Annotated in this window: 51 protein-coding genes and 1 tRNA gene (2 of these 52 only partly in view); 30 read left to right on the forward strand and 22 right to left on the reverse strand. The window is 67.6% G+C overall.

The window, feature by feature from the left end; translation table 11 throughout:
- The 6 genes in view from AC4LGL_RS22455 to AC4LGL_RS22480 are tightly spaced (at most 17 nt apart) and all read left to right on the forward strand, a layout consistent with a single transcriptional unit that may run on beyond the window.
- Positions 1-201: the 3' portion of a PPOX class F420-dependent oxidoreductase gene (locus tag AC4LGL_RS22455; RefSeq protein ID WP_491840688.1), read on the forward strand. The gene continues 183 nt to the left of window position 1, outside the view; 201 of the gene's 384 nt are visible here — the last part of the coding sequence; its start codon lies off the left edge, out of view; it ends in the stop codon at positions 199-201.
- Between the two features lie 5 nt (positions 202-206).
- On the forward strand, positions 207-635 hold the full coding sequence (locus AC4LGL_RS22460) for a PPOX class F420-dependent oxidoreductase (RefSeq protein ID WP_491840689.1): 429 nt from the start codon (positions 207-209) through the stop codon (positions 633-635).
- A gap of 6 nt (positions 636-641) precedes the next feature.
- Positions 642-1136 carry an FxsA family protein gene (locus tag AC4LGL_RS22465; RefSeq protein WP_491840690.1) on the forward strand — a complete coding sequence of 165 codons (495 nt, stop codon included), beginning with the start codon at positions 642-644 and terminating at the stop codon, positions 1134-1136.
- Positions 1137-1153: 17 nt separating this feature from the next.
- Positions 1154-2749 carry an amidohydrolase gene (locus tag AC4LGL_RS22470; protein WP_491840691.1) on the forward strand — a complete coding sequence of 532 codons (1596 nt, stop codon included), beginning with the start codon at positions 1154-1156 and terminating at the stop codon, positions 2747-2749.
- Positions 2739-4640 (forward strand): apolipoprotein N-acyltransferase, encoded by a 1902-nt coding sequence (lnt, locus tag AC4LGL_RS22475; protein ID WP_491840692.1) that lies wholly within the window; start codon positions 2739-2741, stop codon positions 4638-4640. The genes AC4LGL_RS22470 and lnt overlap by 11 nt, the downstream gene beginning before the upstream one ends.
- A 9-nt stretch (positions 4641-4649) precedes the next feature.
- Positions 4650-5459 (forward strand): polyprenol monophosphomannose synthase, encoded by an 810-nt coding sequence (locus AC4LGL_RS22480; protein ID WP_491840693.1) that lies wholly within the window; start codon positions 4650-4652, stop codon positions 5457-5459.
- 60 nt (positions 5460-5519) lie between these two features.
- Here the strand turns inward: AC4LGL_RS22480 and AC4LGL_RS22485 are convergent, their stop codons facing one another.
- Positions 5520-5858: an RNA polymerase-binding protein RbpA gene (locus AC4LGL_RS22485; protein WP_064881086.1), complete on the reverse strand. Its 339-nt coding sequence runs from the start codon at positions 5856-5858 to the stop codon at positions 5520-5522.
- Between the two features lie 122 nt (positions 5859-5980).
- On the opposite strand from AC4LGL_RS22485, the gene AC4LGL_RS22490 reads away from it, so the two are divergent.
- A complete protein-coding gene (locus AC4LGL_RS22490) occupies positions 5981-6319 on the forward strand; it encodes a hypothetical protein (RefSeq protein WP_491840694.1) in 339 nt (112 codons plus the stop codon).
- On the opposite strand, the gene AC4LGL_RS22495 is transcribed toward AC4LGL_RS22490, so the two are convergent.
- Complete coding sequence (locus AC4LGL_RS22495; RefSeq protein WP_491840695.1) at positions 6316-7032, reverse strand: hypothetical protein; 717 nt, start codon at positions 7030-7032, stop codon at positions 6316-6318. The genes AC4LGL_RS22490 and AC4LGL_RS22495 overlap by 4 nt on opposite strands.
- Before the next feature lie 76 nt (positions 7033-7108).
- On the opposite strand from AC4LGL_RS22495, the gene AC4LGL_RS22500 reads away from it, so the two are divergent.
- The 3 genes from AC4LGL_RS22500 (at position 7109) to AC4LGL_RS22510 (ending at position 12663) form a co-directional block, all read left to right on the forward strand.
- A complete protein-coding gene (locus AC4LGL_RS22500) occupies positions 7109-8620 on the forward strand; it encodes a carboxylesterase/lipase family protein (protein WP_491840696.1) in 1512 nt (503 codons plus the stop codon).
- A gap of 65 nt (positions 8621-8685) precedes the next feature.
- The gene (locus AC4LGL_RS22505; protein ID WP_491840697.1) at positions 8686-10623 is read left to right on the forward strand and encodes a primary-amine oxidase; all 1938 of its coding nucleotides are present in this window, start codon (positions 8686-8688) and stop codon (positions 10621-10623) included.
- A gap of 45 nt (positions 10624-10668) precedes the next feature.
- The gene (locus tag AC4LGL_RS22510; RefSeq protein ID WP_491840698.1) at positions 10669-12663 is read left to right on the forward strand and encodes a DUF7064 domain-containing protein; all 1995 of its coding nucleotides are present in this window, start codon (positions 10669-10671) and stop codon (positions 12661-12663) included.
- 8 nt (positions 12664-12671) lie between these two features.
- Here AC4LGL_RS22510 and AC4LGL_RS22515 read toward each other — a convergent pair whose 3' ends face one another.
- From AC4LGL_RS22515 to AC4LGL_RS22525, 3 genes are all read right to left on the reverse strand, one after another.
- Complete coding sequence (locus AC4LGL_RS22515) at positions 12672-12899, reverse strand: DUF167 domain-containing protein (RefSeq protein ID WP_491840699.1); 228 nt, start codon at positions 12897-12899, stop codon at positions 12672-12674.
- Positions 12900-12986: 87 nt separating this feature from the next.
- Positions 12987-14189 (reverse strand): lipid-transfer protein, encoded by a 1203-nt coding sequence (locus AC4LGL_RS22520; RefSeq protein ID WP_064880966.1) that lies wholly within the window; start codon positions 14187-14189, stop codon positions 12987-12989.
- On the reverse strand, positions 14189-14626 hold the full coding sequence (locus AC4LGL_RS22525; RefSeq protein ID WP_055114812.1) for a Zn-ribbon domain-containing OB-fold protein: 438 nt from the start codon (positions 14624-14626) through the stop codon (positions 14189-14191). The genes AC4LGL_RS22520 and AC4LGL_RS22525 overlap by 1 nt, the downstream gene beginning before the upstream one ends.
- 121 nt (positions 14627-14747) lie before the next feature.
- Here AC4LGL_RS22525 and AC4LGL_RS22530 point away from each other — a divergent pair, with 121 nt between their 5' ends.
- Together AC4LGL_RS22530 and AC4LGL_RS22535 are read left to right on the forward strand one after the other, a co-directional pair.
- Positions 14748-15305 (forward strand): TetR/AcrR family transcriptional regulator, encoded by a 558-nt coding sequence (locus AC4LGL_RS22530; RefSeq protein ID WP_491840700.1) that lies wholly within the window; start codon positions 14748-14750, stop codon positions 15303-15305.
- The gene (locus AC4LGL_RS22535) at positions 15302-16795 is read left to right on the forward strand and encodes an FAD-dependent monooxygenase (protein WP_491840701.1); all 1494 of its coding nucleotides are present in this window, start codon (positions 15302-15304) and stop codon (positions 16793-16795) included. Before AC4LGL_RS22530 ends, AC4LGL_RS22535 begins: the two co-directional genes overlap by 4 nt.
- Here AC4LGL_RS22535 and AC4LGL_RS22540 read toward each other — a convergent pair.
- Genes AC4LGL_RS22540 through AC4LGL_RS22550 form a run of 3 tightly spaced genes read right to left on the reverse strand, consistent with a single transcriptional unit; the run spans position 16728 to position 19657 of the window.
- Positions 16728-17834, reverse strand: coding sequence for an ABC transporter substrate-binding protein (locus tag AC4LGL_RS22540; protein WP_491840702.1), 1107 nt, complete (start codon positions 17832-17834; stop codon positions 16728-16730). The two genes, AC4LGL_RS22535 and AC4LGL_RS22540, sit on opposite strands and share 68 nt — an antisense overlap.
- Positions 17835-17870: 36 nt before the next feature.
- A complete protein-coding gene (locus tag AC4LGL_RS22545) occupies positions 17871-18539 on the reverse strand; it encodes an alpha/beta fold hydrolase (protein ID WP_491840703.1) in 669 nt (222 codons plus the stop codon).
- Complete coding sequence (locus AC4LGL_RS22550) at positions 18536-19657, reverse strand: FAD-dependent monooxygenase (RefSeq protein ID WP_491840704.1); 1122 nt, start codon at positions 19655-19657, stop codon at positions 18536-18538. Before AC4LGL_RS22550 ends, AC4LGL_RS22545 begins: the two co-directional genes overlap by 4 nt.
- 71 nt (positions 19658-19728) lie before the next feature.
- Here AC4LGL_RS22550 and AC4LGL_RS22555 point away from each other — a divergent pair, with 71 nt between their 5' ends.
- Both AC4LGL_RS22555 and polA read left to right on the forward strand, forming a co-directional pair.
- The gene (locus AC4LGL_RS22555; RefSeq protein ID WP_491840705.1) at positions 19729-20613 is read left to right on the forward strand and encodes a LysR family transcriptional regulator; all 885 of its coding nucleotides are present in this window, start codon (positions 19729-19731) and stop codon (positions 20611-20613) included.
- Between the two features lie 34 nt (positions 20614-20647).
- Positions 20648-23308: a DNA polymerase I gene (gene polA, locus AC4LGL_RS22560; RefSeq protein ID WP_491840770.1), complete on the forward strand. Its 2661-nt coding sequence runs from the start codon at positions 20648-20650 to the stop codon at positions 23306-23308.
- A gap of 25 nt (positions 23309-23333) precedes the next feature.
- Here the strand turns inward: polA and AC4LGL_RS22565 are convergent, their stop codons facing one another.
- A complete protein-coding gene (locus tag AC4LGL_RS22565) occupies positions 23334-23969 on the reverse strand; it encodes a LysE family translocator (protein ID WP_491840706.1) in 636 nt (211 codons plus the stop codon).
- 53 nt (positions 23970-24022) lie between these two features.
- Complete coding sequence (locus AC4LGL_RS22570; RefSeq protein ID WP_491840707.1) at positions 24023-24967, reverse strand: MBL fold metallo-hydrolase; 945 nt, start codon at positions 24965-24967, stop codon at positions 24023-24025.
- A 51-nt stretch (positions 24968-25018) separates the two neighbouring features.
- Here AC4LGL_RS22570 and AC4LGL_RS22575 point away from each other — a divergent pair, with 51 nt between their 5' ends.
- A complete protein-coding gene (locus AC4LGL_RS22575; RefSeq protein WP_491840708.1) occupies positions 25019-25402 on the forward strand; it encodes a MerR family transcriptional regulator in 384 nt (127 codons plus the stop codon).
- Here AC4LGL_RS22575 and AC4LGL_RS22580 read toward each other — a convergent pair.
- Positions 25399-26610 (reverse strand): PrsW family intramembrane metalloprotease, encoded by a 1212-nt coding sequence (locus AC4LGL_RS22580; RefSeq protein WP_491840709.1) that lies wholly within the window; start codon positions 26608-26610, stop codon positions 25399-25401. The genes AC4LGL_RS22575 and AC4LGL_RS22580 overlap by 4 nt on opposite strands.
- Before the next feature lie 233 nt (positions 26611-26843).
- Between AC4LGL_RS22580 and rpsA the strand changes: the two genes are divergently transcribed.
- The 3 genes from rpsA to AC4LGL_RS22595 all read left to right on the forward strand — a co-directional run bounded on the left by rpsA (position 26844) and on the right by AC4LGL_RS22595 (position 30368).
- Positions 26844-28289, forward strand: coding sequence for a 30S ribosomal protein S1 (rpsA, locus tag AC4LGL_RS22585; protein ID WP_055114791.1), 1446 nt, complete (start codon positions 26844-26846; stop codon positions 28287-28289).
- A 76-nt stretch (positions 28290-28365) separates the two neighbouring features.
- Positions 28366-29529, forward strand: coding sequence for a dephospho-CoA kinase (gene coaE / locus AC4LGL_RS22590; protein WP_491840710.1), 1164 nt, complete (start codon positions 28366-28368; stop codon positions 29527-29529).
- Between the two features lie 104 nt (positions 29530-29633).
- A complete protein-coding gene (locus tag AC4LGL_RS22595; RefSeq protein WP_491840711.1) occupies positions 29634-30368 on the forward strand; it encodes a FadR/GntR family transcriptional regulator in 735 nt (244 codons plus the stop codon).
- 2 nt (positions 30369-30370) lie between these two features.
- Here AC4LGL_RS22595 and AC4LGL_RS22600 read toward each other — a convergent pair whose 3' ends face one another.
- Together AC4LGL_RS22600 and AC4LGL_RS22605 are read right to left on the reverse strand one after the other, a co-directional pair.
- On the reverse strand, positions 30371-30943 hold the full coding sequence (locus AC4LGL_RS22600; protein ID WP_491840712.1) for a hypothetical protein: 573 nt from the start codon (positions 30941-30943) through the stop codon (positions 30371-30373).
- Between the two features lie 11 nt (positions 30944-30954).
- Positions 30955-31461 (reverse strand): ribonuclease FAU-1 family protein, encoded by a 507-nt coding sequence (locus tag AC4LGL_RS22605; protein ID WP_491840771.1) that lies wholly within the window; start codon positions 31459-31461, stop codon positions 30955-30957.
- Positions 31462-31528: 67 nt separating this feature from the next.
- Between AC4LGL_RS22605 and uvrB the strand changes: the two genes are divergently transcribed.
- From uvrB to AC4LGL_RS22630, 5 genes are all read left to right on the forward strand, one after another.
- The gene (uvrB, locus tag AC4LGL_RS22610; RefSeq protein ID WP_491840713.1) at positions 31529-33700 is read left to right on the forward strand and encodes an excinuclease ABC subunit UvrB; all 2172 of its coding nucleotides are present in this window, start codon (positions 31529-31531) and stop codon (positions 33698-33700) included.
- 44 nt (positions 33701-33744) lie between these two features.
- Entirely contained in the window at positions 33745-35148 is a 1404-nt protein-coding gene (locus AC4LGL_RS22615; protein WP_491840714.1) for an MFS transporter, read from the forward strand.
- A gap of 100 nt (positions 35149-35248) precedes the next feature.
- Positions 35249-36013, forward strand: coding sequence for a DUF899 domain-containing protein (locus AC4LGL_RS22620; RefSeq protein WP_491840715.1), 765 nt, complete (start codon positions 35249-35251; stop codon positions 36011-36013).
- 65 nt (positions 36014-36078) lie between these two features.
- Positions 36079-36149, forward strand: a tRNA-Cys gene (locus AC4LGL_RS22625).
- Positions 36150-36209: 60 nt separating this feature from the next.
- Positions 36210-37055, forward strand: coding sequence for an acyl-CoA thioesterase (locus AC4LGL_RS22630; RefSeq protein WP_491840772.1), 846 nt, complete (start codon positions 36210-36212; stop codon positions 37053-37055).
- 1 nt (position 37056) lies between these two features.
- On the opposite strand, the gene AC4LGL_RS22635 is transcribed toward AC4LGL_RS22630, so the two are convergent.
- Positions 37057-38595, reverse strand: a complete 1539-nt coding sequence (locus AC4LGL_RS22635) for a glycosyltransferase family 39 protein (RefSeq protein WP_491840716.1) — start codon at positions 38593-38595, stop codon at positions 37057-37059.
- A gap of 347 nt (positions 38596-38942) precedes the next feature.
- Between AC4LGL_RS22635 and AC4LGL_RS22640 the strand changes: the two genes are divergently transcribed.
- The gene (locus AC4LGL_RS22640; protein WP_055114775.1) at positions 38943-39386 is read left to right on the forward strand and encodes a universal stress protein; all 444 of its coding nucleotides are present in this window, start codon (positions 38943-38945) and stop codon (positions 39384-39386) included.
- 13 nt (positions 39387-39399) lie between these two features.
- On the opposite strand, the gene AC4LGL_RS22645 is transcribed toward AC4LGL_RS22640, so the two are convergent.
- The gene (locus AC4LGL_RS22645; protein WP_491840717.1) at positions 39400-40083 is read right to left on the reverse strand and encodes an MBL fold metallo-hydrolase; all 684 of its coding nucleotides are present in this window, start codon (positions 40081-40083) and stop codon (positions 39400-39402) included.
- Positions 40084-40156: 73 nt separating this feature from the next.
- Here AC4LGL_RS22645 and uvrA point away from each other — a divergent pair, with 73 nt between their 5' ends.
- Positions 40157-43051 (forward strand): excinuclease ABC subunit UvrA, encoded by a 2895-nt coding sequence (uvrA, locus tag AC4LGL_RS22650; RefSeq protein ID WP_491840718.1) that lies wholly within the window; start codon positions 40157-40159, stop codon positions 43049-43051.
- A gap of 3 nt (positions 43052-43054) precedes the next feature.
- Here uvrA and AC4LGL_RS22655 read toward each other — a convergent pair whose 3' ends face one another.
- From AC4LGL_RS22655 to AC4LGL_RS22665, 3 genes are read right to left on the reverse strand one after another with little or no spacing between them, the layout of a single operon-like run.
- Positions 43055-43624 carry a hypothetical protein gene (locus AC4LGL_RS22655; RefSeq protein WP_491840719.1) on the reverse strand — a complete coding sequence of 190 codons (570 nt, stop codon included), beginning with the start codon at positions 43622-43624 and terminating at the stop codon, positions 43055-43057.
- A complete protein-coding gene (locus AC4LGL_RS22660) occupies positions 43621-44784 on the reverse strand; it encodes a winged helix DNA-binding domain-containing protein (protein ID WP_491840720.1) in 1164 nt (387 codons plus the stop codon). Before AC4LGL_RS22660 ends, AC4LGL_RS22655 begins: the two co-directional genes overlap by 4 nt.
- Before the next feature lie 3 nt (positions 44785-44787).
- Entirely contained in the window at positions 44788-45159 is a 372-nt protein-coding gene (locus AC4LGL_RS22665) for a hypothetical protein (RefSeq protein ID WP_491840721.1), read from the reverse strand.
- A 93-nt stretch (positions 45160-45252) separates the two neighbouring features.
- Here AC4LGL_RS22665 and AC4LGL_RS22670 point away from each other — a divergent pair, with 93 nt between their 5' ends.
- From AC4LGL_RS22670 to AC4LGL_RS22680, 3 genes are all read left to right on the forward strand, one after another.
- Positions 45253-45759, forward strand: a complete 507-nt coding sequence (locus AC4LGL_RS22670) for a lipoprotein LpqH (RefSeq protein ID WP_491840722.1) — start codon at positions 45253-45255, stop codon at positions 45757-45759.
- A 71-nt stretch (positions 45760-45830) separates the two neighbouring features.
- On the forward strand, positions 45831-47576 hold the full coding sequence (locus AC4LGL_RS22675) for a hypothetical protein (RefSeq protein WP_491840723.1): 1746 nt from the start codon (positions 45831-45833) through the stop codon (positions 47574-47576).
- Positions 47573-48769: a CHAT domain-containing protein gene (locus AC4LGL_RS22680; RefSeq protein ID WP_491840724.1), complete on the forward strand. Its 1197-nt coding sequence runs from the start codon at positions 47573-47575 to the stop codon at positions 48767-48769. Before AC4LGL_RS22675 ends, AC4LGL_RS22680 begins: the two co-directional genes overlap by 4 nt.
- A 1-nt stretch (position 48770) precedes the next feature.
- Here AC4LGL_RS22680 and AC4LGL_RS22685 read toward each other — a convergent pair whose 3' ends face one another.
- Positions 48771-49214 carry a hypothetical protein gene (locus AC4LGL_RS22685; protein WP_491840725.1) on the reverse strand — a complete coding sequence of 148 codons (444 nt, stop codon included), beginning with the start codon at positions 49212-49214 and terminating at the stop codon, positions 48771-48773.
- Between the two features lie 63 nt (positions 49215-49277).
- Between AC4LGL_RS22685 and AC4LGL_RS22690 the strand changes: the two genes are divergently transcribed.
- Together AC4LGL_RS22690 and AC4LGL_RS22695 are read left to right on the forward strand one after the other, a co-directional pair.
- Complete coding sequence (locus AC4LGL_RS22690) at positions 49278-50618, forward strand: hypothetical protein (RefSeq protein WP_491840726.1); 1341 nt, start codon at positions 49278-49280, stop codon at positions 50616-50618.
- Entirely contained in the window at positions 50615-51706 is a 1092-nt protein-coding gene (locus tag AC4LGL_RS22695) for a hypothetical protein (RefSeq protein ID WP_491840727.1), read from the forward strand. Before AC4LGL_RS22690 ends, AC4LGL_RS22695 begins: the two co-directional genes overlap by 4 nt.
- Positions 51707-51709: 3 nt before the next feature.
- Here AC4LGL_RS22695 and AC4LGL_RS22700 read toward each other — a convergent pair whose 3' ends face one another.
- The 3 genes from AC4LGL_RS22700 to AC4LGL_RS22710 all read right to left on the reverse strand — a co-directional run.
- Entirely contained in the window at positions 51710-53071 is a 1362-nt protein-coding gene (locus tag AC4LGL_RS22700) for an alpha/beta hydrolase (protein ID WP_491840728.1), read from the reverse strand.
- A gap of 47 nt (positions 53072-53118) precedes the next feature.
- The gene (lysX, locus tag AC4LGL_RS22705) at positions 53119-56448 is read right to left on the reverse strand and encodes a bifunctional lysylphosphatidylglycerol synthetase/lysine--tRNA ligase LysX (protein ID WP_491840729.1); all 3330 of its coding nucleotides are present in this window, start codon (positions 56446-56448) and stop codon (positions 53119-53121) included.
- 67 nt (positions 56449-56515) lie between these two features.
- Positions 56516-56763 carry the 3' portion of a DUF1844 domain-containing protein gene (locus AC4LGL_RS22710; protein WP_491840730.1) on the reverse strand. Its footprint extends 112 nt past the window's final position, so the window shows 248 of its 360 coding nt (coding positions 113-360); the start codon falls outside the window, past its right edge — the gene reads right to left on this strand; its stop codon occupies positions 56516-56518.

Raw genomic sequence — 56763 nt, forward strand, 5'->3', positions numbered from 1 at the left:
GCGGCCTGTGACGTGCGTGGCAATCCCAAGAGTGAGGCGGTGGAGGCCGTCGCGGAGATCCTGCCCAAATCGGCCAACGGCGCCACCTACGATGCGATCGGCAAGCGGTACGGCCTGCTGGGCAAGACGTTCAACGTCTTCTCCAAGCTGCGCGGCGGCATGCAGAACAACGTTTCGCTTCTGCTCAAACCGGTGAACTGAGTCTCATGGCACCTACCTTCGAGGACGTTTACCGCGAGAAGTACCTGCTGCTGACCACCTTTACCAAGACCGGCAAGCCCAAGCCGACCGCGGTGTGGGGCGTCCCGGACGGTGACAAGCTGCTGATCATCACCGACGACGGATCGTGGAAGACCAAGCGCATCAACAACACCCCGCGGGTCACGATCCAGAAATGCGGTGTGCTCGGCGCTCCGAAGGGCGATCCGGTGGAGGCGGTGGCGCACAACCTGCCGAAGTCCGAGACCCGGCGGGTGTTCGAGGCGATCATCAAGCGGTACTGGAACCACGTCTGGTACTTCGTGCCGCGGGCCCTGTTGCGCGGCGGCATCGACAAGGTGCACAGCGCGATCGAGGTGCGTGCCGCCGACGCACCGGCACCCGCTCCGGAACCGAACCGCCCGCCCGATCGTTGACCTGGCATGGCAAAGCGGCTGTTTCTGATCTATCTCCTCGTAGAGATGGCGGTGATGGTCGCCCTGGTGGCGACCATCGGGTTCGGCTACACCGTGCTCTTGCTGCTGGCCTCGTTCGTGATCGGGCTGGTGTTGGCGGGTTCGCAGCTCAACCGGCACATCCGCCGGTTGCGCGCGGGCCTGTCAGGTGGCCTGTCCGATCCCCAGGGCGCGGTGTCCGACAGCCTGCTGGTGGCGCTGGGCACCGTGTTGGTGGTGATTCCCGGACTGGCCAGCTCGGTCGTCGGCGCACTGTTGCTGTTGCCGCCCACGCGGGCGGCCGCACGGCCGGTGCTCACGGGCCTGGTCGCCCGGCGGGTGCCGCTCATCGTTGCCGCCCCCGCCGGTTTCGGTGCAGCGACCGGTGCCGCCGATTTTCGACGGGGGACAGGCGACTACATTGACGGCGAAGTAATCGACGTCAACGACGTCGATCCGTACCGTCTGCCTCCCCAGGCCTGACCGCCAGCCGAAACAGCTTGACCACTCTCCTGATCAACGGGCGTATCCACAGCCCCAGCTATCCCGACGCGACGGCATTCGCCGTGCGCGGCGGAGTAGTGGCGTGGCTGGGTACCGACGACGTCGGCCGGTCACAGTTTCCCGATGCCGAGGTAATCGACCTAGACGGCGGGTTCGTCGCCCCGGCGTTCGTCGACAGCCACGTGCACCTGACCGCCACCGGGCTGAATCTGCGCGGCCTGGACCTGCGTGGGGCCACCTCGTTGGCGCACTGCCTGCGACTGGTGGACGAATACGCCCGCTGGAATCCGGACGGGCCCGTGTGGGGGCACGGCTGGGACGAGTCGGGCTGGCCGGAACGCACCGGCCCCAGCACCGAGGACCTCGACGGCGTCCTGGGAGACCGTCCCGCCTATCTCGCCCGCGTCGATGTGCATTCCGCCGCCGCCACCACCGCGCTGCGCCGGTTGGTGCCCGCACTGCCCGAGGCCGCCGGGTTCGATCCGCAGCGCCCGCTGAGCGCCGAGGCGCATCACCTGGTGCGCGCCGCCGCGCGTGAACAGCTGACCGCGCAGCAACGGCACGACGCCCGCGTCGAGGCGCTCGACCACGCCGCCGGGATGGGAATCGCCGCGGTCCACGAATGCGCAGGCCCGCAGATCGGCGGCCTGCTGGACTGGCAGGAGCTGCGTGCGCTGGAGCACGGAGTAGAGGTCGTCGGATATTGGGGCGAGCCGGCCCGCGACGCCGAACATGCCCGCCACCTGATTGCCGAGACGGGCGCGCGGGGGCTGGCCGGAGACCTGTTCGTCGACGGCGCTCTCGGCTCACGCACCGCGTGGCTGCACGAGCCCTACCACGACGCACCCCACACCTGCGGCAATTCCTATCTCGACGTCGGTGCCATCACCACACATCTGCAGGCATGCACGGAGGCCGGAATCCCGGCCGGGTTCCACGTGATCGGCGATGCCGCCGTCGCCGCGGTCGTCGAGGGATTCGAGGCTGTGGCGCAGCGGCTGGGTGGCCCGGCCGTGGCCCGCTGCGGTCACCGCCTGGAGCATCTGGAGATGGTCAACGCCGAGCAGGCCGCCCAGTTGGGCGCCTGGGGTGTGATGGCCAGCATGCAACCCATCTTCGATGCCCTGTGGGGCGGCGAAGACGGCATGTACGCCCAGCGTCTCGGGCTTGACCGAGTTCACCGGCTCAACCCGTTTGCGCTGTTAGCATCCGAAGGCGTGCCCCTTGCCTTCGGCTCAGACACCCCGGTCACCAGCATGAATCCCTGGCAGACCGTGCGTGCGGCGGTGTCACACCGCAGCGCAGGCAGCGCCATTTCGGCTCGGGCAGCGTTCGCTGCGGCCACTCGTGGGGGCTGGCGGGCCGGTGGGGTCCGCGACGGTGTCACCGGAACGCTGACGCCAGGGGCCGCTGCCAGTTATGCGGTGTGGGATGCCGACGATCTGGAGGTCAGCGCACCGGCAAACGCCGTCCAACGTTGGTCCACCGACCCGCGGTCACGCGTTCCCGCACTGCCGCGGCTGGCCGCCGACGCGGACCTGCCGCGCTGCCGTCAGACCGTCCACCGGGGTGTCGTCATTCATGGGCAGTGACCGTCCCCGAGACCGATCCGAGCGCTCCCGGGCGCCGCGGCCGGATGGTTTGGGCCGCCCGCGACCCAACGAGACCACCGACGTGATCCCGGCCATCGAGGAAGACGAACTGGCAGAACTCGACGAGCTCGACGACGAGTCCTTCGGCGAACTGGATGAGGACGTCACCGGGGATCCGGTGGCCGACATCGATCCCGACGACGAACCCGAGGACCGCGGGTATCGCCTGACCGTGGCGGGCACTCCCGACCGCTGGTCCGTGGTGACCGTCCGGGCGTCGCGGTTCGGCCGCGCCGCCGCGGCGCGGTGGGCGCAGTTGAGCGCGTCGGTCGGCGGCGGACTCGGGCTGTGCCTGAGCTACCCACCCACCGGCTGGTGGTGGGCGGCCTTTGTCGGGCTGGCGTTGATCGGCTGGGTGCTGACGCTGCGGTCCACGACCCTCGCCGGCGGCTTCGGCTACGGATTCCTGTTCGGACTGGCCTTCTACATCCCGCTACTGCCGTGGATCAGCGGTCTGGTCGGCGCGGTGCCCTGGCTGGCCCTGGCCGCCATGGAGGCCGTGTTCTGCGGGATCTTCGGCCTGTCGGCGGTCGTGGTCAGGCGATTGCCCGGATGGCCGTTGTGGTTCGCGGCGCTGTGGAGTACCCAGGAGTGGCTCAAGTCGACCGTGCCGTTCGGCGGATTTCCCTGGGGCGTGGTCGGATTCGGCCAGACCAACGGACCACTGCTCGCCATCGCGCGCTGGGGCGGCGCCCCGCTCCTGTCGTTCGCGGTGGCGCTCGTCGGCTTCAGTGCGACGCTGCTGGCACTGGAGATCGCGCACTGGTGGCGTCACGGGCACAAGCCGGGCTTCCCCGCGCCTGCGGTCATGCTGCCCGGCCTGAGCATCACAGTGGTTCTGCTGTCCACCGCACTGTTGTGGCCGCAGGTCCGTCATTCCGGGACCGGCGCGGGCGATGAGCAGACCGTCACCGTGGCCGCCGTGCAGGGCAATGTGCCCAGGCTCGGACTGGAGTTCAACGCCCAGCGCCGTGCGGTGCTCGACAACCACGTGAAAGAGACGCAGCAGCTGGCCGACGACGTCCGCGCGGGCAGGGCCCCGCAGCCGATGTTCGTGGTGTGGCCCGAGAACGCCTCCGACATCGACCCGTTGGCCAACGCCGACGCCGCGGCTCAGATCACCGCCGCCGCCGACGCCATCGGCGCGCCGATCCTCGTGGGAACCGTCACCAAGGCCGACGGTTACACCGCGGACAACCCGGTCGCCACCAACACCGTGATCGTCTGGGATCCGGAACACGGGCCGGGGGAGCGCCACGACAAGAAGATCGTGCAGCCGTTCGGCGAGTACCTGCCGTGGCGCAGCTTCTTCAAACACCTGTCGTCATATGCGGACCGGGCCGGCTACTTCGTGCCGGGTGAGGGTAACGGCGTCGTCCACGCCGCGGGAGTGCCGATCGGGGTGACCACCTGCTGGGAGGTGATCTTCGACCGGGCCGCGCGGGAGTCGGTGCTCAGCGGCGCGCAGGTGCTGACGGTGCCCACCAACAATGCGACGTTCGACGAGAGCATGAGTGCGCAGCAGTTGGCGTTCGGCAAACTGCGGGCCGTCGAGCACGATCGGTACGTCGTGGTGGCCGGGACCACCGGGATCAGTGCCGTGATCGCGCCGGACGGACGTGAGCTGGCTCGCACCGAGTTCTTCCAGCCCGCCTATCTGGACAGCCAGGTCAGGCTGAAAACCGAGCTGACACCCGCCACCGAGTGGGGACCGGCCTTGCAGGTGGCGCTGGTCACGATTGGATTTGGGGCGTTGCTCGCCGCAATACTGCACAATGGAGGGTTCGTGCAAAGAATGAGGCGTCGCACCGGCGAAGGCCCGCGACGATGAAGGAGCCACATGACAGTCCCTGGTGACGGAGCGCAGCGGCCGGGGGAATCCAGCCCTCGCCGGGACGGTGAACGCCCGAGTCAGCGCGCCCTGGTGATCATTCCCACCTACAACGAGCGGGAGAACCTGCCGCTGATCGTCGGGCGTGTGCACCACGCCAGCCCCGAGGTGAACATCCTGGTGGTCGACGACGGCAGCCCCGACGGCACCGGCAAGCTGGCCGACGAGCTGGCCCTGGCCGACCCGGATCGCATCCACGTGATGCACCGGACCAGCAAAGCCGGCCTGGGTGCGGCGTATCTGGCCGGTTTTGCCTGGGGTCTGGGCCGCGGGTACTCGGTCCTGGTCGAGATGGATGCCGACGGCAGTCACGCGCCGGAGGAATTGAGCCGACTGCTGGATGCGGTCGACGCCGGTGCGGACCTGGCCATCGGTTCGCGCTATGTCTCCGGCGGGACGGTGCGCAACTGGCCCGTTCGGCGGCTGGTGCTGTCCAAGACCGCCAATACCTACTCCCGGTTGCTGCTGGGTGTCGGTATCCACGACATCACCGCCGGCTACCGCGCGTACCGGCGGGAGGTGCTGGAGAAGATCGACCTGTCCGCGGTGGACTCCAAGGGCTACTGCTTCCAGATCGACCTGACCTGGCGTGCGATCAACAACGGCTTCAAGGTGGTCGAGGTGCCCATCACGTTCACCGAACGTGAGCTCGGGGTCTCCAAGATGAGCGGCTCCAACATCCGTGAGGCGATGTTCAAGGTCGCGGAGTGGGGTATCCGCGGACGCCTGGACCGCGCCAGGGGTGTGGTGCGAAGCTAGTCGGCGACGCAAAAAACCGCGGCCATGCCCACTGGGCATGGCCGCGGTTTTTTATCGGGTTCAGCTACCGCGACGCTTGGTCTTGATGAGGTCGAGGCGCTCCTTGAGCAGCTCTTCGAGCTCCTCCACGGAGCGGCGCTCCAGCAGCATGTCCCAGTGGGTACGCGGCGGCTTGACCTTCTTGGGCTCCGGCACGTCGCCGTCGATCAGGGTGCCCTCCATGCCGTTCTTGCATGGCCAGGTGCCGGGAATCTCGGCGTCGTCGGCGAACGGGACGTCGAATATCTCACCGTTGTCGGTGCGGTAGCGCGCGACCTGACGCGGCGCCAGGTCATGGTTGCGGTCGGTCTCGTAGCTCACGGCTCCGAGGCGACTGCCTCTCAGGACGCGATCAGCCATCGTCAACACTCCTTGTTCGGCGTTTGTCCGGATGTATCAACGCAGCAACGCGTTGCGAAGTTCCCGACTCGACCATCGATGATACGCGGGTCGCGGCGTCGGGCAGTCTACAGTCGGGACCCATGGCGCACCACCACCGAAAGAATCGTCCGCAACCCTGTCGGTGGTGTGGTCGTGAGGTCGCCGATGCGCAGATGGGCCGGCGTCGCCAGTATTGCAGGCAATCCTGCCGGCAGCGAGCCTACGAACAACGCGCGATGGTGAAAGGCACCTCACTGGCCCCGGATTCGGTGGTGCTCTCCGCGGACGAAGCCGCCCAGCTGTCCGACCGGGTGTATCAGGTCCGGTGTGCGGCCGAGGATGTCGCGATCGCGGTCGACGAGGGTGCCGGAACCGACGAACTGCGACAGTTGTGCGACGCGTTGCTGCAGGCCGCGAAGGTCGCCGACGGCTGGCGCTAGTCGGGCGGGCAGCTGAGCTGACGCCCGACGCCCACCGGCGGCGGGACCGGCTTGAGGCAGCCCAGTGGTTCGACGCCCGACGAACTCAGCAGCACCGCGGACTGGTGCGCGTAGTTGACGCACACCAGCGTGGTGTCGTCGGCGCGGCACCGGTAGTCGCCGAAGGCCAGTGACTTGCCCGCGGCCAGTTCCGCACCGTCGCCGTAGTTGAACCGGCCCGGATCTCCGTGGAGCGAGCCGATATCCACCGTCTCCCCGCCGAAATCCACCCAGCCGGGAATCCACTGGCCCTCGACGTCCGACGGTTTCGAGGGGAGGTCGCTGGCCTGGATGAGGCACGCCAGTTGGCCTTCGACCATCTTGTCGGTGGCGCAACGGGCCTTGCCCGACGGGGCGACGAACGCGACATCGTCACCCAGATTGGTGGATTGGCCTTCGCGTGTTGCCGTATGGAAGCCCGACGGATCGGCAGGGGTACCCGCCTCGACCCACTTGATCACACGGTTCATCGGGGTACCCGGGTCCGGAGCCGTGGTGGGCAGCGGCGAGGTGGTGGTCGTGGTGGTTGTGGTGATCTTGGTGTGCGGGGCGCCTGCCGGCATCGACATCCGGGGCTGCGAGTTCGGCTGCGTCTCGTGCCCCCCTCCGGGTGAGCAGGCCGCCACGAGCGCCGCCAAAAGCGCAGCAGCCCCAACAGTCACAGCGATTCGCATACCCGCAAGGCTAGCGGTCGCATGCCACGCCCACCGCCTGTCCGCCCCCAATGGTGTTGTTCGATACGGTCGGTCTATGCACGAGCGGACTGTCCGGGCAAAGATCAGTACCGGCATCGTCGAGGGCTTCACGCGTGACGGCGTACATCGTTGGCGTTCCATCCCTTACGCCAAACCGCCGGTCGGGCCGCTGCGTCTGCGGGCGCCCGAGCCCGCCGAGCCTTGGCCGGGTGTGCGCTATTGCCACGGGTTCGGTTACTGCGCGCCCCAGCAACGCCGCTACACGCTCGTCGGTGTGGGTAAGCACCAGCCGATGAGTGAGGACTGCCTGACCCTCAACGTGGTGGCGCCGGAGAAACCGAACTCCGACGGTCCGCTGCCGGTGATGTTCTTCGTTCACGGCGGTGGCTACATCATGGGCAGTTCGGCCACGCCCGTCTATGACGGTGGCGCGCTGGCTCGGCGCGGTTGTGTGTTCGTCTCGGTCAACTACCGGCTCGGGATGCTCGGGTGCGTCGAACTGTCGTCGCTGGCGACACCCGACCATCCGATCGAGGACAACCTGTTCCTGCGTGACCTGGTGCTGGCCCTGCGTTGGGTCCGCGACAACGTGGCGGTGTTCGGCGGAGACCCCGACAACGTCACGATCTTCGGTGAGAGTGCGGGTGCCCATGCAGTCGCGACACTGCTCGCGGTGCCGGAGGCCGAAGGGCTGTTCGCTCAGGTCATCTCGGAGAGCCCGGCCAGCGGGATGGTCAGCTCCATGGATGCCGCGGCCCGGCTCGCGGATCAGCTCGCCGAATTGGTCAGTCCCGATGGGGGATCGGCGGCCGCCGCGCTCATGTCCGCCCGCCCCGCGGACCTGGGCCGGGCCCTGGAATCACTGATCATGAGCGGACAGACGGACATGCCGGGCGCGTTTCCGGTCGGCCCGACGTTCGGCACGGAGTACCTGCCGGTCGATCCGGTGACGGCGATGGCCGAGGGCAGTGCCCACCGGGTGCCGTTGATCGTCGGTAACAACGCCGACGAGGGCCGGCTGTTCACCCGGTTCCTCCCGTTGCTGCCGACCAATGAGCCGATGATCGAAAAGTTGTTCGCCCGTACCGATCCCGAGGACCGCCGTCGAATCGTCGCGGCCTACCCGGACTATCCGAGCAGCGCGGCCTGTGTGCGACTCGGTGGTGATTTCGCGTTCGCCTCGGCCACGTGGCAGATCGCCGAGGCACACAGCAAGCATGCACCCACCTACGTGTACCGCTACGACTACGCGCCCCGCACCCTGCACTGGGCGGGGCTCGGTGCGACGCATGCGATGGAACTGCTCGCCGTGTTCGACACGTACCACACGACTTACGGCGCGCTGCTGACCGCCGTGGGGGACCGCACGTCGGCCCGGCGGGTCAGCCGAGACGTGCAGCGTCGGTGGCGCGAGTTCAGCCGGTCCGGGGAGCCGGGCCCGGGGTGGCCGGCCTATGACAGCGATGACCGCGCGGTGTTCGTATTCGACCGTAAGCCCCGCGTCGAATACGACCCGCGGTCGGTGCGACGCCAGGCTTGGGAAGGGTTCACCCTCGCCGAGCGCTGAGTTCGTTTGATCCAACTCTGAGCGATTCGCTGCACGGAATCCTCCGGTGTGGTTGCGTATTTGACGTGGATTACCCCTTGGATCCGCTGTCTGCCGACGAGTTTCGTGCGGTGGCGGCGATATTGCGGCGTGAGCGCGGAGTGGGTGCGGGCTGGCGGGTTGCCTCGGTGGAACTCGTGGAGCCGTCCAAGGCCGAATTGGCCGCGTTCGACGGTGGTGGCGTTGCACCGGCCCGGCGGGCGGCCGTGATCTGCCTGGAGCGGGCGGCCAACGCCACGTACAAGGGCGTGGTGTCGCTGACCGATGACCGGGTCGAGAACTTCGACCATGTTCCGGGCGTCCAGGCCAATTTCACCGTCGACGAGTTCGTCGAATGCGACGAGGTACTGCGCCGGCACCCCGACGTGATCGCCGCGCTGGCCAGACGCGGCATCACCGACCTGGACAACGTCTTCATGGACACCTGGACCTACGGCGATGCCGTGGCGCCACCCGAATATCGTGACCGGCGGATCGGCTGGTCGGACACCTGGTACAAGCAGGCCGCCGGCGCCAATCCATACGCGCACCCGGTCAGCGGTCTGCATTGCGTGATCGACATCAACAGCATGGAAGTGCTGCGGGTCGAAGATGACGGCAGTTCCGAAAAGCCGGACGTGATGGGTGAATACGTGCCGCATCACATCCCGGAACGGATCCGGGCGGCATCGCGCCGGGATCCACTCAAGCCGCTCGACATCACGCAGCCGGAGGGCCCCTCGTTCACCTTGGACGGAAATCTGTTGCGGTGGCAGAACTGGTCGCTGCGGATCGGGTTCAACCATCGCGAGGGCATGACCCTGCACACCGTGCGGTACCGCGATGGAGACGTGGATCGTTCGGTGGCACACCGGATGTCGTTCGCCGAGATGGTGGTGCCGTATCGGGACTCCTCGGTCGATCACTACCGGCGCACGGCGTTCGACATCGGCGAGTGGGGTCTGGGATTCATGACCACCTCGCTGGAGCTCGGCTGCGACTGCCTCGGTGAGATCCGCTATCTGGATGCGGTTCTGCACAACAGCAGCGGTGAGCCGTACACCATCACCAACGCGATCTGCATCCACGAGGAAGACAACGCCGTGCTGTGGAAGCACGTCGACCACGATGCGGGTGCCGAGGTACGCCGGATGCGCAGGCTCACACTGTCTTTCCACGTCACCGTCGCCAACTACGAATACCTGGTGTACTGGCGGCTGTACCAGGACGGCAACATCGAGTGCGAGGTCCGCGCCACCGGGATCATGGTCACCACACCGTTCCCGGCCGGGCCGACGCCGAAGAACGGCACGCTGGTCGACGAGCGCACCTACGCGCCGTTCCATCAGCACTTCCTGATCGCCCGGTTGGATCTGGATGTCGACGGCACCGACAACACGGTCTACATGACCGAGTCGTATGCAGAACCGATCAGCCCGGACAATCCGTATGGCCTGTCGCTGGTGGTCCGCAATCAGGCGCTGCGCACCGAGCAGGAGGGCAAACAGGACGTCAACTTCGCCACCCAGCGGGCCTGGAAGGTGGTCAATACCAACGTCGTCAACGGCCTCGGGACCCATCCGTCGTACAAGCTGGTTCCCACCGGCGCGATCCCGGCGATGTTCGACCCCGCCTCACCGGTGATTCAGCGTGCGAATGTCATCGCCCACACGCTGTGGGTCACCCCGAACCAACCGGACGAGCGCTGGCCGGCGGGGGAGTTCGTCAACCAGTCGGTGACCGATACCGGGTTGGGCGAGTGGACGAAGGCCGACCGGTCGATCGACAACACCGACGTGGTGCTGTGGTACGTGTTCGGCATCCACCACATCACCCGTCCGGAGGACTGGCCGGTGATGCCGGTGGACGTGGTGTCGTTCTGGCTCAAGCCGTTCGGCTTCTTCGACCGCAACCCGGCACTGGACGTGGTGGCCACCCCGCCGAACGCCTGTGCCCACGGTCATGCCAAGGCGGCACACCATTAGTTGACACCTGTCATGTGTGACGCGGAACACTGCTAGGTTGCCTGTGTGCAACCGACTCAGACAGCCGTACTCGACCGCCCCGAAGACCTGACCTGTGACTGGCTGACCGCCGCCCTCGGCGCCGGCGAGGTCAGCGCTTTCACTTTCGAGCGGATCGGCACCGGCCAGATGAGCGAGTGCTACCGCGTCGCGCTGAGCTATGCCGGGGACTCGGCCGGGCCGGCCTCGGTGGTGCTCAAGGTGGCCGCCACCGATCCCAACAGTCGTCAGACCGGGCTGGCCCTCGGGCTCTACGAGCGGGAGGTGCGGTTCTACACCGACATCGCGCCCGCCTTGGTGCCCGGGCCCGTGGCGCCGTGTTATCACGCCGCGATCGACACCGAGACCGGTGCCTTCGATCTGCTGCTGGGCGATGCGGTGCCCGCCGTGGTGGGTGACGAGATCCGTGGCGCCACAGCCGAACAGGCCGCCGTGGCGCTCACCGAGCTCGGTCACATGCACGGGTCGGAACCCGGCGCCGAGGCGCTGAACCGGGCCGAATGGCTCAACCGTGAGGCACCGGTCAACCAGGCGCTGATTTCCGGTCTGTATGCGGCCTTCGTCGACCGGTACGCGGGTCTGATCACGCCGGGGCAGCGCCACGTCTGCGAGCGACTCGTCGAGAGTTTTGACGCCTACCTGGCTGACGAAGGCGCGTCCGACCGGCCTCTGGGTCTGGTGCACGGCGACTATCGACTCGACAACATGCTGTTCGGCGATGCGGGTGCGGACCGGGCCCTCACGGTGGTCGACTGGCAGACCGTCACCAAAGGGCCGGCGTTCACCGATGTCGCCTACTTCATCGGCTGCGCCCTACCCGTCGAACAGCGCCGCACGCACTACGACGAGCTGCTGGCGGCGTATCACCAGGCACTGGGTTCGGACTCGGCACTGACGCTCGATCAGGTGCGCGACGGCGTGCGGCGGCAGAGCTTCTTCGGCGTGATGATGGCGATCATCTCCTCGATGCTGGTGGAACGTACCGAACGCGGCGACCACATGTTCATGACGATGCTCGACCGGCACTGCAGCCATGTTCTGGACACCGGGGCACTGGATATCCTTGCGCCAGCGTCGGTTCCGGAGCCGTTGGTGCCTGCCGCCGAGGACGACCATCCGCACCTGCCCACCGACGAAGAGCTGTGGAACGAGAGCTGGTACTTCGACTTCACCGATCCCGCCGCGGGTTTCGGCGGTTGGGTCCGCCTGGGCCTGATCCCCAACCAGGACACCGCGTGGGTCAATGTGCTGTTCTGTGGTCCGGGCATGCCGACGGTGGCGCTCAACGACTTTCATGCCGTACCGGCCGCACCGGAGCTGATCAAGGGTGACGGGGTCGAGTTGAGCCTGCAACCGGTCGAACCGCTCAAGACCTACCGCGTCACGGCGTCGGGTACCGGGCAGTCTCACGATGATCCGGCGGCGCTGCTGCGCGGTGAGACCGGTCGGCCGGTTGACGTGACCATGGACCTGACCTGGACCACAGTCGGAACCCCGTACCAGTACCGGATCACGCCCCGCTATGAGATTCCCTGCACGGTCACGGGCACCGTGACGATCGGGGAGCAGACGTTCGGCATCAACGCCGTGCCGGGTCAGCGCGACCATTCGTGGGGTGTGCGGGACTGGTGGTCGATGAACTGGGTGTGGAGCGCGATCCATCTCGACGACGGCACCCACCTGCACGGCGTGGACATCCGGATCGCCGGAATGCCACCAATCGGTATCGGCTATTCGCAGCGCGACGGTGAGCCACTCGTCGAATTACAGTCGGTGACAGCGCAATACATGGTCGGAGCCGACGATCTACCGGTGTCGACGACGCTGACCCTGCAGCCCGGCGACATCGAGGCGACTGTCGACATCCAGGGGCACGCCCCGGTGCTGCTGGTGGCCGCCGACGGTCGCATCAGCCAGTTCCCGCGTGCCTGGGCGAAGGTTCGCACCGCCGACGGGCGTACCGGCATCGGCTGGCTGGAGTGGAACCGCAACCTGGGGTAGTGGCCTGCTCAGGTGATGCGAAAACGCTTGAGCCGCGCAGTCACTCCGGAGATCAACTCCACGCGGCTGCGCGGCACACCCAGATGCTGGGCAAGCAGTTTGGTGACGGCGTCATTGGCTTTGCCGTCGACCGCTCGTTCCTGAACGTAGATGGTGAGCGCGCCGTCGTCGGCGACCTCGACCAGCGGGCCTTTGCGGCTGCCGGGTTTGACGCGGACGACGACGGCTTCGCTCACACCTTCATGGTTGCGCGAACGTGCGGAAAATGCCGGTGCGCGGCGGCGTGTCGCGGAGCAGACACGCACGCTCGCGGGGCCACGTGACTACCGGGCGACGATCACCGAGGAGCCGTGGCCGAACAGGCCCTGGTTGGCGGTCACGCCCACCTTCGCGCCCTCGACCTGCCGGCCGGTGGCCTGACCCTTGAGCTGCCAGGTCAACTCGCACACCTGCGCGATGGCCTGGGCCGGGATGGCCTCGCCGAAGCAGGCCAGACCGCCCGACGGGTTGACCGGCACACGCCCGCCGATGGTGGTGGCGCCCGAACGCAGCAGCTGCTCGCCTTCACCCTTGGCGCACAGGCCCAGGTGCTCGTACCAGTCCAGCTCGAGCGCGGTGGACAGGTCGTAGACCTCGGCGAGGCTGACGTCCTCGGGGCCGATGCCCGCCTCGGCGTAGGCCGCGTCGAGAATCTGGTCCTTGAACACCCGCTCCGGCGCCGCCACGACTGCGGTGGAATCGGTTGCGATGTCCGGCAATTCGGGCAGGTGCTGCGGGTAGCGCGGCGTCACCGTCGAGATCGCGCGTACCGACGGCACACCCTCGAGCGACCCCAGGTGCTTCTCGGCAAACGACTTCGAAGCCACGATCAGCGCGGCCGCGCCGTCGGAGGTGGCGCAGATGTCGAGCTGGCGCAGCGGGTCGGAGACCACCGGGCTGGCCAGCACGTCCTCGATCGCGGATTCCTTGCGGTAGCGCGCATTCGGGTTCTGCAGGCCGTGGCGGGAGTTCTTCACCTTCACCTGGGCGAAGTCCTCGGCGGTGGCGCCGTAGAGATCCATCCGGCGCCGCGCCAGCAGGGCGAAGTACACCGGGTTCATCGCGCCGAGCAGGTGGAAGCGCTGCCAGTCGGGATCGTTCTTGCGCTCGCCGCCGACGGGCGCGAACGCACCCTTGGGCGTGGTGTCGGCGCCGATCACCAGCGCGACATCGCAGAACCCGGCCAGGATCTGAGCCCGGGCGCTCTGCAGCGCCTGCGAACCCGACGCGCACGCCGCGTACGAAGACGACACCGGCACGCCGTTCCAGCCGAGCTTCTGGGCGAACGTCGACCCGGCGATGAAGCCCGGGTAGCCGTTGCGGATGGTGTCCGCGCCGGCGATGAACTGGATCTGCTGCGCGTCCAGCCCCGCCTCGGCCAGGGCCGCGCGGGCGGCGACGACGCCGTACTCGGTGAAGTCGCGTCCCCACTTGCCCCACGGGTGCATTCCCGCGCCGAGGATGTACAGCGGTTCGGGTGCGCTCATCAGGCGATCCTCCAGGCGTGGGTGGTGCGCTCGACGCCCTCGTCGTCGGTGTAGAGCGTCATGGTGGTCAGCTCCATCTCCATGCCGACCTTGAGGTCGGCGGCGAGGGTGCCCTCGACGACCTTGCCGAGAACGATCAGGCCTTCGTCGGCCAGTTCCACCGCGGCGATCGCAAACGGCTCGAACGGGTCGGTCTTGGGGTACGGCGACGGCGGGAGGTACCGGTTCTCGGTGTAGCTCCACACCTTTCCGCGGCGGGACAGTGGCACCAGGTCAAGGGTGTCGCTGGCGCAGGCCGGGTTGGGGCAGTTGTTCTCGCGCGGCGGGAACACGAAGGTGGCGCACTGAGTGCACTTGCCGCCGATCAGGTGAGTGGCACCGGCGTCGTCGGTGGCGAACCATCCGTCGATCGCGGGTTGCGAAGATGCTGCTGGCACGAGGCCAGCCTAAACGATCAAGACCGCAAAACTGAAACGTGTTGCAGTTTTGTCCCGCGGACCAGGATATTGGTTTGAAGAGTACGAAACGGTTTCGTACGCTTCGGGCATGGTGCGAGGCATGGAACGTGAACAGGCAGTGTTGGCTGCGACGGCCGAACTGCTGGCAGAGCGGGGATATCAGGCACTGACGATGGACGCCGTGGCCGCGCGGGCAGGTGCCAGCAAGGCCACCATCTACCGCCGGTGGCCGAACAAGGCCCAGCTGGTGCGCGCCACTCTGGACGCTGCGGATGCCGCCCGCAACGCCGCCATGCCCGACACCGGGGCGCTGCGCAGCGACCTGTTCGCCGTCATGGATGCGGTCGCCGCGGAGGTGGCCGACCCGTTGACGCGGGTGACCGCAGAGCTCGCGACCCTGATGCGCCACGACCCACAGTTGGCCGAGGCCGTCCGCGAACACGTCGCCCAAGAGGAGCTCTCACCGTTCCACGATGCGCTGCAACGGGCCATCGCCCGTGGTGACATCGCCGCGGATACCGACGTCGAACTGATCCACGATGTGGCAGAGGCGATGATCCTGCGCCAGGTCCACCTCGACCTGCCGGTCGACGCGGCGTTCAGTGCGCGGCTGATCGACGAGGTCCTGCTGGTTCTGTTGGGAGGTGTCTGTCGATGACGGTCGTGATCGCGGGCGCCGGGCCGACGGGACTCACCCTGGCCATCGAACTGGCGCGTCGAGGCGTGCCGACCCGGGTGCTGGACAGGGCGGCGACGCTGTTCCCCGGGTCACGCGGCAAGGGATTGCAGCCGCGCACCTTGGAGGTCTTCGACGACCTCGGTGTGATCGGTGCCGTACTGGCCGCCGGTGAGCCCTTCCCGCCCATGCGGCTCTACCGCGGCGCAGACGTGGTCTGGGAGAAACCGATCTACGACCTCCTCGGGCTACCCGAGCTGGAGCCCGCAGCGGCGGTGCCGTATCCGTACACCTGGCTGATCCCGCAATGGCGCACCGACCAGATCCTGGCGACGCGGTTCGCCGAACTCGGTGGCACGATCGAATTCGACACCGAGGTAACAGGTTTCACGCAGGACGACGAGGGCGTCACGGTGCACACCAACCGCGGGCGGATCCAGGCCGACTACCTGGTCGGCGCCGACGGCGGCCGCAGCACGGTGCGCAAGGTGTCCGGTGTCGAGTTCCTCGGAGGTGCGCTGACCGAGGAACGCATCATTGTCGGCGACGTGCGGGCCGCCGGACTCGACGGCCGTTGCTGTCACATGCTGACCCGTGACGGCGACCAGTCCCGGCGGTTCTCGCTGTGGAACCTCCCCGGCACCGAGCATTACCAACTGGTGGTCACCATGGCGCCGGGCGAGGACCCGCCCCCGCTGAGCCTCGAGGGAATGCAGGCGGTGCTCGAACAACGGTCGGGCCGTCGCGACGTCACACTGTCGGACCTGCGGTGGATCTCGCTGTACCGGGTGAATCTCCTGCTGGCGCAACAATTCCGGATCGGTCGCGTGTTCCTCGCCGGGGATGCCGCTCACGTGCACTCACCGGCCGGAGGACAGGGTGTCAACATCGGGGTGCAGGACGCCTACAACCTCGGTTGGAAACTGGCCGCGGTGATCGCCGGTGCGCCCACCGACCTGCTGGACAGCTATGAGGCCGAACGCCTGCCAGTTGCCGCCGAGGTACTGCAACTCAGCGGTGCGCTACACCGCCAGGGTTTCGGCGGGACGGGGCCGGCGCCGGCCGCGATCCACCAGTTGGACATCAGCTACCGGGGCGGTCCACTGGCGGCCGGCGACCCGCGCATGGGCACGCTGCAACCCGGCGACCGGGCACCGGACGGTCTGTTGCCCGATGGCCGTCGGTGGTTCGACGTATTCCGCGGACCGCACTGGACTGTGCTGGAATTCGACTGCAAACCAGTCGATTTCGGCGTTCCCCAGGTGAGCCTCGGACCCAGTCCGGACTACGACGTACCTGTTGGCACCTACGTGTTGGTGCGTCCCGACGGTTATATCGGCGCAATCAGCACCCAGGCGAACGTCATCCGCGAGCGGCTCAGTCTGGCGGGGGAGCCACTGACCGCTATGTCAGGTGTCGGAGCAACTCCGCTCGGGACCACGGTGTCAGCCGAAACCGACTATCTCGAATGACTGCGACGGCCACGTCCCCCACGTCGAGGCCCGAATGATCGGCGGGCGTGAAGTGGTATTTGCCCTCAGGGGTGAGGCATGTCAGGGATTCCATGGCCTGCCGGACCGCGTCCGGAGTGTCCTCGCCCGCCGCGTCGATGGCTCCGGCGATGAGCTTTACGGCGGTGTACCCGTCCACCGCGAACTGTGACGGTGGCGCACCGTGACGGCGCTGAAACGGTTGGGTCAGGCCGGCGATGACGGCGCGGGTCGCCGACGGTGGCAGGTCGGACTCGACGCCCACCAAGGAAGTCGCCACGACGATTCCGTCGGCGCCCGGACCGACCTCGTCCACGAATGCCGGACTGGCGGCACCGATTCCGGCGACCATCGGAATGCTCAGGCCCGCTGAGCGAAATGCCAACGCCAATCCGGTCGCCGGGGGACCGGTGACCCACGCCATCAGAGCCTGTGCGGCACTTGCAGCAATCGCCGCGATAACGGGCCCGAAGTCCCGGGTGTCGACCTTGACGGATTCGACTGCGACAACCTCGATTCCGAACTCGCTCAGCATGGTCTCCTGTGCCGCCCACGCCTCGCGGTTGAAGACACTGTCGGAATCGAACACCACCGCGATTCGGGTCAGACCCTGATCGCGGAAGTACCTCAGCAGCTGTGCGGCGACCAGCCGCCCGGTCGGCGGCGTCATGAACACATACGGACGGACCGGATCGACCTGGGTATGCGCCGCTCCCGTCGATACGTACACGACCTTGCGATCGTCGGTGTGCGGCAGGACCGCCAGGCTCGCGTTGGAGAACGAAGTGCCGACGACGGCACTGACGCCCTGATCGGCCAACCGGTGGTAGCCGGCCACTGCGCCTGCAGGGAGACTCGCGTCGTCCTCGACGGTCAGCGCTACGCGGCGGCCGAGGACACCGCCGGCGTCGTTCAACTGCCGTACCGCGAGTTCTGCGCCGTCCCGGTTCTCCAGACCCATGTAATTCGAACCGGTCAGCGACGTCACCTGACCGATCGGAATCGAGCGGGGTGACGGCACGAGGGAAGGTTACGCGACCGACGCGTCGTCGGCGGACTACCCGCCGGCGGCGTCCCGCAGGATGCGCACCAGATCAGTGTGGTTGTCCCGCATGAGGTTGTGCGCCCCGTCGAGGGCATACGTCGTCCATGCGGGGTCGCTGCGGAGCCGCTCGTAGGTCGGCGCGAACGGCGACTCCGTCGGCCACCGGCGGGCGCAGACGTAGATCCGGCGAATCCCGGGCGGCTCATCGCCGAGGCGAACCGGCTGCAACAGTGACGCCAGCGGGTGGGCCGTCGCGCGTTCGTCGAAGAACGGCAGCGGGGGCACGCCGTATCCGGTCGCGTCGACTCCGATGTACCACTGGCGCTGCTCGTCGTTGGTCAGCGACCAGCACGACTCGCCGTCGCGCGGGACGAACGCATCCAGATAGACCAGCGTGCGCACACGATCCGGGATGCGGTCCGCGACCGCGGTGATCACCATGCCGCCGTAGCTGTGCCCGACCAGTACCGCGTCGGTGACGCGGTGGGCGTGGAAATCGGCCAGCACATCGGCGATGTGGGTGCCCAGGTTGACCCCGGCGTGAGCCAGGTGCGCGCGTTCGGCGACCCCGGTCAGGGTCGGCGTCAGCACCCGGTGGCCGTCGGCCCGCAGCGCAGCGGCCAGGTCGTCGAAGCACCAGCCGCCGTGGCATGCGCCGGGTATGAGTACATATGTGGTCATCGGGAACTCCGGTCCGCCAGTGTGTTTCGGCGGTAGGTGGCGGTGACGCGGTCCAGGTCGCGCGGGTCACCGGTGTGCATCTCACGGTTGGCATACACCACTGCCGTCGTCTCCGGGACGCGGCGGGCTTCGTACCCGGCGATACCGCGGCCGGCGGCCAGTTCGTCGGCCAGCGCGGTGGCGTCGAGGATGGCCTGGGATCCGCCGTTGGCTCCGACCGGGTACATCGGGTGTGCGGCATCGCCGAGCAGTGTGATGCGCTGAGTTCCCCAGTGCGGCAATGGCTCCCGATCGACCATCGGGTACTCGAACACCGTGTCGGATCGGGCCACCAGCTCGGCGGTGTCCAGCCAGTCCAGGTGCCACCCGGACATATGGGCGGTCACGTCTGCGGGATCGGTCGGGGTGTTCCAGTTCGCGTCGCCGGGAAGGGTGCCGGGGCCGGCTTCGGGGACCTGCAGTACCCAGTTCACCAGATCACCGCCGATCGGATACGTGACCAGCTCGACACCGCGGGGACCCTTGACGATGGCCATCGTGCGGCCGTCGAGGAACGGGGGAATCCGGCTGGCGCCACGGAACATCCGTACGCCGGACCACAGCAGGGGATCGGGGCCCGGGTGCAGCCTGCGCCGCACCATCGAGCCCACCCCGTCGGCGCCGACGAACACGTCGGCGGTGAAATCGCCGGCACGGGTTTGCACGCGCACTGCGTCTGCCGTTTCGGCGAAATCCACGACGCCGGCACCGGTCCGGACCGCGTCGGATCCGAGTCGGGCCCGGACCGCGTCGAGCAGCACCATCTGCAACCGGCCGCGGTGCACCGAGCACTGCGGGTAACCGTAGCCACCTTCGATTCCGCGCGGCTCGCGGAACAACAGTGTCCCGTCCGAGGAATAGAAATCGATGACGGCCGGGGTGGCTGCGATGGCGCGGACCGCGTCGCCCAGGCCGAGTTCGGTCAGCTCACGGACCGCACGCGGAAGCAGGTTGATACCGACACCGAGTGCGGTGAGCTCGCGCGCCGATTCCACGACGGTGACGCCCATGCCCCGGGCATGCAGGGCGAGTGCGGTGGTGAGGCCGCCGATACCGGCCCCTGCGATCACGATGTCCATGACCCAAGCCTGCGCGGAGCAGTATCTATAAGTCCAATACCATCTCAGTACACAAACTATAATCAAGTGTTATGGAATTGCGGCAGCTCGAGTACTTCGTCGCCGTCACCGAGGAGGCCAACTTCACCCGCGCCGCGCAGCGTGTGCACGTGGCGCAGCCCGCAGTCAGCGCCCAGATCGCCCGGCTGGAGCGGGAATTGGGTCAGCCGCTGCTGGACCGGTCCCGGCGCGAGGTCCGGCTGACCGCTGCCGGGGCGGCGGTGTTGCCCTACGCGCGGGCCGCCCTCGACGCGGTGCGGCACGCCAGGACCGCGGTCGACGAACTCACCCAGCTGGTCCGCGGCTCGGTGACGGTGGGCACCGTGACAGCCCACAACGTCGACCTGCCGCAACTGCTTGCCGATTACCACCGGGCCCACCCTGCGGTGGAGATCACCTTGTCCACCGATACCTCGGATGCGCTGATCGACGGTGTCCGCAGCGGCAGGTTCGATGTCGCGATCACGTCGGTCGGTTCTTCCGAGGTGCCCGACGGCCTGGCGGTCGCGACCACGACCGAGGAGCCGATCGAGGCTGTGGTGAGCCGTTCTGACGCCTGGGCGACGCGTCGCACGGTCACCCTTGCGGCGCTCGCGCAGCGCCCGCTCATCTCGCTGCCTGCCGGTGGCGGCATCCGTCGGCAGTTCGACCGGGCCTGCGCCGCGGCCGGCGTCACGCCGCACGTGGTGTTCGAGGCCGCCACGCCCGACGCGCTCGCCGATCTCGCTGCGCGGGGGCTGGGCGTGGCGATCGTCCCGGGTTCGGTGGCACGTCAACGCACCGATGTCCACGCCATTTCGATCCGGCCTGAACTGCGTGGTCGGCTCGTGCTGGCCTGGCGCGCGAGCGGGCCGATCAGCCCGGCCGCGCGGGCGCTGATCGAGATGGCCGCCGAACTCGTCGGCGGCGGTGCATAGAGTTAGGGCCGTGACGGACGCGAAGCCCACACTGATGCTGCTCGACGGTAATTCCCTGGCTTTCCGCGCGTTTTACGCGCTGCCTGCGGAGAACTTCAAGACGCAGGGTGGGCTGACAACCAACGCCGTGTACGGCTTCACCGCAATGCTCATCAATCTGCTGCGCGATGAGCAGCCCAGTCACGTCGCCGCAGCCTTCGATGTGTCGCGGCAGACGTTCCGCAAGGAGAAATACCCCGAGTACAAGGAAGGCCGGTCGGCGACGCCCGACGAGTTCCGCGGCCAGATCGACATCACCAAGGAGGTGCTCGGCGCGCTGGGCATCACGGTGTTGGCCGAGCCCGGCTTCGAGGCCGACGACATCATCGCCACCCTGGCCACCCAGGCCGAGGATGCCGGTTACCGCGTGCTGGTGGTCACCGGCGACCGTGACTCGCTGCAGCTGGTCAGCGACGACGTGACCGTGCTCTACCCGCGTAAGGGAGTCAGTGAGCTCACCCGGTTCACGCCGGATGCGGTGGTGGAGAAGTACGGCCTGACACCGACGCAGTACCCGGACTTCGCCGCGCTGCGCGGCGACCCGAGCGACAACCTGCCCGGCATCCCGGGTGTGGGGGAGAAGACCGCCACCAAGTGGATAGTCGAATACGGCTCGCTGCAGTCCCTGGTCGACAACGTCGACAAAGTGAAAGGCAAGGTCGGCGAGTCGCTGCGGTCCAATTTGTCCGGCGTCGTGCTCAACCGCGAGCTGACCGAACTGGTCAAGGATGTGCCGCTGGCCCAGACCCCGGACACGTTGCGCCTGCTGCCGTGGGACCGCGACCAGATCCACCGGCTCTTCGACGATCTCGAGTTCCGGGTTTTGCGGGATCGGCTGTTCGACACGCTGGTGGCCGCCGAGCCGGAGGTCGAGCACGGGTTCGACGTGCGGGGGCGTGCACTGGAGCCGGGCGAGCTGGCCGCGTGGCTTTCCGAACACAGCCTGGGTAACCGGTTCGGGATGGCGGTGGTGGGCACGCATCTGGCCTACGACGCCGACGCCACGGCCCTGGCCATCGTGTCCGCGGACGGCGACGGCCGCTACATCGACACCGCCAAGCTGACGGCTGAGGACGAGCAAGCGCTGTCGTCCTGGCTGGCCGACCCGGGCCCACCCAAGGCCCTGCACGAGGCCAAGCTGGCCATGCACGACCTGGCCGGCCGCGGGTGGACGCTGCGCGGGGTCACCTCCGACACTGCGCTGGCGGCCTACCTGGTTCGGCCGGGGCAGCGCAGCTTCGCCCTCGACGATCTGTCGGTGCGGTACCTCAAGCGGGAACTGCGCGCCGAAAGCCCGGAACAGCAACAGCTTTCACTACTCGACGATTCGGACGGGGTCGACGAGCAGGCGGTGCAGACCGTGATCCTGCGGGCGTGCGCGGTGCTGGACCTCGCCGATGCGCTCGACGAGGAGCTGGCCAAGATCGACTCGTCATCTCTGCTGGGGCGCATGGAGCTGCCGGTGCAGCGGGTGCTCGCCCAGGTGGAGCACACCGGCATCGCCGTGGACAGCGAGTACCTCACGGAGCTGCAGAGCGAGTTCGCCGATCAGATCCGCGACGCCGCTGAGGCCGCGTATGCGGTCATCGGCAAGCAGATCAATCTCGGCTCGCCCAAGCAGCTGCAGGTCGTGTTGTTCGACGAGCTGGAGATGCCCAAGACCAAGCGCACCAAGACGGGTTACACCACCGACGCGGATGCGCTGCAATCGCTGTTCGACAAGACCGGGCACCCGTTCCTGCAGCATTTGCTCGCCCACCGGGACGCCACCCGGCTGAAGGTGACCGTCGATGGGCTGCTGGCGGCGGTCGCCGCCGACGGCCGGATTCACACCACGTTCAACCAGACGATCGCCGCCACCGGTCGGCTCTCGTCCACCGAGCCCAACCTGCAGAACATCCCGATCCGAACCGAGGCGGGCCGGCGCATCCGGGACGCCTTCGTGGTCGGCGATGGGTATTCCGAGCTGATGACGGCGGACTACAGCCAGATCGAGATGCGGATCATGGCGCATCTGTCTCGCGACGAAGGCCTGATCGAGGCGTTCAACACCGGCGAGGACCTGCACTCGTTCGTCGCGTCACGGGCATTCGACGTGCCGATCGACGAGGTCACCCCGGAGCTGCGTCGCCGGGTCAAGGCGATGTCCTACGGCCTGGCCTACGGCTTGAGCGCATACGGGCTGGCCAGTCAGCTCAAGATCTCTACCGAAGAAGCGAAGATCCAGATGGAGCAGTACTTCGCGCGCTTCGGCGGCATCCGCGACTACCTGCGCGACGTCGTCGACCAGGCCCGCAAGGACGGCTACACCTCGACGGTGTTCGGGCGCAGGCGCTACCTGCCCGAGCTCGACAGCAGCAACCGCAACGTTCGCGAGGCCGCCGAGCGGGCCGCGCTCAACGCGCCCATCCAGGGCAGCGCCGCCGACATCATCAAGGTCGCGATGATCAACGTCGACGAGGCCATCAAGGACGCCGGGCTCAAGTCACGCATGCTGCTGCAGGTGCACGACGAACTGCTCTTCGAGGTGGTCGAGGGGGAGCGGGACGCGCTGGAGGCGTTGGTGCGTGAGCACATGGGCAACGCGTATCCGTTGGATGTGCCGCTGGAGGTGTCGGTGGGCTACGGCCGCAGCTGGGACGCCGCGGCGCACTAGCCGCGCATAGGCTGGAGCCGGCGCATTAGCGTGCGTCGGCGCCCAGCCCGATGCCCAGCGCCACCAGCGCGGCCCCCATCACGCGTTCGATCCGGCGCCGGATATGGGTGCGGTTCAGAACGTTGCGTGCGCGGTGGGCGGCCATCACGACGCCGACGCACCACGTGGTGTCCACCACGAGCTGGATGAGCGCGAGTACGAGCAACGTCGGCAGGACAGGTCCGCTGGTGGGCAGAAACTGAGGCAGCACCACGATGCCGAAGGCCGCCGCCTTCGGGTTGGCGGCGATGGACAGCAGTGCCGCGCGAAACGCGGCGGCCGGGGTCCGGCCGCGCGGCGGGAGTGCCAGGTCCATGTCGGCGGGGTGCTTGGCGCTGCGCCACGCGCTGACACCGAGCCAGACGAGGACGGCGGCTCCGACGATGTGCAGCGCCAGTGACAGCATGTGGTTGGCGGTCAGCAGCATCGACAGTCCGCCACCGCCGGCCAGTGTCCAACCGCAGATGCCGATCTCGTTGCCCACGACCGCCGCCAGGCCCGCGGCACGGCCGTCCCGCACCGAGCGGTGCAGGAACAGCACCGTGGCCGGACCGGGCAACGCGGCGAGGATCACCGACGCGACCAGGAACGCCGGCAGGACGTCGAGAATGTGGGCGAGCATCCACGAAGTATGGCTGACCTGTGCAAATCAAGCCGTGCTGCCGGTGCGTCCGACTAGCTCTGCGGCAGCGATGTCGAGGCGGTGTGGTCGTGTGTCGGGACGATCCGGACCTGGTCTCTGACCGCGTGCAGCCGGTGCAGAGTGCGGAAGCTCGCGTCGCGATCCTCATCGGCGAATACGCCTGGGTAACTGGGCTTTTGCCGGATGTGTTCCACCCCGAGACTGTGCCATGCGGCGTCGCCGGCCAGCAGTACCCATCCGCCGGCCGTGTTGAGCAGGAGGCCGATGCTGCCGGGAGTGTGGCCGGCGAGGTCGACGAGTTGCACCGCGCCGTCGCCGAATAGATCGTGGCTTCGCTCGAACGTCAGGACGGGCGGGCCGTCGAGCGTGAATGTCGTGATCGTCCTGTGCTGCAGGGAATCCCGCACGCCGCCCGCCGGTGCGACCGGACCGCTGGTGGCCCAGTCGAGTTCTGCGTGGTGGACGTGCACGGGCATGGCGGGCAGGTCGAGAAGCCCGCAGATGTGGTCCCAATGCAGATGGGTCGGCAGCGCGAAGTCGACGTGATTCTCGCCGAGCTCCTCGGCCAGTGCCGCCGCGGTGGTGATCGCCTCGGCCGGCGGCCCGACAGCCGGACGCAGCACGGCAGGCAGCTGGCTCAGCACCCGGACGCCGACATCGGTGCACATGCCCGGATCCACCACGAAGCGGGCCTGCGGATGCTCGATGACGAACGCTGTCAGGGCGATGGGAATACGCCGTGGAGTGTGGGTTCCCTCGACGGTGCCTGCGGTGGGCACCCATTTGGGCATCTGGCGTAGTGCGCGGACTCTGACGGTCTGTGTGGCGGGCGGCAGGCCGGCGTCGGACAGCTGTTGCAGGAAGCTCCGGTCGGCGCGTCGCGGCCGGACGAGCCCGACCGGTGCCTGGGCGAATGCCGAGCAGCAGGCCCACAGGCTCGGTTGTCGAACCGGACTTTGGACGGCAGTGGTAGTCATGTGTGCGAAGCTAGAACTTCAGGTCGACCTGAAGTCAAGGGGAGAACCCACATGGGCGATATGTACGCGGTCGGGGCTGCCGCCGCGGCGGTCGGTGTCGAGTCGCACGTGCTGCGGCACTGGGAAGACGTCGGAGTCCTGGTCCCGCTGCGGAGCGCGTCAGGGCACCGGCGCTACGACGACGAGCTGCTCGCCAGGGCCCGGCTGGTGCGGCTCTGCCAACACGCCGGCCTGGCTTTGGCGGAGATCCGCGAATTGCGCGCCGCAGACCGGGATGCCCGAATCGACATGATCACCGCCACGCTGCAGCGGATCAGAACTGACATTGCTCGGCTGGAGCGCGCAGAGCAGTTCCTCTCCCACGTCGTCGCGTGCGTGCATCCGATCGTTTCGGAGTGCCCCGACTGTGCAGAATTCGCACAATCGGCGCGTTAGCGGGCGGGCGCGCGGTATCCCGCCAACCACTGCAGGATCGGTGCGGCCGAGCGGGCGGCCGCCACCGAATACACCTCTTCCTGCTGCAGCGCGTACACCTGGGCATCGCCGAAACCGCGGTCGATGCGGTCGCGGACGAAGGCCAGTTCGACGACGGCGGCCGCGAACGCAGCGACAGCCTTGCCCGCGGGGCGCCCGGCGGCCAGCGTCGCCTGCTGCACGGCGCCGTGGCGGGTCTTCAACGATCCGAGCCAGGTGGCCTCGTTGGGGGTGATGAGCCCGGCGGCGACCATGCCGGGCAGCTTGGCTGCCACCACGCGCTGTTCGCGGCGACGGCTGGTGACGGCGACCACGATCATGATGATGAAGATCGGCACCATCCACACGATGTAGACGATGAAGTAGGTTCCGGCGCCGAGCAGTGACGAGCCATTCCACAGCCCGTGCATGAGCACCGCGCCGAGGTAGCCGGCCAGGATGCACAGCGCTTTGGCGACGCCGCTGCGCCGCTGCAGTGCGAAGTACACCCCGATCGCGGTCATTGTGGTGAACAGCGAGTGGGCGAACGGCGCCATGATCAGTCGCAGCGCCGCGGTGAGCAGGGATCCCCCCAACGAATCCGCGCTGGAGATGTACATGATGTCTTCCAGCCAGGCGAACCCGAGACCGACCAGGCCGGCGTAGACCAGGCAGTCGGTCAGCGAATTGAGCTCATTGCGGCGCTTGCCGGTCATCATGACCAGCAGGAACAGGCCCTTGGCGGCCTCTTCGATGAACGGCGCCCGGATCGCCACGGAGGCGAAACTGTGGGACGAGTCGACCCCGGGAGTCGCCAGCAGCGCATCGGCGAACAGTCCGAGTATCAGGGAGAGCACGACGGCGACCGCGGCACCCCAGCCGAACGCCAACAGCAACAACCGGGGCGGCTCCGGCTCCCATCGGTCCAGCCACAGGTAGGCGAACACCGCCCCGGTCATCACGATGCTGGACAGCGTGAACCCGATGATCGCGCCGGCCGGGTTGAGTGCGGTGAACAGCAGCACCAGCGCACCGATGACGACACCACAGGCGATGATCGCGGCCAGCGGGGCCCCGACCTTGCGTACCGGTCTCGGCATTGGTGCGGTGATCGGGAACCACGGCCGATGAGGGGGGCCGGGGGTCGGGGAGTACGCCACGTGCGAAGCGTAGCGGTGGGTAGCTGCCATCCCTGGCACAAATTGGGCTGCCATCCCCGGCGCTGTTTCGCGGACGCTCCGGCGGGCCGTCGGAACGACCTTCAGGGGAGCCGGTTTGTCCTGCGTGTGCCTGGTCGAGTACCCTCGTTACGTATCTGTGCGTACAGCTGGACAACTTCTAGTCGCCGTCACGGATCCGCACGAACGCAATACATGCAACACAATTGTCCCTACTAGTAAACCTGTCCGGAGCAACCCACCACATGCCCTCTCCCTCCGTCACCTCGCCGCAAGTAGCCGTCAACGACATCGGCTCGGCTGAGGACTTTCTCGCCGCCATCGACAAAACCATCAAATACTTCAACGATGGCGACATCGTCGAGGGAACCATCGTCAAGGTTGACCGTGACGAGGTCCTGCTCGACATCGGTTACAAGACCGAAGGTGTCATTCCTTCCCGCGAACTCTCCATCAAGCACGATGTCGACCCCAACGAGGTCGTTTCCGTGGGCGATGAGGTCGAGGCCCTCGTTCTCACCAAGGAGGACAAGGAAGGCCGCCTGATCCTGTCCAAGAAGCGCGCTCAGTACGAGCGTGCCTGGGGCACCATCGAGGAGCTCAAGGAGAAGGACGAGGCCGTCAAGGGCACCGTCATCGAGGTCGTCAAGGGCGGCCTGATCCTCGACATCGGTCTGCGTGGCTTCCTGCCCGCATCGCTCGTCGAGATGCGTCGTGTCCGCGATCTGCAGCCGTACATCGGCAAGGAGATCGAGGCCAAGATCATCGAGCTGGACAAGAACCGCAACAACGTGGTGCTGAGCCGCCGCGCCTGGCTGGAGCAGACCCAGTCCGAGGTGCGCAGCGAGTTCCTCAACCAGCTGCAGAAGGGCGCCATCCGCAAGGGTGTCGTCTCCTCGATCGTCAACTTCGGCGCCTTCGTCGATCTCGGCGGCGTCGACGGCCTGGTGCACGTCTCCGAGCTGTCCTGGAAGCACATCGATCACCCGTCCGAGGTGGTTCAGGTGGGCGACGAGGTCACCGTCGAGGTGCTCGACGTCGACATGGACCGCGAGCGGGTTTCGCTGTCGCTCAAGGCGACTCAGGAAGACCCGTGGCGCCACTTCGCCCGCACCCACGCGATCGGTCAGATCGTGCCGGGCAAGGTCACCAAGCTGGTGCCGTTCGGTGCGTTCGTCCGCGTCGAAGAGGGCATCGAGGGTCTGGTGCACATCTCGGAGCTGTCCGAGCGCCACGTCGAGGTCCCGGACCAGGTGGTCCAGGTCGGCGACGACGCGATGGTCAAGGTCATCGACATCGACCTGGAGCGTCGCCGGATCTCGCTGAGCCTCAAGCAGGCCAACGAGGACTACACCGAGGAGTTCGACCCGTCGAAGTACGGCATGGCCGACAGCTACGACGAGCAGGGCAACTACATCTTCCCCGAGGGCTTCGACGCCGAGACCAACGAATGGCTCGAAGGCTTCGACAAGCAGCGTGAGGAGTGGGAGGCCCGCTACGCCGAGGCCGAGCGTCGCCACAAGATGCACACCACGCAGATGGAGAAGTTCGCCGCGGCCGAGGCCGAGGAAGCTGCCCGTCCGACCTCGTCGTCGTCCAACGGCGCTGGTCGCGAGGAGTCCACCGGTGGCACGCTGGCCAGCGACGCACAGCTGGCCGCTCTGCGCGAGAAGCTCGCAGGCAACGCCTAGACAAGTACGACAACGAACGCCCCGGCCCTTTGGGTCGGGGCGTTCGTCGTTGTGGGGGCCTGACACACTGTGGGGCGTGCTTCGTATCGGGTTAACCGGCGGTATCGGCGCCGGGAAGTCAACAGTGTCGGCCACATTCAGCGATCTCGGCGGCATCATCGTCGACGGTGACGTCATCGCCCGTGAGGTGGTCGAGCCCGGAACCGAGGGCCTGGCCAAGTTGGTCGAGGCGTTCGGCGACGGAATTCTGCTGCCCGAGGGGGCGTTGAACCGTCCTGCGCTGGCGGCGGTCGCTTTCAGCGACGACGAGAAGCGCGCCACCCTCAACGGCATCGTGCATCCGCTGGTGGCGCACCGTCGTTCAGAGCTCATCGCCGCAGCCCACGAAGACGCCGTGATCGTCGAGGACATCCCGCTGTTGGTGGAATCGCAGATGGCGCCGATGTTCCCGTTGGTGATCATCGTCAACGCCGACGCGGAACTGCGCGTCAAGCGGCTCATCGAATACCGCGGATTCACCGAGGAGGACGCCCGCGCCCGCATCGCCGCTCAGGCCACCGAGGAACAGCGCCGTGCGGTCGCCGATGTGTGGCTGGACAACTCGGGCAGCCCGGGCGCCGTCGTCGAGCAGGCTCGCGCCCTCTGGCACGAGCGGATCCTGCCCTTCGCGCACAACCTGCAGATCCGTCGGCCTGCCCGTCGCGACCCTGCCGTGGTGCCCTATGACCCGACGTGGCCGGATCAGGCTCGCCGGATCCTGGCCCGGCTCAACACGGCCTGCGGCCACCGCGCGGTGCGCATCGACCACATCGGTTCGACCGCCGTGCCGGGGATGGACGCCAAGGATGTCATCGATGTGCAGGTGACGGTCGGCTCGCTGGAGATCGCCGACGAACTCGCCGAGGCACTGTTGACCGCCGGCTATCCCGTGGTGCCGGACATCACCACCGACACACCGCACGATGGCGATCCGGCGTTGTGGCAGAAGCGTTTCCATGCCTCGGCGGATCCGGGCCGGCCGACCAACGTGCACATCCGGGTAGACGGCAGGCCCAATCAGCGGTTCGCCCTGATGTTCGTCGACTGGCTGCGGGCCAACCCCGGCGTGCAGGCCGACTATCTGGCGGTCAAGCGTGCCGCGCTCGCGACGGCCGATTACGCCGTGGCCAAAGAGCCGTGGTTCCTGGATGCCTACCGACGCGCCTGGAAATGGGCAGATACGACGGGCTGGCGGCCCTAGGCCGCTGGGCGGCACCAGGTTTCGCACGTCGCTATCCAGGTCGGCTGCGTGGGCCGCTGTTCTGCTGTGCGGTAGCGTTCGAAGCGTCCAAAGGGGGGACGAACGTGCCAACATTGAAACCGGCCTTGGTTCCGGTCCGCCAGATTGCCGCACACGAGCTGGTCGTCGACCAGATGCGGCGGGCGCTGGAACGCGGTCAGTTCCGGCCCGGGGATCGGCTGCCCACCGAGCGCGAACTCTCGGACGTGCTCGACGTCTCTCGCACCACCGTGCGCGCTGCCGTGGCCGTCCTCGAGAAGGAGGGCCTGATCACCGTGCGGCGTGGCCGTGGTGGCGGGTTCACCGTCCAGGCGCCGCACTACGACGCGGCCGTGATGCGCCGGGAGATGCGCCGTAACAAGCGTGCGATCCGCGATGCCTTCGACTACCGCGTGATCGTCGAGACCGGCGCCACCCGGATGGCCGCCGAGCGGCGCCGCGCCACGGACGTGACCGAGCTGCGCAGGCTGCTCAAAGACATGGATTCCGCGCTCCAGACGGGGATGAACGACCAGTCTGCCCAGCACACCGCGGATTTTCAGACCCTGGACTCGGCGTTTCATCTCGGTATCGCCCAGGCTTCGCAGAATGATCGGCTGGCCGAGGCGGTCGCGGACGCCCGCCGGAGGATGTGGCTACCGGTCGGTGCGATCTTCGGACGCCTGGAGCCCAACGCGAACGACTACCACGAGTCGATCCTCGAAGCTATCGCGAACCGTGATCCGGAACTGGCCGCCACCCAGATGGAAGCCCATATCAACGACACCCGGCACACGGTCGAGTCCTGGCTGAAGCGCTGAGGCTACGCCGCCGGCGGCTCAGCTTCTGCCGGCGGCGGGACTGCGGGGTCGGCCTGCGGGAGTGCGGCATCGGTGTTCGGCGGCACGGTGTCGGCGATGGTGCCCGGTACCGGCGCGCTCAACGGGGCGCCGCAGGGCAGGCTGCCGTAGCTCGGATCGTCCTTGGGCCGGGTCAGACGCGGGCCGACGAAGGTGTCGGCCTGCGCGATGAGCTGGTCGTCCACCAGGATCTCGCAGTGCAGGTTCGCCGAGTACGGCCAGTCGATGCGGACCGCCATCCCGGCCGTCTCCGGATCGGACACCACACCGGTGGCTTCGAAGATCCGGCCCGGCAGCATGGACGGGTCGGCGGTGTTGATGTTGTCGTCGTCGATCTTGTAGGCGATGGTCGCGTTGCGCGAGACGCCGTCGATCCTGGCGCGGTAAGTGACGTTGTGTAGCTGCTGGTCGGGCAGCGGTTCCACCTGGGGCGGGGCCTCCGGGTCGGCCTGTGCCGCGGCGGGGATCAACAGTGCGCCGGTGAGCAGTCCTGCCAGCGCGGGGAGGGCTCCCCAGATGTACTTAGCTGAGCTCATGAATCCTGACCTTACGCTCCCCGCCACGTCAGGGCCATTCCGTTGCCGGACAGCCACCGATCCAGGTCATAGCCGCAGCTCGCCAGGCCCTCGATCGCGGTCGCCGCGGTTTGCACCGCCTGTTCTCCCACCTCCGGACTCAGCAATCCATGGCGGACGGCGGTGAGCAGCTCGTCGACGTCGCACAGCTCGACGCCGCGCCCGGTGCGGATCACCAGGTCCAGGTAGTGGTCCTCGGAGTCCCACACCGACGGACCCGCGGTGTAGCTACCGATGTCGAGGTAGAAGTCCTGGTCACGCTCGTGGCCGGGGCTGAAATGGAACACGCTGGCCCGCAGCCCGAGCGAGGGCAGCAACCACGATTCCAGGTAGTGGAACTGGGCTCGGCCGGGCGTCGGCCGGGCCATGTAGAGGCCCCAGGGCTCGACCGTGTAGACGTCGACGGCCCGCACGATGCCCTTGGGGTCGGTGTTCGTGCGGGCCACCAGGTCGAATGTCTCGTGCTTGGGCGGGTGGATGGGCCAAGCCTACGCGGGGAGCGAACGCAGGCGGAAGTTGTCGGTGCACAGTTCTACGCTGGTGAGCATGGCCTTTGCGACCGAACATCCTGTGCTCGCGCATTCGGAGTACCGACCGGCGGCCGATGCCGTGGCTGGTCTCGTCCGCACCGGTGCCCGGTTCGAGGTGGTCAGTGAGTACGACCCGGCCGGTGACCAGCCGGCGGCGATCGACGAACTCGAGCGCCGGATCAAGGCCGGCGAACATGATGTCGTGCTGCTCGGCGCCACCGGTACCGGAAAGTCGGCCACCACGGCCTGGCTGATCGAGCGGTTGCAGCGGCCCACCCTGGTGATGGCGCCGAACAAGACGCTGGCCGCGCAGCTCGCCAATGAATTGCGGGAGATGTTGCCGCACAACGCTGTTGAGTACTTCGTCTCGTACTACGACTATTACCAACCCGAGGCGTACATCGCCCAGACCGATACGTACATCGAGAAGGACAGCTCGATCAACGACGATGTCGAGCGGTTGCGCCACTCGGCGACGTCGAGCCTACTGTCGCGGCGCGACGTGGTCGTGGTGGCTTCGGTGTCGTGCATCTACGGCCTGGGCACGCCGCAGTCCTACCTCGACCGCTCGGTCGAGCTGGAGGTCGGTCAGGAGGTGCCACGCGACGGGCTGCTGCGGTTGCTGGTCGACGTCCAGTACAACCGCAACGACGTGGCGTTCACCCGCGGCACGTTCCGGGTGCGCGGTGACACGGTGGAGATCATCCCCTCCTACGAGGAGCTCGCCGTGCGGATCGAGTTCTTCGGCGACGAGATCGAGGCGCTGTACTACCTGCATCCGCTGACCGGGGACATCGTCCGCCAGGTTGATTCGTTGCGGATCTTCCCGGCCACGCACTATGTGGCCGGGCCGGAGCGGATGGAGCATGCGATCTCCACCATCGAGGCCGAGCTCGAGGCGCGGCTGGCCGAGTTGGAGGGGCAGGGCAAGCTGCTGGAGGCCCAGCGGCTGCGGATGCGCACCAATTACGACGTCGAGATGATGAAGCAGGTCGGGTTCTGCTCGGGCATCGAGAACTATTCGCGCCACATCGACGGCCGGCCGGCCGGCTCGGCGCCCGCGACACTGCTGGACTATTTCCCCGAGGACTTCCTGCTCGTCATCGACGAGTCCCACGTCACCGTGCCCCAGATCGGTGGCATGTACGAGGGCGACATGTCGCGCAAGCGCAACCTGGTCGATTTCGGCTTCCGGCTGCCCTCGGCTGTCGACAACCGGCCCCTGACCTGGGAAGAATTCGCCGATCGGATCGGGCAGACGGTGTACCTGTCGGCCACTCCGGGTGCTTACGAGATCAGCCAGGCCGGCGGTGAGTTCGTCGAACAGGTGATCCGCCCGACGGGTCTGGTCGACCCTCAGGTGGTGGTGAAGCCGACGAAGGGCCAGATCGACGACTTGATCGGCGAGATCCGTACCCGCACCGAGCGCGACGAGCGCGTGCTGGTCACCACGCTGACCAAGAAGATGGCCGAGGACCTCACCGACTATCTGCTGGAGCTCGGCATCAAGGTCCGGTATCTGCACTCGGAGGTCGACACCCTGCGGCGGGTCGAGTTGTTGCGGCAGCTGCGCCTCGGCGAGTACGACGTACTGGTCGGCATCAACCTGCTGCGTGAGGGTCTGGACCTTCCCGAGGTGTCGCTGGTGGCGATCCTCGACGCCGACAAGGAGGGGTTCCTGCGCTCCACGCGCAGCCTGATCCAGACCATCGGCCGCGCGGCGCGCAACGTGTCGGGCGAAGTGCACATGTACGCCGACAAGATCACCGACTCGATGCGTGAGGCGATCGACGAGACCGAACGCCGCCGCGCCAAGCAGGTCGCCTACAACGAGGCCAACGGGATCGACCCGCAGCCGCTGCGCAAGAAGATCGCCGACATTCTCGACCAGGTGTACCGCGAGGCGGACGACACCGAGTCCGTCGAGGTCGGCGGTTCGGGACGCAACGCCTCGCGTGGCCGGCGCGCTCAGGGTGAACCCGGGCGGTCGGTCAGTGCCGGCATCGTGGAGGGGCGCGATACCACGAACATGCCACGGGCCGAATTGGCCGATCTGATCAAGGATCTGACCGAGCAGATGATGACGGCCGCTCGCGATCTGCAGTTCGAACTGGCAGCGCGCATCCGCGACGAGATCCAGGACCTGAAGAAGGAGCTGCGAGGGATGGACGCCGCCGGCCTGAAGTAACCAGAGTTGACCTCAACGGCGGTTCAGCTTCTAGCGTCATCGGTGTGACCGATACCGTGACGCCCGATACCGGGACCTGGCGCCAGTTGTTGGGTGCCCGCTATCTGGGCGCGTCCACCGTGTTGGCCGGCGGCGTGCTGCTGTACGCGACCAACGAGTTCCTGACGATCAGCCTGCTGCCCAGTGCGGTGGACGACATCGGCGGGCAGCGGTTCTACGCCTGGGTGACGACGGTGTACCTGGTCGCGTCGGTGGTCGCGGCCACCACGGTGCACTCGCTGCTGATGCGGTTGGGCCCCCGACATGCATACCTGTTGGGGCTCACAGTGTTCGGTGCCGGAAGCCTGGGCTGTGCCCTGGCCCCCAGCATGGAGATCCTGCTTCTCGGACGCACCGTGCAAGGCTTCGCCGGTGGACTGCTGGCCGGCCTGGGTTACGCGGTGATCAACACGGCGCTGCCGAATACGTTGTGGACCAAGGCATCCGCGTTGGTGTCGGCGATGTGGGGCGTCGGCACACTGATCGGTCCGGCGGCGGGCGGACTGTTCGCGCAGTTCGGGCACTGGCGGTGGGCGTTCGGTGTGCTGGTGATCCTGACGGTCGCGATGGCGGTCCTGGTGCCGGTCGCCCTGCCCGCCCGGGGGACGGCATCGGCTCCGGCGCCCGGTATTCCGGTGTGGTCGCTGGCCCTGTTGGGTGCCGCGGCGATGTCGGTCAGCGTGGCGGGTATCCCGCACGACTGGAGGGGGACCGCAGCACTGCTCGGTGTCGGGCTGGCACTGGTGGCCGGGTCCCTGTATGTCGACCGCCGCGGCAGGGCATCGGTGTTGCCGCCCAGCACATTCCGGCCCGGTCCGCTCAAGTGGATCTACCTGAGCCTCGGGGTGCTGATGGCCGCCACCATGGTGGACATGTATGTGCCGCTATTCGGTCAACGTCTGGGGCACCTGACTCCGGTGATGGCGGGATTCTTCGGCGCAGTGCTGTCGGTCGGCTGGACCACGGGGGAGATCGTCAGCGCGTCGCTGCAGAGCCGGCGCGCGATCGGGCGCACGGTAGCGGTCGCGCCCCTGGTGATGGCGGCCGGTCTGGCCTTGGGTGCGCTGTTGATCCGGGACGGCATGACGCCGTGGTTGGTCGGGGCGTGGGCGGTGGCGTTGGTGGTCACGGGTGCCGGGATCGGTATCGCCTGGCCTCACCTGTCCGCCTGGGCCATGGGCAGCGTCGACGACCCCGCCGAGGGGCCGGCCGCGGCGGCGGCGATCAACACCGTGCAACTGATCTGCGGGGCGTTCGGCGCGGGTCTGGCTGGAGTCGTCGTCAACCTCAGCGCTACCGCGGACGCGGCCGCAGCGCGCTGGCTGTTCGCCGCATTTGCGGTGCTCGCCACCGTCGGTGCCCTCGCCTCGTTCCGTTCTGCACGGCGAGCGTGCGTGTCTGCTCCCTGACACGCCGCGAAACGTCCACACTTTGCGCGCCCTCGTGCGCGATGAGTTTCGGCGGCGCCGCGAGTCTCACTCGTATAGGACCAACACGAGGAGTGATTCGATGCCGCTGACACTGAATGCCTATCCAGATGCGGTCACCCGGGACGAGTGGCTCGAGGCGCGCAGGAAACTGCTGGCCCGCGAACGTGAGTCGACGCACCTGCGCGACGCGGTCAACGCCGAACGCCGTCGGTTGCCCATGGTGAAGGTGGAGAAGGACTACACGTTCGAGGGTCCCGACGGGGAAGTGACGCTCCTTGGCATGTTCGAGGGCCGCAGCCAGCTCTACATCCACCACTTCATGTGGATCGACGCGATCGATGCCGGATGTCCCAGTTGCACGGCCGCTGCCGACCTCACCTTCACCGAAGAGGATCGAGAGCTGTTGCACGGCAAGGACGTCACCTTCGCCTGTGTGTCCCGCGCGCCGTACGCCAGCATCGCGGCCTACCGCGACAGCCACGGCTGGACGTTCCCCTGGTACTCGTCGCGCGACGGTGACTTCACGTACGACTACCACGTGACGCTCGACCCGGCCCGTGCCCCAATCGAATACAACTACAAGTCCGCCGACGAGTTGCGCGCCGACGGTTTCAGTGACGACGACCTGCGCGGTGATTGGCCCGGGGCCAGTGTCTTCCTGCGCCGCGGCGACGAGGTGTTCCATACCTACTCGGCGTTCGCCCGCGGCCTCGACCACAGCGCCGTGGGATACCCCTTCCTCGACCTCACCCCGTACGGACGGCAGGAAGCGTGGGAGGACTCGCCGGCCGGGTGGCCGCAAGGCGGACCAGCGGTCGGCAGGCCGGTGGGGGACTCCGACTAATTAGTGATCATTGAGATCGAAACTATGGGCCCGCGTTGAAGCGGCTGGCACAGTAGCCAGTCGATGCGGGTGTGTCTGAGTGGCTAGGAACCGGCCTGCAAAGCCGTTTACACGGGTTCGAATCCCGTCACTCGCTCGGATGAGAGCCCCCGCCCGCTAACGGGCGGGGGCTGCATCGAATAATGCTGCCGTGCCCATGTTGCCCCTTGCCGACGTCCTGTCCACGCTCGACCTCGTGGAGTCGGGTGATGGGATCTTCGTCGCCGAACAGCGGGACAACCCGAGCCATCACATCGTGGGTGGCCACATCTCCGCCCAGGCGCTGATGGCAGCCAGTCGGACCGTTCCCGGCCGATTGCCGCACAGCCTGCACGTCTACCTGCTGCGGGCCGGTGATGCCCGGTATCCGGTGCAGATGGAGGTGAGCACCCTGCGTGACGGCGGATCGCTGTCCACCCGCCGCGTCATCGGCCGCCAAGATGGCGAGGTGTTGCTGGAAGCTCTGGTCTCGTTCAGCGTCGACATGGATGCCGCCGACTACCAGCAACCCCGGCCCGAAGTACCCGATCCCGAGACCCTGCCCCCGGTGGAGGAGCAGTTGCAGGCGTTCGCCGATGAGGCCGGCGGGTACTGGGTGCGCCCGCAGTGGATCGAGCGGCGCTACATCGACCCGCCGCCGCGGCTGGCGATCGATCTGCCGGAACCTCCGGAGCGCACCCGGATGTGGTGGCGCCCGGCCGAACCCGTGACCGACGATCCGATCGTGAACAGCTGTCTGCTGACGTACTTTTCGGGCACGGCGGTGCTCGATACGACGGTGACGATGCGGCGCGCCACCCAGGTCAGTGTCTTCTCTGCGTTGATCGACCTGGCGATCTGGTTCCATCGCCCGGCCGATCTGACGGATTGGGTGTTGTCCGACCAGGTTTCGCCCAGCGGAATCAACGGCCGGGGCCTGGCCAGTGCCACTCTGTACAACCGCGCCGGGAACCTGGTGTGCTCGACGGCGCAGGAGATGTACTTCGGCCGTCGTCGCGACTGACTCACCGGGTGGACTTGACCACCTGGGCGAAGTTGAACTGCCAGCGTTCGACGATGTGGAAACCCATGCTTTCGGGCACCTGATAGGCCGGGGCCCGGTCCAGTCGGGGCCCGGGCTTCAAGGCGGCTCCGCTCTGTCGGCTCGGTACCGACGGGTCGCGTTCGGACACCGTCCACAAGACGGTGCAACGGCGCACCTCGTCGGCGACGCCCCAGATCCCGAGATGCGCATCCCACAACCGATTTCGTTTCCAGGCCGGGGCGCCGCGGCCGGGGTCGACAAGGTCGGCGTACGCGGCTGGCCGGGCGGCGGTTAGCGGGCGGATCGGGCCCGGCTTCCATGAGGTGGTGTTGTCGAAGATGAGGCAGTCGCCGGGGGAGGAGTGTGCCGAGATGACGTCGGCGACCTGGCTGAAGTCCATGCCCTCCTTGGCGTAGGGGCCGCGCTGCACCATCAGATAGTTGGGTGTTGCCGCGACGGCGAACACCGCCAGTACGGCCGTGATCCACTCCCTGCTCCGAGCCACGGCTACCACGCACACGGCGAGCAGCAGCGCCATCGCCGGCGTGGTGAAACTGAGGTAGCGAGGGTAGTAAAGCGGTTGGGCAACAGCCGAATACACCAGTAACACCGTTGTCGGGGCGACAACCCACACCGTCGCCACGAGCACCAGCCGTCGGGTGCCGTCATCGGTGGGCCGCAGCCTCCTGACCACCAGCGGTGCGCCCAGCACGGCGGCTGCCAGTACCGCGAACGCCACACTGTGGTCGAAATATTGCCTGACCAGGACTTCGACGACGGTATGCAGACCCAAATGTGAGATCCACCCGACCTGGAAGCTCTGCGAGCGACACCACAGGACGAACGGAACCAGGACGAGGATGGCTGCGGTTGTCACCGAGGCCCACCTGATGCGGGTGCGACTTCGGCTACAGAGGATCGCGACGGCCACACCGTGTGGAATCACCATCAGTACCACGAAGATGTTCAGCACGGCCGAAACCACCAGCAGCGCACCGTATGACAGCCACAGCGCACGGCGGTCACGCCGGATGGCGCAGATGAGCAGAACGGTCAGCCACACCGCGGCCAGCGTCGACCACGAGTAGGAGCGGGCCTCGATACCTGCCCACGTGATCCTGGGCAGCATCGCGAAAAGAATTCCCGCACAGACCGATAGCGTGCGGGAGCCGAACTGTCGGCCGAGCACCACGACTCCGCCGGCGGCGCCGCCGATGGCCAGGCAGCTGGAGAACCTGGACCAGAACTCCGTCGCCGGAAAGATGCTGAACCAGCCGTGCATGCCGAGGTAATACAGCCCGTGCACCGCGTCGATGTGGCCGAGCAGGTCCCACAGCTGCGGTACCGATCGGGTAGCAGCCGAGATGGTGGCCGCCTCGTCGAACCACAGCGAAGGACGGGCGGCTCCCGCCGCGCACAGCACGACGGCAAATACCGCCACCGCCAGAGCGTCGAATCGGGTGTCTCGACCGACGCGCCGGTCCGCGCCGTCGGCGCGCTCATTCAGCGATAGATCCACGTCAGCGACGGTGTCACCCCCTCAAGTGATGGCAAACAATAACCTGAGGAGAGCCGACTCGCTTTATCCGACAGTGCTATTGCCAGGCGGTCCCGACAGATGAGCTGGATCACTCCCGCGGTGAATCGTCCTGGCGACAACCTGGATTCGGCCGACGTCGACTACGTCACGGTCGGCACCGAATTTGCGCCTCTGCGAGTTAATATCAGGGCCGGTTCGCCGGACCGGGATGCCAATAGTGGGTCCAGTTGTCGGCTGTCCGTGCGGGTGTCGTGATTTGCGCCCCTGGTCAGCGGCGACGGGTTACTGTCTCGGGTGGCGTTGCAACTGACAGTGGGAGGGTATTGATGAGCGCGTATCGAACCGTGGTGGTCGGCACGGACGGATCTGATTCGTCGTTGCGTGCAGTCGACCGCGCCGGTCAGATTGCCGCAGGCTCGAATGCCAAACTGATCGTGGCAACCGCGTACTTCCCCCAGAGCGAAGATCAGCGTGCCGCCGATGTGCTCAAGGAAGAGGGCTACAAGATGGCGGGTAACGCGCCCATCTACGCCATCCTCCGCGAGGCGACCGACCGCGCGAAGGCCGCCGGCGCCACGGAAATCGAGGAGCGGCCGGTTGTGGGCGCTCCGGTCGATGCGCTCGTCGAGCTGGCCGAGGACGTTCAGGCGGATCTGCTGGTGGTCGGTAACGTCGGCCTGAGCACGATTGCCGGCCGTCTGCTGGGTTCGGTGCCCGCGAACGTGGCACGCCGGTCCAAGACCGACGTGCTCATCGTCCACACCAGCTGAGCCGCTGCCTGACTTACCAACCGCGCTCGCGCCACTCCCCGAGATGGGGACGTTCGGCGCCGAGCGTGGTGTCGTCTCCATGGCCGGGGTACACGACTGTGCGGTCGTCGTAGACGTCGAACACCTTGGTGCTCACATCGCCCAGCAACCGCTCGAAGTCACCGGGCTGCCAGGTCTTGCCGACCCCGCCGGGAAACAGGCAGTCGCCGGTGAACAGGTGGGTCACGCCGTCGGGTGATTTCAGGGCCAGGGCGACCGAGCCCTCGGTGTGACCCTGGAGATGGATCACGTCGAACGACAGGTCGCCGATCGTGATCGTGTCGCCGTCGGCCAGGATCCGGTCGGGCGTCACGGGCAGTGGTTCGGCGTCCAGGGAGTGGGCGGCCGTCGGCGCTCCGGTGACCTCTGCCACAGCTTCCAGCGCCTGCCAGTGGTCGAAGTGCTGATGGCTGGTGACGATCAGCGACAGCTTGGGCGTCTGCTGCTTGATCACGTCCAGCAGCACCTCGGCGTCGTTGGCGGCGTCGATGAGCAGCGTTTCTCCGGTGGAATTGCAGGTCACCAGGTAGGCGTTGTTGTCCATTGGGCCCACCGACACCTTGATGATCGAGGCGTTCGGCAGGGTGCGCCTGGCCGCGGTCTGCGGCTCCTGGTGACCGGTGTACGTGTCGTCAACCGCGATGTGGGGGCTGGTCATAGCGCCACCGTATCCGGCTTGTCGGTGGGCGCACATAGCATGGGCGTGAAGTCTGTCGTGGGAAAGGAAACGCGTGGCTGACCGCCTGATCGTGAAGGGTGCGCGCGAGCACAATCTGCGGGGAGTCGACCTCGATCTACCGCGTGATGCGCTGATCGTGTTCACCGGCCTGTCCGGGTCCGGCAAGTCCTCGCTGGCCTTCGACACCATCTTCGCCGAGGGGCAGCGCCGCTATGTCGAGTCGCTGTCGGCCTACGCCCGGCAGTTCCTCGGCCAGATGGACAAGCCCGATGTCGACTTCATCGAGGGCCTCTCGCCTGCGGTGTCCATCGATCAGAAGTCGACCAACCGCAACCCCCGGTCGACCGTGGGCACCATCACCGAGGTCTACGACTACCTGCGTCTGCTGTACGCCCGCGCGGGCACCCCGCACTGCCCGGTGTGTGGTGAGCGTATCGCCCGGCAGACCCCGCAGCAGATCGTGGACCAGGTCCTGGCGATGGATGAGGGCCTGCGCTTCCAGGTACTGGCGCCGGTGGTCCGCACCCGCAAGGGCGAGTTCGTCGACCTGTTCGAGAAGCTCAACAGTCAGGGCTACAGCCGCGTGCGGGTGGACGGCGTGGTGCACCCGCTGACCGATCCGCCCAAGCTCAAGAAGCAGGAAAAGCACGACATCGAGGTGGTCGTCGACCGTCTGACGGTCAAGGCCAGCTCCAAGCAGCGGCTCACCGATTCGGTGGAGACGGCGCTGAATCTGGCCGACGGCATCGTGGTGCTGGAATTCGTGGACCGCGAGGATGACCATCCGCACCGGGAGCAGCGTTTCTCCGAGAAGCTGGCCTGCCCCAACGGCCACCCGTTGGCCGTGGATGATCTTGAACCCCGGTCGTTCTCGTTCAACTCGCCGTACGGCGCCTGCCCGGAGTGCACGGGTCTGGGCATCCGCAAGGAGGTCGACCCCGAACTGGTGGTGCCGGACCCTGAGCTGACCCTGGCCGGCGGCGCGATCGCGCCCTGGGCGGTGGGCCAGAGTGCCGAGTACTTCACCCGGATGCTGTCCGGGTTGGGTGATCAGCTCGGTTTCGACATCGACACCCCGTGGAAGAAGCTGCCCGCCAAGGCACGTAAGGCGATTCTGGAGGGCTCGGATCACCAGGTCCACGTCCGGTACAAGAACCGCTACGGCCGCACGCGGTCCTACTACGCGGATTTCGAAGGCGTGATGGCGTTCCTGCAGCGCCGCATGGAGCAGACCGACTCGGAGCAGATGAAGGAACGCTACGAGGGCTTCATGCGCGACATCCCGTGCCCGGAGTGCAACGGCACGCGGCTCAAGCCCGAGATTCTCGCGGTGACCATGACCGCCGGCGATCACGGCGCGAAGTCCATCGCCGAGGTGGCCGAGCTGTCGATCGCAGACTGCGCTGATTTCTTGAACGATCTGACGCTGGGCACACGTGAGCAGGCGATCGCCGGGCAGGTGCTCAAGGAGATCCAGTCGCGGCTCGGGTTCCTGCTCGACGTCGGGCTGGACTACCTGTCGCTGTCGCGGGCTGCCGCGACGCTGTCCGGCGGTGAGGCGCAGCGCATCCGGTTGGCCACGCAGATCGGCTCCGGTCTGGTCGGCGTGCTCTACGTGCTCGACGAGCCGTCCATCGGCCTGCACCAGCGGGACAACCGAAGGCTGATCGACACCCTGGTCCGCTTGCGGGATCTGGGCAACACCCTGATCGTCGTCGAACACGACCTGGACACCATCGCCCACGCGGACTGGGTCGTCGACATCGGCCCGGCGGCCGGTGAGCACGGCGGCCGGATCGTGCACAGCGGCACCTATCAGGATCTGCTGACAAATCCCGAATCCATCACGGGCGCTTACCTTTCCGGCAAGGAGAGCATCGAGGTCCCGGCGATCCGCCGGCCCACCGACAAGCGTCGTCAGGTCACCGTCGTCGGGGCTCGGGAGAACAACCTCAAGGAGATCGACGTCGCGTTCCCGCTCGGCGTGCTCACCTCGGTCACCGGGGTGTCCGGCTCGGGCAAGTCGACCCTGGTCAACGACATTCTGGCCTCGGTGATGGCCAACAAGCTCAACGGTGCGCGGCAGGTGCCCGGCCGGCACACCCGGGTGAACGGGCTCGATCAGCTCGACAAGCTGGTCCGGGTCGACCAGTCACCGATCGGCCGGACGCCGCGGTCCAACCCGGCCACCTACACCGGGGTGTTCGACAAGATCCGGTCCCTGTTCGCCGCCACCACCGAGGCGAAGGTCCGCGGTTACCAGCCGGGCCGGTTCTCGTTCAACGTCAAGGGCGGCCGGTGTGAGGCCTGCTCGGGTGACGGCACCATCAAGATCGAGATGAACTTCCTGCCCGACGTCTATGTGCCGTGCGAGGTGTGCCAGGGCGCCCGGTACAACCGGGAAACCCTTGAGGTGCACTACAAGGGCAAGACCATCGCCGAGGTGCTGGACATGTCGATCGAGGAGGCCGCCGAGTTCTTCGAGCCGATCAGCTCGATCCACCGTTACCTCAAGACCCTCGTCGACGTCGGTCTGGGCTACGTGCGGTTGGGCCAGCCCGCCCCGACCCTGTCCGGCGGTGAGGCGCAACGCGTCAAGCTCGCTGCCGAATTGCAGAAGCGGTCCACCGGGCGCACGGTCTACATCCTCGACGAGCCGACCACCGGCCTGCACTTCGAGGACATCCGCAAGCTGCTCAAGGTGATCAACGGTCTTGTCGACAAGGGCAATACGGTGATCGTCATCGAGCACAACCTCGACGTGATCAAGACTTCGGACTGGATAGTCGACATGGGTCCCGAGGGCGGGGCCGGGGGCGGCACGGTCGTGGCGCAGGGCACGCCCGAGGATGTGGCGGCCAACCCGGACAGCTACACCGGTCAGTTCCTCGCCGAGCTCATCGATGTGCCGGCACCGAAACCCAAGCGGCGCAAGGTCAGCGCCTGACGCTCAGTTCATGGTGTGGTAGCTCTGGAACGCGAACCAGTGCGGACCAAGGCGTTTCACCGAGGCCATGACATAGTCGCTCGCCACGTGGTGCACGGTCTGAGGCGCGCTGCCGTCGAAGCTGTAGGTGAACCCGTCCGAGCCGTTCATGTCGTCGCGGCGCGAGAAGTCGATGAAGTTGTCCGTGCGGCGCGAGACGTCCTCGACGGTGTATCCGGCGATGCGGTGGGGCTGGTGTCCGAAGGTTTCATCGCTCTCGAATGCCGTCAGGGCCGCCTCGAACGCTGACTGCGCGACCCGCCAATGCAGTTGCAGCGGAACGCTTGTGCACGCCAGCCCGATGCCGACGACCACCAGCGCCGGGCTCGCCAGCACCACGGTCCGGTCCCGCCGGCCTGCCTGTCCTCGCAGCGCGATGCCCACGCCGCACCAGATGATGAACAACGGGACGAGCGCCAAGGCGCCGATATAGAACGCATCGGACGGTTCACCCGGAAAGCTCATGCCGTAGAGCAGGCCAAGGACCGCGCAGCCGGCCAGCGCCAACAGCACCCAACCGGCTAACCGCGTCATGAGCGCTTTGACAGTGGCGACGGGAAGCGGGGATTGGCACGAGCACCGGCCAGCCAGTCCGTGAGCGTATCGGCGCGTTGTTGTAGCGCGCGGGTGCCGTCGCGGCCGACCTCCTCCAACAGGTGCAGCTGGACGCGGCCGTCGGCGTCCTGGCCCCAGCCGCCCACGATCCGGCCGTTCCACCAGGCGGTCGGCCCGCCGTTGCCGTTGGTGTCGAACACCTCTGGGCGATGGGCGCCGAGGTACCAGTCGCGGTCGAACCACCCCATGGTGGTGACGTCCAGGCCAGGGAGCAGAGCCGCCCACGGCTCAGCCTCGGGTTCGACGTCGAGGTCGTCGGGCAGCACGTAGCCCGTGGTGCCGTCCAGATCGACCTCGACCGCGCCGATATCGCGTAGGGCGTGGCGGGCCCAGGTCAGGGTGTTGCCGAACCACCACTTGATGTCGGTGACCGTGGCGGGGCCGAACGTACGCAACCAGGTGCGCACCAACTCGGCGCGGGCATGGTCGGGCTCTGCTGTCGGCACCGTCGTCCCGAGCCAGTCGGAGGTGACCGCCCATCGTGGCCGTGAGTTTGTCCAGCCGCTGTCGTTGGGGCCACGGACGATCTCGCCGCGCACCCCGAGCACCGTCAAAACCCTTGGGGAAAGCGGAGTCTCCCCGCCCCAGCGCTTTCCCGGTGCCGGGTCGAAACTTCCGGCGAGTTCGGGTAGTGCGATGCGCAGCTGGGATGCGGGGGTCGGCCCGTGCTCACGTAGATGGGCCAGGACCGCCTGGCCCGCGGTGTGCAGCCATTGGGTGCCGTCGGCGGCCACCCCGGCCTTCTCCACATCGCCGACGAGCTTGCGCTGCTCGTTGCCGGCTACCCGGTCACTGGCCCCGGCCTGCACCAGCGGTAGGTCCTCGGTGCGCACCATCCACAGCGTGCGGCGCATCGCGAGGTGTTTGAGCAGCGTGCGCTGCTGGTACAGCTCGCCGTCGAGATCGTCGACGGCGAAGCCGGGCAGCCGCGCAAACAGGGACAGGTAAGGGGTCGAGGGATCAGTCGCGTGGAGGCCGACGAAAGCGCGCGCAGTGTCGTCGACGGAGGACGCTGGTTGGCTCAGGAAATGGCGCCGGGCCAGCCGGGCCCGCCGCTCGGCAAGGGTGAATGTGCGCACGGATCAGGTGTCGTCCTTGTGCATGGACTCACGGATCTGCTGCAGGCGCTCGGCTGCCGCCTGCTGGCGCTTCTCGTACTGCTCCTCGACGGAGCGGCCCTCCGGAGTCTCGGCCGCCAGCTCCGCCGACCCGATCGCGGTGCCGTACCGGGTCTCGATCTTCTCCCGGACCGCGTCGAACGTCGGCACCCCGGCGGCGGTGTAGCCGGTGTCGGGCACCTCGACCGGTGCGGCCGGACCCGTGGCCGGGGCTGGCTCCGGGGCCGCGGGAACAATCTCACCCTCCACCGCGGCGGGCTCCTCGGCTTCTTCGGGCTGATCCGGCTGCTCTGGGTCCTTTGTCACGAAACCCACGTTACCTGCGGCAACCGACATTTCTTGGGATCGGTAGCACTTGGGCCCGCCTTCACTTGAGCACAGGACGGAGCCATCGGGGCAACGTGAGACGAAGGGGAAGACGGAATGAGCATGAATCGAGTTATCGCAGGCGCCATGGGACTGCTCGCGACCGGTGCGGTGCTGGTGGGCTGCTCGGACAACAAGCCCGCCGACAAGCCCGCGGACAAGCGTGCCGCCTCGGCGACTCAGCCGGCCGGTGAAGCCAAGGTCAGCACCGGGGGCAACACCCAGGTCAAGGTCGACGGTGCGGACCTGGCCGGTCTCGATCTCAACTCGGTCAGCTGTGTGAAGCAGGGCGGCAAGATTAACATCGGCAGCGCCGCGATCGGCGGCCAGCAGGGCCTGGGTGTGGTGATGACCGACGAGGCCACCCCGAAGGTCGAGTCGCTCGGCCTGGTCTTCGACGGAAGCGCACTCGCGGTGAGTGAGGCGATGGGTGTCAAGGTTGGCTCTGCCGAGGTCAAGGTCGACGGGGACACCTACACCATCACCGGTGAGGCGTCGGGCGCCGATATGAAGAACCCGATGGCCGGGATGATCAGCAAGCCGTTCACCATCACGGTGTCCTGCAGCTGATCTCCCGACATTGCGGGCGTGCCCGGCGGACCACCTGCCGGGCGCGCCCGCACCTTTTATATGGTGCAGAGGTGACCATCGTCGGCGATCTCGACCGCGCACGTCACCTGGCGCTGGCCGCCGACGAGGGTGCTGCCCACGACCTCCTGCTGTCGCTGCTACCCCGGATCGAGCAGGCCGACCGCGACGACTATGCCTTCGAGGTGTTCGCCCAGCTCGGCGAGATCTTCCTGGTACGGACCGCCTATGACGGTGTGGCGGAGAGCATTTCCCGGATCCGCGACACTCTGGCGATCTACCTCTCGATCCGGTCGGGGCAACGGCCCGATCTTGCCGCACAGACCACCATGTCCGACGCCGAGATCGATCACATGACCTGCCGCTACGCCCGCCGGCTGGAGTTCCTCGAAGCCGGGCTGGCTGCCGCCCGCGGCGATCATGACGGTGCCGCAGCGCATCTGGAGACCCTGATCGAAACCGTCGGAGACTTCGACGATTTGCGACACGAGCATCGTAACCTGATCTGCCACACCAGGATTCTGATCGCGAGCAGTCTGTGCGACGACGATCTGTATGCCGCATCGGTGCCGGTGTGGGCCGAGGTGCTCGAGGTACTGCAGAATCCGGGGCCCACCCCCGACGACGCCGAGGCCGATCACCTGTTCGTCACCGGAGCGCTCGGCTACGGTCGGTTCTGCATCGAGTCTGGTCGCCTGGACGAGGCCGAGCCATGGTTGCGCCGGGCCGGTGCCCGTGCGCAGGCCCGGGGCTGGAGACTCGCCACCGCCCGCGCCCAGCTCGAACGGGGGGCCGCCGCCTGGACAGCTGGTCAGTACGCCGAGACCCAGGATCTGGTGACCGAGGCCTACCCGGTGATCGCCGAGCACGCCCGCGCCCATGATGTATCGCGGAGTTGGCTGTACTTCGGCCTGATCCGGGTGGGACTGGGCAGGTTGCGGGAGGCCGACGAATGCTGGGACCATGCCGAGCGGCACTGGCGCGAGATCGAGCGGCCCCTGCATATTCACCGAATTCTGCTGCAGCGCAGTTGGATCGCCTTGTTCCGCGGCGCCTTCGACGAGGCGATCGCGATGGTGGAGGAAGCCAGGGCGCTGCTCGACGCGTCGCCGCGGCACAGCTGGTTGCAGTACGCCCGGCTCGATGCGCACCTGGGCAACATCTGGCGGGCCGACGCGCTGGCCGAGATGGGCTTCGACGGTTTGGGCAAACCGGGGCAGAGCTGGGAACAGGTCGAGGCTCGGCATGCCGCGGGGACCGGCACGTTCAACTGCCGCCCGGGTAGCCGCAAGTACCGTCGGGGGATGGTCAAGCTGGGCCGGGCCGCCGACCTGAAGGTGCCTGCGGCCCTGGCGGTTGATTCGGTGCGGTACACGATCACCGACGCCGGGGCCAGGGCCCGGTGGGCCGGCAGTGTCTCGGCGCCCTTGCTGGCGGGGGCATTCGCGGTGGCCTGGGAATCGGACAATACCGAGCTCACCTGTGAGCTGATCGAATATCACAGTGCACGAGGAACTTTCACTGCAGACGGAGCGGTCGATGCAGAGCAGTCCGCCGAATGGGCGGAGACGGCGACGGCCGTCGTTCCGGTCGAGGCCGAACTCGCCCCGCAACTCGCCGTCGCGGCCGCGGCGGCACCGGTCGACGCCGAAGGCTCGTTGACGCGGCTCGGACCGTTGCCGCCGCTGCGGATCGACCCGAGTTCGGGCCCGATTCTGAGCCACTACCGGGAGCTGGCGCTGCAGCGGTATGGGCGGGACGTCACCGCACCCGGCGCGGATTGGACGACCTGGCCATGACCGACACGCTGGTGATGCGTTTCGCCGACGTCGGCATCGCCACCTACGTCAGCCTGCGCGTGGTGGGGGAGCCGCAGCGTTCGGTGACGTGGGTGATCGAGGAACCGCACATGGAGGCGGTGGAGACGTTGTTCAACCCGGCGCTGCCGGATCCGATCGGTACCGAAACGCCCGCCGAGGCAGTGGAACGGGCCGTGGTCACCGGCGCGTTCGCGACCCCGGAGAGCGAATTCGAGCTGGCCCGCGTGCTCGGTTCGAATCTGATCGGCATGGACGCCTGGCAACTGCTCGCTGACCGCGTCGCCGACATCCGTCCGGTGCTGTTCGTGACGCCGAGCCCGCGGTTGGGCCGGGTGCCCTGGGGCCAGCTGGCGATGCCGGGTCCCCACGGCTTCCGGCTGATGGAGCTGGTGGACGTGCTGATGGCGGTGCCGCCCAACATCGTTCATGCGCCCCGAAGCCCGGCCCGTTGGGCTGAACGCCAGGACCGTCCACCGGTGCTGGTCCTGGATCCCCGGATTCCCGGGCAGCGACCGGATTCGGCGCTGGGCTCGGTGCTGGGCCGCCCATCGCCGCAGACGCCACTGTCGGAGCATTTCGATGAGCTGGTGAGCGACACGGTCCTGCCGAACGCCGACGCGGCCGTCGAGCTGTTCCGGCGCACCGATACCGACCGGGGCTGGTTGGCCGAAGCCTGCGCACAGGACCCGAGCCGGCTGCTCTACGTCGGGCATGCCAGCGCGGCAGACGGTGTCGCCGGGCACGCCGATCGTGCGGCCCTGCACCTGGCCGAGGCACGGCCGCTGACCGCGGGGGAGATGATCGCGACACAGCTGCCGATTCCGCCCCGAGTGGCGTTGCTGGCGTGCGCATCCGGCGGTGACTACCGGTTCGACGAGGCCGCCGGATTGGTGGCCGCGATGATCCTGGGTGGTGCGCAACTGGTGACCGCGACCTTGTGGTCGCTGCCGACCACGGCCGGGTTCCGCCAGTTCAGTCCGGAAGGCCCCGCGGCCGACCCGATGACGGACACCATCGTCGGGGTGGATCTGGCTCATCGCGAGCACGACGCGGGCCTGGCGGTGAACCGCTGGCAGCGGGCGATGATGCGCCGGTGGCGTGACGGCGACCGGACCGCCAGCCCGTTGCACTGGGCCGCTCTGGCCACCTTCACCGTCGACGGCGCCCGCTGAGTCAGGTGGGGGTGACGCAGACGGCCACCGTGTTCTCATCGCCCGGCCGGTAGTACGCATCGATCACGTTGCCCGGTGACACCTTCGCCAGCGCGGACGCCGGGATCAGCGTGCGCTGACGCACCGGGAACTGACCGCCGTCGCGCCGGCTGACCATCAGGTCGAGTTCGATCTCGCGGTAGTCCTCGCGGATGGTCCCGGTTGCCCGCATTCCGGTGATGATTCCGCGTGACCGGGTGCCGGTGCGGATCAACTCGATCTGCACCTGGGTCATGAGTCCCTTGCGGATCAGCATGTGGTCGAACTCGGCCACCAGCTCCCCGAGGGTGACCAGACGCTCGTCGACCTCGTCGTTGTGGCAGACACGCCGCACCCGGCGGGTGGCGCTCAGCGCGGCGCCGGCGCAGAACAGGCACAGGACGGCGAGCAGCACGGTGTCGGTCATGTCCCCAAGGGTCCGGCCGAGCGGCCGCTACCGAACCCAACTTCGGCCTCTATCCTGGTGCCGGTGAGCATCGGGTCCGAAACGTCTGGGGCGCAGGCCGGCCCCGTTTCGGGTGTGGATGCTGCCCAACCGCGCCGGGCGGTGATCAATCGTGCCTGGCGCGCTCTGGGACCGGGGGTCGAAGTGTTCAGCGGCGACGACGGCGGGCCGCTACGCCGGACGGTCAAACGGATCATCGACCCGCTGGTGCTCAGGCTGCGCAGCAACACCCACTATTCGGCGCCGGTGCTGGCTCCCGAGGTGGCGGCCGAACTGCACGCGCAGATGCTCCGCAACGCGCCGCAACTTCGGGCCGCCGCAGCCTGGTTCACCGAGCTCAAACAGCAGCGCCGACGACTGCGCATCACCACCGGCAACGCCCAGGAGCTCTATTTCCCGGTGTGTTTCGAACTCGCGGTGACCCGAGGTGCCCCGGCCTCGGACCGGGCAGACGTCGCCGCAGAGGTACTGGCCGATCTCCACCAGGGCCGTGACCGCACCGCCACCGAGGCTCTCAACCAGCACGTGGCCGATCCGCACGTCGTCGACCGGTTACGTCGTCAACTCGACCGCAGCTGGCATGACGTCGTGGCTTCCGACGCCATCACCGGTCCATTCTTCGCCGGCCTGGCGACCGTGCTCGGCCCGGCCGACAGCCACCGTGCCGAGGCGGCGCGGCGGCGGGTGTGGTCGGCGCTGGTGGCCGACGCCACGCCGCACAACCTGGGCGCCGGGACACGCGACGCGGGCGCCGAGCTGCCGTGGTCGATCGTCGACATCGGGCTGAGTTCAACTCAGCCGCAACAGCACCCGACGATCGACGGCCCTGCCGAAGGAGACCGCCCGCTGGACCGCACCGTGGTGGACCGGGTGCGGGCGACGTTGCGCCGGGCATTGGACCGCGACGAACTACCCGACATCCCGTTGCTGTGCGCCGAGGAGGTGGACCGGGCCTGCGCCCCGTGGGGGCTGCTGGCCGAGGACAAACAGGCCGGGCTGCTCGCGGGCATCGAGGTCGCCACCGACCTGCATCCGCTCGACGCGTCGGCCGCGGGCCGCTACCAGCTGTCGGCGCGTATCCAGGCCCGGCTGGCCAAGGAGGCCTACGTGCTGCACGCCCGCCGCTATCTGGCGGACGGTGCCGCGGTGCACCCGCGTCAACGGCAGGTCGTCGATGATCTTGCCGCCTTCTGCCGTCCCTATCTGAGCCGGCTCTGGGCGCGGTTGCACGGCCGCGATGTCTGGCAGGAGTCCTGCGCGGATGTCGACGACCTGCGGTCCCTGCTGGAAGGTGTGGCCAGATCGGTCAGCCTCGACCACCGCCAGCGGATCAAGGCGATGCTGGAAGTGCAGGTGGCAGAGTGAGATTGGCTCCTGAAGGCGGGCTGTGGAGCACCGGTCCGCACACCGGCGACGTGCCTGTTGTCGCGGTTCTCGAGGTCAGCGGCGCCGTTCTGTCCTGGGTGGTGGACGAGGGCGTCGGCGAACCACCTTCCATCGCCTTCACCAACCCCGAGCGCGCGGACTGGCTGTGGCGGGTGGTCGGCGAGTCCGGTCATGTTGCGCTCTTGGACGCACTACGTCACCGGGAGTCCGGGGAGCCGGTGGACCTGGCCGGGGTCGAGATGGCGCCCGGTACGACGGACACCTTGCGGCGCTTGGCAATCGGGCACTGGCTGCGGCGGTGGTGGCCGGCGAGTGACCGGGACGGCATCGCGGCACTGGAGCGCCCGGTGCTCGACGCGGAACTGGCACTGCTGACGGTGCGCGCCGAGGATTTCTTCACCGACGACACCCTGGATTCCGACGTTGCAGGCCTGTTGGCGCCACATCTCGGCGTGTTGAGTTCTTTTGCCGACCAGGGTGATCCGCGGATTGCGGCGCTGGTCGAGGAATGCCGGGAGCTGGCCGGTGAGGTCGGGCTCGACTGGCCGGACCCCGTCGAGGCGGCACCGCAGCGCGACGACTACGCCCTGGCGGCGGGCGCCGGCGAGGGTGCGGTTGCGGCCGGACTGATCGCCCGCGGCACCGGCACCGTCGCATGGTCGGCGGTGCCGCCCGGTGTGTTCGACGCTGCCGAGGGCACCATCGAGTGGTCGGTGACGGCGGCCGGTGCGGTGGTTGCCGCGGAGGTGCAGGTGGCGCTTTCGGGGCTGGATTCGCCGCTGGGTATCGAGGTGGAGATACGCGGTAACGGTTGCGCCGCTTCCGGTTTCCTCGATGTCTCGGGTCGTGCGGTACTGGAGTTGCACGATCCGGAGGGACAGCCGCTCACCGAAACCCAGGCCTGGAACCTGGACTGGTCTCACACCTCGGTGCGGGTCGGGGCCGCCGGCGTCGGCGAGTCCTCCTCCGACCGCGACCGGGTGCGGGCATTCGCGCGGGCCCGGCTGACCGTGCCCGGTACCGACGCCTTTCTGGCTGAGATCCGCGCGGCCGAATCCGACTACTGACCGCTATTTGGCGGCCGTCTGGATGAACGCTGCCGAGGGTGACGACTGCGGCAGTCCGACTGCGGGCGCCTGCGGGGTACCGATCGCGCCGGCCAGCCAGGGCAGGGCCGCGGTGAACGCGTGGCTGGCGAACGGCCAGTCATGGGTGCCCTGGTGGGTCACCACTGCGCACTCGATGCCGTGTTTCGACCCGAGCGCACACAGTGCGTTGGCGGCCTTGGCCTGGTCGTTGGCGTGGGCTGCGGGTTTGCCCGGCGTGGACGTGTCGTTGACGTCGAACCAGCCGGCCATCTGGTCGTATGGCCCGTGTCGGTTGATCACGGTGCTCGGGTCGAATGCGTCCCAGGCGGCGGCGCTGCCGCCGAACAACCGGTCGATGGTCTGCGCCTTGGTTCCCGAGTTCGGGCCGAGGTCACCCGCGATGTCGACGAACGCGCTGAACAACTCAGGGTGCATGACCGCGAGGTCCACAGCGCAGGTGCCACCCATGGACCAGCCGACGATACCCCACCCGGCGGCCGCCGGATTGACGCCGTAGTGGCTGTTCATATAGGGGACAACGTCTTTGGTGAGATGGTCGGCGGAGTTTCCGCGCTTGCCGTTGACGCATTCGGTGTCATTGTTGAAGGTGCCACCCGGGTCGACGAACGCGAGCACGGGCGCGTAACCGTGGTGGGCGGCGGCGAAATCGTCCATCGCCTTGATCACGTTGCCGGCCCGCATCCAGTCGGCCGGGGTGTTGAACTCGCCGCCGATCATCATCACGGTGGGTAACTTCGGCGCGGGATTGGAGGCGAACCACGCCGGCGGCAGGTACACGTACTCGCCGCGATGCCGGAAACCCGAAGCCGTGTTGGGAATTTCGACGGGGACCACACTGCCCTTGGCGGGGATCGTGCCCTGGCGCTGCATCGCGGTCACCGTGACCTGATCGGTCTGGTCGGGCAGTGGCCCGGCGGTCAACTGGTTCCACGCGGTCTGCACCCACGGGAAGTAGCCGACCCACAGGTTCAGCGCCAGTGCCGTGCACAGCAGCGTCAGCGGGATTGCCATGACGGCGGAACCGCGCCGCCACCACTTGCTGCCGCGCCAGCCGGCAGCCAGAACCACGACCGCCACACCGGTCAGCGCGATCCACACCCACAGGGACCGCGGCGCCGGGTTTCCCGCCAACCCCTCGGACTCGATGTACCAGTTGGTGCCCGCGACCAGGATGCCGCCGACCGCCACGGCGAACGGCAGCCAGATGAGGGCCCAGCGGCGGGTACGCCAACCGATTGCGGCGATCAACACCACGGCGGTGATGACTTGGATGCTGGTCGGAACCCAGCCGTGCATCAAGGACAGGTGGTGAGTGAAGGTCACAGCAATATCGTCGCCGCCCAATCTTGGGACTGGCTGTGAGGAGCCTGCTAACGAGGTTTGGCCAGCGGAAACGGCAGCGTTTCGCGGATGCTACGGCCAGTTATCAACATGACCACACGGTCCACGCCCATCCCGAGACCGCCGGTCGGCGGCATCGCGTACTCCATGGCCTGCAGGAAGTCCTCGTCGAGCTCCATCGCCTCGGGATCACCGCCGGCGGCCAGCAACGATTGCTCCTGCAGCCGGCGGCGCTGTTCGACGGGGTCGGTGAGCTCGCTGTAGGCGGTGCCCAGTTCCACACCCCAGGCGACCAGATCCCAACGTTCGGCAACTCCAGGGATGCTGCGGTGCGGGCGGGTCAACGGCGACACCGAGGTGGGGAAGTCCTTGTAGAACGTCGGCTCTTCGGTGCGGTCCTCGACGAGGTGCTCGTACATCTCCAACACCACCGCGCCGGCGTCCCAGTGGGTCAGATAGGGGATGTGCGCCGCATCGCAGAGCCTGCGCAGGGTGGCCAGGTCGGTCTCGACGGTGACGTGCTCGCCGAGGGCTTCCGACACCGCGTCGTGCACGGTCTTGACTGCCCACCGGCCCGAGATGTCGACCGGCTCGAGGACTCCGTCGGCGCGCGGCCGCTGGAAGACCTGGGCCCCGTTGGCGGCCTGAGCGGCATTCTGGATCAGCTCGCGGCAGCCGTCGATCCAGACGTTGTAGTCGGCGTGCGCCTGGTAGGCCTCCAGCAGGGTGAACTCCGGGTTGTGGCTGAAGTCCACGCCCTCGTTGCGGAATGCGCGGCCCAGTTCGAAGACCCGCTCGACGCCGCCGACGCACAGCCGCTTGAGATAGAGCTCGGGTGCGATCCGCAGATACAGGTCCAGGTCGTAGGCGTTGATGTGGGTCAGGAACGGCCGGGCGTTGGCTCCGCCGTGGATCTGTTGCAGGATCGGCGTTTCGACTTCGAGGAAACCCTTGGCGTACAACGTTTCCCGGATGGCATGCAGGGCGCCGCTGCGGGCCCGGATCAAGTCCCGTGCCTCGGTGTTGACGGCCAGGTCCACGTAGCGGGCCCGCACCCGAGCCTCTTGGTCGGTCAGACCCTTCCACTTGTCCGGCAGCGGGCGGAGGCATTTGCCCGTCAAACGCCAGCTGTCGACGAGCAGGGAGGGGGTGCCGTTGCGGCTGTGACCCATGGAACCGCTGACCTCGATCAGATCGCCCAGATCGATGGTTGCGGTGAAGTCGGCGGTCGTGGCCTCGGTCAGGCGGGCGTTGTCGAGCAGCAACTGGACTTCGCCCGACCAGTCGCGCAACTGGGCGAACAGCACACCGCCGTAATCCCGGATGCGGAGGATGCGACCGGCGACGGTGAGCGTGTTCCCCTCGGCCGATTCCAGTGCGGCGGCAATGGTGTGGCTGGGGGCCCGGCCCACCGGATAGGCGTCCACGCCGGCGGCCTGCAACTGCCGCAACTTCGCCATCCGGACCCGCACCTGCTCGGGCAGCCGCTGCTGCTCGTCGCCGTCGGCCGGGTCGATCGGCAGCCCGGACATGTCAGGTGCGCTGCCGTCGTGATGCAACCGGCCCGAACCCACCAGATCGGCCGGGGCGGCGACGTGCTCGCCGGTGTGCTGCTTGTTGCGCCGGGAGAACGGCAACACCAGGAATCCCTCGGCGATCACCGAGGCCACCCCGACGCGGGGGATCAGCCGGGCATCCTCGTAGCAGGCGTACCGGGGCACCCACTCGGGCTGGTATTTCATGTTGGAGCGGTACAGCGTCTCCAGCTGCCACCACCGGGAGAAGAACACGAGCAGCGCCCGCCACAGCCGGGCCACCGGACCGGCGCCCAGCTGCGCACCCTGCTGGAAGGCTGACCGGAACATTGCGAAGTTCAGTGAGATCCGGCTGACGCCAATGCTTTCGGACTGCATGCACAGTTCGCTCACCATCAGTTCGATGGTGCCGTTGGGGGACTGCGGGGAGCGGCGCATCACGTCGAGCGAGACGCCGTTGGTGCCCCACGGCACCAGCGACAGCAGCGCGACCACCTCGGGCTCGGGGTTGCCGTCGCGCTGCTGCACGGCCTCGACGAGCAGGCAGTCACCGTCGGCCGGGTCGCCCAACCGGCCCAGCGCCATCGAGAAGCCGCGTTCGGTCTCGGTGTCGCGCCACGCGTCGGCGCGCCGGATCACCTCGGCCATCTCGGCCTCATCGAGCTCGCGGTGGCGCCGCATGCGCACCGTGGTGCCGGCGCGCCGGGCCCGGGTGACTGCCTGGCGCACCGCACGCATGTCGGGCCCGGACAGCCGGAAGTTGTCCGGATGCAGGATGGCTTCGTCGCCGAGTTGCAGGGCGTTCAGGCCGGCCGCCCGAAACGCCTCGGCCGCCGCCGAACTGGCGCCCATCACGCCCGGGGCCCAGCCGTAGGTCTGGCACAACTGCAGCCAGGCCGCGATCGCCTGTGGCCACGATTTGGGATCACCGACCGGATCGCCGCCGGCCAGGCACACGCCCACCTCGACCCGGTAGGCGATGGCGGCCCGGCCGTTGGGCGCGAACACCACCGACTTGTCGCGGCGGGTGGCGAAGTATCCCAGCGAATCGTTCTTGCCGTAGACCTCCAACAGGCCGCGGATCGCCGATTCGTCCTCACCCGTCAACGCATTGGAGGCACGTTGTGACTGGAACAGCACGATCGCCGCGGCCATCAACGCCAACGCGCCGAACAAGCCGAAGATCGCGTTGAGGAAGGGATGCGAATAGCCCTCGAACACGTCCGTGGGGACGGTCGCGAAACCGCTCACCCGGTTGACCGCGTACAGCAACCGCCATTCCGGGGGCAGGGTGCCCGGGAACAGCTCCAGCAGTGCCCAGGCGGCCAGGATCCCGATCGCCATGCCCGCGACCAGCACCACGGCGGATTTGAGCAGGGCGCCGCGGCGCACCTTGGCCCAGAACTGATTACGCGCCAACACCAGCGCGACGATGGCCACCACGTGGAACACCACGCCGATGACCTCGCCGACGTCGTCGGCGACGGGGTCGCCGCCGGTCGCGAGATCGCCGAGGTTCCAGCCGATCGCGCCCACCATGTAGAGCACGAGAATCCACCAGGCGATCCGCTTGCGGGCGGCCAGCGCGGCTGCCAGCAGCGCCAGTACGAACGCCCACGCGAAGCTGGTGTCGGGGAAGTTGAAGATGTAGTCGTTGACGAACTCTCGCGGCACCTGGATCAACCAACGCACCGCCGGAGACACACTGGCGATCAGCGAAAGAGTGGCGATCACCCCGACGATCCAGCCGGCTGCTGCGGGAACCCAGGAGAACCTCGACGCGGGCTGGACCCCGGTGCGGCTGCCGCGGCTGATAACGGTCATACGCCCGGAGAATAGGCGGTCAAACCGTCAATTGGGTCAATCGCGCGCACAGACACCGCCCAGGTGATTACCAGACGGGGCCGGTGTACTTCTCGCCTGGGCCTTTGCCGGGCTCGTCGGGATGCGCACTGGCTTCGCGGAACGCCAGCTGCAGGCTCTTGAGGCCGTCGCGCACCGGGCCCGCGTGCGGTCCCAGATATTCGGCCGATGCCGTCACGAGCCCGGCCAGTGCGGTGATGACCCGGCGGGCCTCGTCGAGATCACGGTGCGGGCTATCCTCGGGGTCCTCGGCAGAGAGTCCGATCTTCTCGGCCG

This window comes from Mycolicibacterium arcueilense (genome assembly GCF_058536225.1).

What these genes read in the sequence shown, in the direction of transcription:
- AC4LGL_RS22460 (WP_491840689.1), top strand. Translation starts at nt 207, where the DNA reads ATGGCACCTACCTTCGAGGACGTTTACCGCGAGAAGTACCTGCTGCTG.
- AC4LGL_RS22465 (WP_491840690.1), top strand. Translation starts at nt 642, where the DNA reads ATGGCAAAGCGGCTGTTTCTGATCTATCTCCTCGTAGAGATGGCGGTG.
- lnt (WP_491840692.1), top strand. Translation starts at nt 2,739, where the DNA reads ATGGGCAGTGACCGTCCCCGAGACCGATCCGAGCGCTCCCGGGCGCCG.
- AC4LGL_RS22480 (WP_491840693.1), top strand. Translation starts at nt 4,650, where the DNA reads ATGACAGTCCCTGGTGACGGAGCGCAGCGGCCGGGGGAATCCAGCCCT.
- AC4LGL_RS22485 (WP_064881086.1), bottom strand. Translation starts at nt 5,858, where the DNA reads ATGGCTGATCGCGTCCTGAGAGGCAGTCGCCTCGGAGCCGTGAGCTAC.
- AC4LGL_RS22490 (WP_491840694.1), top strand. Translation starts at nt 5,981, where the DNA reads ATGGCGCACCACCACCGAAAGAATCGTCCGCAACCCTGTCGGTGGTGT.
- AC4LGL_RS22495 (WP_491840695.1), bottom strand. Translation starts at nt 7,032, where the DNA reads ATGCGAATCGCTGTGACTGTTGGGGCTGCTGCGCTTTTGGCGGCGCTC.
- AC4LGL_RS22500 (WP_491840696.1), top strand. Translation starts at nt 7,109, where the DNA reads ATGCACGAGCGGACTGTCCGGGCAAAGATCAGTACCGGCATCGTCGAG.
- AC4LGL_RS22520 (WP_064880966.1), bottom strand. Translation starts at nt 14,189, where the DNA reads ATGAGCGCACCCGAACCGCTGTACATCCTCGGCGCGGGAATGCACCCG.
- AC4LGL_RS22530 (WP_491840700.1), top strand. Translation starts at nt 14,748, where the DNA reads ATGGAACGTGAACAGGCAGTGTTGGCTGCGACGGCCGAACTGCTGGCA.
- AC4LGL_RS22535 (WP_491840701.1), top strand. Translation starts at nt 15,302, where the DNA reads ATGACGGTCGTGATCGCGGGCGCCGGGCCGACGGGACTCACCCTGGCC.
- AC4LGL_RS22545 (WP_491840703.1), bottom strand. Translation starts at nt 18,539, where the DNA reads ATGACCACATATGTACTCATACCCGGCGCATGCCACGGCGGCTGGTGC.
- AC4LGL_RS22550 (WP_491840704.1), bottom strand. Translation starts at nt 19,657, where the DNA reads ATGGACATCGTGATCGCAGGGGCCGGTATCGGCGGCCTCACCACCGCA.
- AC4LGL_RS22555 (WP_491840705.1), top strand. Translation starts at nt 19,729, where the DNA reads ATGGAATTGCGGCAGCTCGAGTACTTCGTCGCCGTCACCGAGGAGGCC.
- polA (WP_491840770.1), top strand. Translation starts at nt 20,648, where the DNA reads ATGCTGCTCGACGGTAATTCCCTGGCTTTCCGCGCGTTTTACGCGCTG.
- AC4LGL_RS22565 (WP_491840706.1), bottom strand. Translation starts at nt 23,969, where the DNA reads ATGCTCGCCCACATTCTCGACGTCCTGCCGGCGTTCCTGGTCGCGTCG.
- AC4LGL_RS22570 (WP_491840707.1), bottom strand. Translation starts at nt 24,967, where the DNA reads ATGACTACCACTGCCGTCCAAAGTCCGGTTCGACAACCGAGCCTGTGG.
- AC4LGL_RS22575 (WP_491840708.1), top strand. Translation starts at nt 25,019, where the DNA reads ATGGGCGATATGTACGCGGTCGGGGCTGCCGCCGCGGCGGTCGGTGTC.
- AC4LGL_RS22580 (WP_491840709.1), bottom strand. Translation starts at nt 26,610, where the DNA reads ATGGCAGCTACCCACCGCTACGCTTCGCACGTGGCGTACTCCCCGACC.
- rpsA (WP_055114791.1), top strand. Translation starts at nt 26,844, where the DNA reads ATGCCCTCTCCCTCCGTCACCTCGCCGCAAGTAGCCGTCAACGACATC.
- AC4LGL_RS22600 (WP_491840712.1), bottom strand. Translation starts at nt 30,943, where the DNA reads ATGAGCTCAGCTAAGTACATCTGGGGAGCCCTCCCCGCGCTGGCAGGA.
- uvrB (WP_491840713.1), top strand. Translation starts at nt 31,529, where the DNA reads ATGGCCTTTGCGACCGAACATCCTGTGCTCGCGCATTCGGAGTACCGA.
- AC4LGL_RS22620 (WP_491840715.1), top strand. Translation starts at nt 35,249, where the DNA reads ATGCCGCTGACACTGAATGCCTATCCAGATGCGGTCACCCGGGACGAG.
- AC4LGL_RS22630 (WP_491840772.1), top strand. Translation starts at nt 36,210, where the DNA reads ATGTTGCCCCTTGCCGACGTCCTGTCCACGCTCGACCTCGTGGAGTCG.
- AC4LGL_RS22640 (WP_055114775.1), top strand. Translation starts at nt 38,943, where the DNA reads ATGAGCGCGTATCGAACCGTGGTGGTCGGCACGGACGGATCTGATTCG.
- AC4LGL_RS22645 (WP_491840717.1), bottom strand. Translation starts at nt 40,083, where the DNA reads ATGACCAGCCCCCACATCGCGGTTGACGACACGTACACCGGTCACCAG.
- AC4LGL_RS22655 (WP_491840719.1), bottom strand. Translation starts at nt 43,624, where the DNA reads ATGACGCGGTTAGCCGGTTGGGTGCTGTTGGCGCTGGCCGGCTGCGCG.
- AC4LGL_RS22665 (WP_491840721.1), bottom strand. Translation starts at nt 45,159, where the DNA reads ATGTCGGTTGCCGCAGGTAACGTGGGTTTCGTGACAAAGGACCCAGAG.
- AC4LGL_RS22670 (WP_491840722.1), top strand. Translation starts at nt 45,253, where the DNA reads ATGAATCGAGTTATCGCAGGCGCCATGGGACTGCTCGCGACCGGTGCG.
- AC4LGL_RS22680 (WP_491840724.1), top strand. Translation starts at nt 47,573, where the DNA reads ATGACCGACACGCTGGTGATGCGTTTCGCCGACGTCGGCATCGCCACC.
- AC4LGL_RS22685 (WP_491840725.1), bottom strand. Translation starts at nt 49,214, where the DNA reads ATGACCGACACCGTGCTGCTCGCCGTCCTGTGCCTGTTCTGCGCCGGC.
- lysX (WP_491840729.1), bottom strand. Translation starts at nt 56,448, where the DNA reads ATGACCGTTATCAGCCGCGGCAGCCGCACCGGGGTCCAGCCCGCGTCG.